Genomic DNA, 49,585 nt, shown 5'->3' with positions numbered 1-49,585 from the left:
GACCAGGAGGGGCGGGTGGGCTCCAGGTCGGGAGTGCCCAGGACCACCTCCCGCAGCCGGGAGAGGGTGGCCCAGACGGACTCCCGCTGGAAGACGTTGCGCCCCACGCACAGCCCGGTGGCGCCACAGCTCACCACCTGCCGCGCCAGCAGGAGGACCTCCTCCTCCGAGCGCACCGCCCCTCCCGCGAAGAACACCGCGGTGTGCTCCCGGATGCCCTCCAGCAGCGAAGGCATCAGCGAGAGGTCATCCGGCGCGGCCAGCTTGAGCGCGTCCGTCCCCAGCTCCACGCAGGCCCGCATCAGGTGACGCTGCCTGCTCAGGCGCGCCTCCTGCCCCTCGCAGGGGACCTTGTCGTAGAGCATGGTCAGCACGGGCATCCCGTAGCGCTGGGCCTCGTCCACCACCGCCCCGAGCTGGGTCAGGTTGTGGGCGTCGTTCGTCCCATCGAAGTTGAGTTGCACGGAGACCGCGTCCGCCCCCAGGCGGAGCGCCGCCTCCACCGTGGTCAGCCGCTCCTTGCGGTCCGGCGTCGAGGCCAGCGACATCATGCCGTTGAGGTGGACCATGACGCCGAAACCCTTGAGCAGACCGTGGCTCCCGAGCCGTTCCACCATGCCCTTGTGGGCGATGATGCCCGTGATGCCCGGGTGCCCCATCCAGCGGGACACCTGCTCCACGCTGGCCAACCCCTCCACCGGCCCTATCGACAATCCATGGTCGATGGGGACGATGATTCCGCGACCGCTCCGCCGGTCCAGGAAGTGCGACCAGCGGATCTGCTTGGCGACTCCATTCATGGTGACAGTTTCCCCAGTGATTGGAATGAGGTGCTTGCGACGCGAGGGACTCAGGTCTCGATGATGTGCTCGTCGACCTTGATGCCCACGTGCCGGCCGGGCCGGGCCAGGTGGCCGAGCACCTTGTGCCCGGGCTTCAGCTCGGTGATGTTCAGCGGCTTGGCCTCGTCCGAGAAGATGCGGACGTGCCAGTCGTCCTGCATGAGGACGTTGATGCGCTCGCCGCTCGCGAACTCGGCCTCGATGAGGCGCAACGGGCGCACCTCCGTCTTCATCCGGCCGACGCTGGCCCGGCGCGTGGCCCCGGTGTGGTCGACAATCATCACCGGCGAGCCCGCGCGCAGCTCGCTCATGTAGTCCGTGCGGTTGCCGAAGTTGTACACGTAGCTGTGGACCGCGCCGGCGTTCACCCGGAAGGGCCGCAGCTCCATGTACGGCAGGAAGAAGACCTCGGGGCAGCACAGGATGCCGCCTTGCGAGGTGGAGCCCACCAGCATGCCCTCCGTCGGGGAGAAGAGCGTCGACGTGTCGATGCAGCTGCGGTAGCCCATGCCCACGGGCACGCTGCGCACCAGGGTGGCCACCTCCACCTTCACCGCCGAGCGGTCCAGCCGGCCGAGCCGCGAGACGAACTCGCTCAGCACCTCGTGGGAGCGCGGCGAGAACATGACGCCGTCCGCGCCCACCTCCATCACGCCCAGGGTGACGATGGCGTCATCCACGTCCGTCGGGGTGTTGATCTCCTTGATGAGCACGGTGTGGGTGGCCTGCAGCGAGGCAATCACCAGCTCCAGGGGGATGTTGGTCGGGTCCTTGAAACGAATCATCAGGTAGGAGTGCTGGGCGCCCTCCTGGATGGACTGGTGCAGGCTGGCCCCGTCATCCACGTAGGCCCGGTAGCAGGTCTTCAGCCCCTGCTCCGCCGCCCGCTGCAGCACCTTGGGGTCCGGGCTCGCCACCACGAAGTCCTGGAGGGACGGCGTCAGCGACTTGAGCCGCTCCAGGTCCTCGATGCTCCGGGCCTGGTAGACCTTGAGCATGCGCCCCGGGACGGCGGGCGCGAGCGCCGCGAGGTTGTCCGGGTAGAGGAGGACGCCGGTGTAGGCCAGGTTGACCAGCCGCGCGAGCATGCCTCCGCAGTCATTGGGGTTGGTCAGCCCGGCCGTGTCGAACCAGACGATGAGCGCGCTGGCTTCCTCCACGCGGTTGCGGTCGCCCTCGATGCGCTCGAGCCGGATGCGCTCGCGCTTCTGCATGTTGATGGCATCGTTCACACTGTTCGTATTCATCAACGTCATTGTGATTCCCCCCCCGGCGTTTCCATGGATGTGTGCCGCCCACGGCGCAGCGTGTGTGCCGGGTTTGAATGACGCGGGCGGAAACACTGTCAACGTCAGCTGCTTCGCTACGCTCGGACCTCGGGCATGGACTGGGGCGTGCACACGTAGATGGGCTTGCCCGCCATTCCGAACGAGACCGGCTCGTTCCGGTCGTAGAGGGTCCCCTTGGGGACCAGGTCCACCTTCATGCGGACGCCATGGTGCGCTTCCAACCGCGACACGAGGGCAGGCCGCAGCGAGTCCCCGTCACGCTCCTGCTCCACGACGAAGTGCAGCCGCCCGTCCGGCGCGGAAGCCACCCTCCAGAAGCGGCGGCCCGGCAGCTGGGAGACAATCTCCTCCAGCTCCCAGAGGTCCAACGGCCTGCCCTGGCTCCACAGGACGTCCTCCACCCGGCCGCGGACGCGCAGCGTCGAGCTCTGGCCGCACTCGCAGGGCCGCTCCATGCGCTGGACGCGGTCTCCGGTGAGATAGCGAATCACGGGCGAGGCCCTCGGGGTGAGGGACGTGACGACCAGGTAGCCCGTCTCACCCGGCGCCACCTCCTTCTCGAGCCGCTCGTCCAGGACTTCCATGCAGAAGTGGCCCTGCCAGGGATGGAGCTGCTGCACCCGGCAGTCCATGGCCTGCGGGCCCGTCTCTGTCATTCCATAATTGTCATACACAGGGACTCCCCAGATTTCCTCCAGGAGCTTGCGCCGGGCCTGGGTCAGCGGCTCTCCCGCGGAGCAGATGGCACGCAGGTGGGGAAAGTCGCGACGGGGCTCGAACCCCGCCATCTCCGCGGCTTCGGCGATCATCACCGCGGACAGGGAGATGGTGGCGAGGACGGTGACTTGCAACTTCCTCATGAGCTCGACCACGCGCGGCAGCGGCGTGATGCTGGTCCGGCTGTCCGCGGGGATGACACAGGCCCGCTTGTGCTGGGCGGCCGCGTGGACGAAGTGCCCGATGGTGGAGAGGGCATAGGGGAAGCGGATGAGCACCCGGTCCCCGGGCATGAACCCGACGCCCCACTCCGAGAAGCGCGCCTGGATTTCCGCCAGGTCCTTGCCGCTGTACCAGACGGAGACGGGCGCGCCGGTCGTCGCGGAGGACTCGTGGTACTGCAGCAGCTCCTGCCGCGGGACACAGACCATCCCGTGCGGTGACTGCCGGCGCAGGTCCTCCTTGGTCGTGAAGGGAAGCCGCTGGAACTCCTCCCAGGTGCGCAGCGGCGTGGCCGGCAGGCGCTCTTTGTAGAAGTCCGCGCCGCGTGCGTGCCGCAGCACCTGATTGATGCGCTCCAGGCGTTCTTGCGTTGCCATGAATGAGTGCCCCCCCTTGTGTGCTCGGTTTCAGTCCAGGCGGAGCAGCCCGCGGATGTTCCCGCCGAGAATCCGCTCGCGCTCATCGTCGGTGAGGGGGAGCAGGAAGATCTTCCGCAGCTCCAGCGCCGGATGGGACAGGGGGTACTCGGAGCCGAAGAGCACCTTGCTCGCTCCCGTCTTCTTCACCGTCCCCGCCAGGTGCAGGTAGCTGCTGAGCGACGTCTCCAGGAAGAGGTTGTCCAGCTCCGCGGCCGCGTCCGCCGCCTCCACGTCGACCGGCAGCGCCCCCATGTGCTCCAGGATGAAGTTCGTACCGGGGAACCTCCTGGCCAGCTGGACGTAGTCGACGGTGTTCGCTCCCGGCCTCCACCCGTTGTGGGAGATGACGGGCACGTCGTGCTCGCCACAGAGCCACGCCAGGTCGGCCATCGCCTCGTCGGGGAACGAGAACTTGTGGACCAGGGGAGACACCATCAGGCCCCGGAAGCCCTGCTCCAGGAGCTCCTCCAGCTTCTCGGCGGCTCGAGGGTCCGTCGGGTCCACGCAGGCCATCCCGAGCAGGCTGGGACTGGACACCACGCACCGGGCCACGTAGTCGTTCTTCGGAACCGTGTCCGGCTTCTTCTGGCCGGACACGAACTCGCTCATCTTCCGCACGTCCAGCATGCCGCCCGGGCAGATGACGGCCTGGTCGATACCACTCTGCTTCAGCACCTCCAGGTACTTCTCCGTGGCGCCATAGGTGGTGGGCGAGACGTGTGCATGGGCATCGATGATCATGAATGGGTTCCTCCGGCTTCCGGGTGAATCACTCACGAACGACCCGGACCGCCTTGCCATTCGGGCGCGGCAGGTGGTCGACGAGCTCGATGTCGAAGGGCAGCCCCGTCGACGCCTCCATCCTGCTGGCGAGCGTGGCGGCCAGCTCCGCGGAGGGTGGGACTCCGTCCGCCAGCTCGCAGCGAATCTTGATGCGCGCGCTGTCCGAGGCCGGCATGACGAACTGGAACCAGTTGCCGACCTCCGGCATCCGCATCAGGAACTCCTCCAGGAAGAAGGGCGAGAGCGGCCGGCCACGGAAGTGGAGCTGGTCGAACGCGCGGCCCTTCATGTGGAACCGGGTGAGCGTGGAGCCGCAGGCGCATGCGGCGGTGTCCAGGGAGCCCAGGTCCCCCGTGCGGAACCGGATGACCGGGCTGTCGTAGCGCAGTAACGCCGTCACGACGATTTCGCCAATCTCCCCAGGAGGCAGGCTCACCCCGGTCTTCGGGTCGACAATCTCCATGAGCACGTGGGCCTGGGTCAGGTGGTAACCGTTGTGTGCATCGCACTCGATGCCGAGCGCTCCGCACTCGAGCGAGCCGTAGAAGTAGTTGGCCGTGGTGCCCCAGATGTTCTCCACGCGCCGGCGGAAGGCAGGCGAGCAGCCTTCGCCGGTCAGCCACATCTTCTTGATGCCCAGGCTCTTCAGGTCGAAGGAGCCGCTGGCCGCTTCCTCCGCCAGGGTCATGGACCAGGAGGGACTGGTGACCACGACGTTGGGCCGCAGGTCGCGGATCATCTTCAGGGTCTTCGCGGGCGTGGAGTAGGCGCCGCCCTTTCCGGCGGGGATGACCGTGGACTGGTAGCCATCCATGAAGGTCTTGTGAAAGGAGAGCCCCGCCGTGCTCATCTCGTACGGCAGGGCGTTGAGGCACACGTCGCCGGGGCCGACCGGGAAGAGGTGCCCGTAGCGCGGGGACAGGTCGTGGAGCAGATAGTCGTTCCACGTATACGTCATGTAGATTTCTTCACCGCCGGTCGTCCCGGTGGACACCTGGATGAGCACGACGTCCTTCTTGTCGCAGGTCAGCAGGAGCCAGGGGCGCCCGCGCAGCTCGTCCTTCGTCAGGAAGGGCAGCTTGGAGAGGTCCTCCAGCCGCTCCAGGTCGCCGGGAGAGACTCCGGCCCCGGTCATCTTCTCCCTGTAGAAGGGCGACTGGTCATATGCCCGCTGGACGATGGCCTTGAGGGCTTCGAGCTGGTACCGGGCGAGCCGCGCGGGAGGCATGGTGTCGGCATGCCCCTCCCCGGAGAAGTAGCGCGAAATGACGGGAGGGGACTGGAGGGCCCGTAATCTCTTTTCAAAGCTGAAGCGCATGACTCGACACCTTTCCTTCCGGGAGTCCACAGCGGCGTGTCGCCGCGGCCAATGTGGACACGGTGCGTCGCTGCGCTAAATGGCCCAGAAGGCAGGGAAAACGTCATCCCGAGGGGATGCGTCCCGTGGGGAGGCGGGCAGGCGTGCTGGCTGGACGGGCAGCGACTCCGCCGCCTCAAGCGTGGGCGGCCACCGGGGAGAGCCTGGGGGCTTCGTACCCGCGCATGAGCTGGTCCACCGCCTCGGGCTCCAGGCCGAATGCGGCGCGCACCTCCGCCAGCGGTTTGTCCAGCAACGTCTTCCAATCCGTGCCGAACAGCCGTCTCGCCCGTCGCCCCAACAGCCACCCCCGCACCACCTGCGGCATCGCCACCTCGCACAGCTCGAAGCGGCGCAGGAAGGTGAAGGCCAGCCCCGTCACGAAGACACCCATCGACACGCGTGAGCCGTTCTGGGCGAAGTAGAAGGCTTGCAGTCCCAGCTCTCCGGCCGCGTCCGGGCGGAAGCCCGTCACGACGTGCCACAGGTCGTGCGTCTCGAACAGATGGGCCTTCACGTAGCTGGCGGCGTCAGGCGCCTCCTGCACGCGCAGCAGGCTCGGGTCCAGGCCGTACTCGCGCATCTGGTCCGCGAAGGCGCGCCCCAGGGTGCCCTCGGGCAGCCGGCTCAGGACCTCCAGGTCCAGGCGCCCCAGCCGGGGACGCTCCCGCAGCACGCGCGCGAGCACCGGGTCGCGAGACATCCGCTCCACGGCTTTCCGCGCGGCATCGGTCGACGCGTACAGCGCTTCAATCAGGTCGAAGACCCGGTCGGCGTCGTTGGCATTGCGCACCATGCCCAGCACGGCGCGGCTGACACGGAACATCTTGAGTATGCGACGCATGATGCACCTCTCCATTCCCACCGGATGAGCTGGGTCGAGGGCATGCGTGAATCAACGCAGCCTCCTCTCTACGTTGCTCACCCCGGAATCCGAGGCCATGCGGCTCGCTCCAGACCGGGCGGGAGGCGCAGGCCCGCCTGCCTCGTCCGAGAAGACGTGTCATTCGTACGCGGGAGCAGGGGGCTGAACGGTGAGTCAACCTTCTCCGGATTGGAGGGCGGGAATGGCCAGGCCGGGGACGCCCAGGTCCTCGAAGCCGAGGATGCGCCCCCAGTCCGAGGCTCGCCAGAAGGTGAGGCCGCGCGCGAAGAAGCGGCGCAGCTCGTCGCCATCGGGCCACGAGCGGTACGGGTAACGGGCTTTCGACACGTCCAGTGGCCGCGAGGGTGGTGTCTCCCCGCGCTCCAGCGCGAGCACGTGGCGCTTCAGCAGCGGGATGCCGGCCGAGGTCGCCTTCACCGTGAGCAGCAGGTGCGAGTCCTCCGCCGTGCGCGGGAAGGACGCCTGCGCGTACCCGTCACCGCAGTCGATGCGCGCCGTCGTCTGGTGCAGCGTCACCCCGGCCTCCGGCGCATCGTGCAGCATGGACTGGAAGACGGAGTCGACGCCCCGGAAGTCGGGCAGCAGGGAGGCGTGGATGTTCACGCAGCCGTGGCGCGGCAGGCTGAGCAGGGGCTCCCGGAGAATCTGGTCGCACATGCTGGTGACGAACAGCTCCACCCCCGCTTCGCGCAGCCGCGCCACGGTGGCCTCCCCCGAGAAGTCGTCGCTGAGCACCAGCGGAATGTCGTACTCCCGGGACAGCCGCTGGAAGCCCATGAGCCCCGGGCCCGGCCAGGTGAAGGGAAGCGAGCCCCCCAGTCCCGCGAGCACGTTGTACATGGTGAAGCGCGGGCCGAACCGCCGCAGGAAGAGCGGCAGGATTCGCAGCGGCGTGTAGCGCCTCTTCTGGAAGCGCAGCCCGCCGACGGACAGGACGATGCACGTGGGACGGAGCCCTCCTCGCCGTACCAGGGTGTTGGCGAAGGAGAGGGACATGATGGACGGGATGCAGCCGTAGGCGAAGCGGAGCATCAGGCGGCTCGGGACGTGTGGGGTTGAGGCCGGGCTTCCTCGGCGCCGGGCCGGAACTTCTCCCGCTCTTCGGGCTGCTTCTCGCCGAGGAGCAGGGGCAGCAGCGGGTTCAGCAGGGGGCGCAGCCAGGCGGACTGGACGCGCGCGGCCATCGTCATCCCTTCCAGCTCGGCCCCCAGCGTCTGCTTGACGAAGTAGCTCGTCAGTCCCAGGTCCACCGAGCGGCACCCCCGCCGGGCTCCTTCCTCCACCTCTCGCCAGAGCAGCACGTAGTAGGCCGGCGTGCCCTGCGTCCGCGCGTAGTCCAGGCCGATGAGGAAGGGGTTGTGGATGTCGCCGGACGTCCCCGTGAGGATGAAGCCCAGCAGCGCGCCATCCTTCGCGCGCAGCGTGAGGAGGCTGCTGCTGTCCGGCAGCCGGTCCTCGAGGGACTCGAAGAAGGCGCGGGGAAAGGGCGGACGCTTGAACTCCGAGGCGCCCTCGTGCACCTGGAGGTACAGCGGGTAGCACTCGTCGAGCAGGTGCCGGTAGGGCCGTACCCGCTCCACCCGCAGCCCCAGCGCCTCCGCGTCCCGCAGTTGCTTGCGCAGGTTCTGCCGCGACTTGCGCTTGAGCCGCTGCAGGTGCGCCTCGCTGCTCAGCCCGTCCAGGCGCACCACGGCCAGGGGATGGTTGGCCACCCGCTGGAAGCCCCGCCCGAGGAACCAGGACTCCAGCCGCACGTCGTCGGGCACGTCCTCCATGAAGTCGCGCACCAGCAGCAGCGCCGAGTCCGTGCACGCCGCGTCGCACGCCGCCAGCAGCGCCCGCGCGAAGTCCTCCTCGGACAGGGCGCGGGCGTCGTACCACCAGTGCCGCTGCGCCGTCTCGAAGGTGCCCACCATGCCCAGGCCCAGCGTGAGGAAGCGTGGCAGCACCTTGCGCACCGCCGCGGCCACCACGCCCATGGCCCGGGGCAACATCAGCGTCAGGTCCAGCCGCTCCTCGGTCACCACCGCCAGCCCGACGACGTCCTCTCCCCGGGACACCACCACGTAGGCGAACTTCCGCTCCGGGAAGGCCTCCTCCAGGCAGGCCAGGAAGGCCGCGCTCTTGAAGGGGTGCCCCTGGGCCACCTTCTCGTCCCACAGGGCCCGCGGCACCTCGCGGATGGAGGAGACGCACCGCGTGGTGGTGGCCGTGCCCTCGCGCCCGCTCATTCGTCGCCTCCGTCGTCGAGCCGCTCGAAGTGGATGCCGTGCCGGGCGAGCCCCTCGTCGTTCTCCTTCATGTCGCGGAACACGCGCTGGGAGCGGGGCAGCTGCGTCGGCGGGAAGAGCGCGGCGCCGAAGCGCTTCACCAGCAGGTTCAGCACCGGGTTCAGGTGGCGCACGGCGAGGTAGAGCCGGTCCACCACCGCGCCGATGCTCGCCTTGACGGCGTAGCTCGTCTGCCCGAGCTGCGCCACCGGGCGGCCTCTCGCCTCGAGCACCTCGACAATCTTGTAGATGCAGTTGAAGTACAGCGCGCCCTCGTCCCGGAAGCCGTAGTCCAGGCCCAGGTAGATGGGGTGCATCCACGCGCCGTCCTGGAGGAACAGCTCGAAGGCCACCAGCCGCTCGTCCTTGAAGCACAGCATCGCGAAGGCGCGGTCGCCCAGGTGCGCGGGGAGCTTCTCGAAGAAGTCCACGCTGAGCGTCTCGAAGCGAATCTTCGAGCGGTCCAGCACCTGGAGGTACAGCGGGTGCATCTGCTTCGCGTAGGGGGCGAAGTCCGTGCACAGCTCCCAGCGCAGGCCCGCGGCCTCGGCGCGCGCCATGCGGTTGTTCATCAAGGAGCGGTACTTCTTGCGCAGCCGCTCCCGGTACGTGCTCTTCCCGGGTTCGCCCAGGTAGAGGTACGTGGTGGCGGGGCTCTCCACGAAGGTGAACTCTTCCCCCAGTGCGTCCCGCACCGAGGGCATCAGCGACGAGGTGAGCTCCTTGAGGAAGACGAGGCTCAGCCCCAGCTCGCGCGCCCGGGCCAGCACCTCGCGGCAGCTGGCCCGCAGCACGTCGGCCCGCGCGGTGCCATCCAGGCCCGGGTGCAGGCCGAGCAAATCCTTGCAGATGGCGATGGGCGTGCCGATGACGAAGGCATGGATGTAGAGGAACTGGGGGAAGAGGCGGCGCACCGCGGCCACCGCCTTGTTGACGCCCGCGGGGGCAATGGTGGTCAGCGACGTGCGGAACCGGAAGCACGGCAGGATGGCCACCACCCCGCGCGCGCTCCGGCCCACGAGGTAGTGGAACTCGACGCCCTCCAGGCCCGCGGCCTCCGTGGCCTGGTGCAGCGCGAAGGACTGCATGACGTCGTCATGGGGGAAGCAGCTCTCCCAGGCCTCGCGGCCGATGTCCTGGAGGGAGGACACCCAGCGGAACTCGATGGGGCCAGGAGACGTGACGGGGGCGGGAGCGCTCTCGGGAGCGGTGGCGGACGCGGACATGGTCGGGTCGGGAAGGAAGAAGCGGGCGGAAGGGCAGGGGGCTCAAGCGGTCAGGACGCCTGGGCCGCGAGAAGGGGCCTCCTCCTGGAAGGAGGCCCGGAGGCGCAGCAGGAAGGCTCCGCTGAGTGCGGCGTAGCCGATGAGCGGCCAGGCGGACGCGAGGGACAGGCCCTCGTGCCGTGCCGCCACGAGGCCGAGCACGGCCACCGCGGCGAGCCGCCCCAGCTCCAGGCGCCACGCGCCGGGACGTGCGTCCAGCAGGGCGCCCAGCGTCCAGGCGTGGAGGGCGATGAGCGCGCAGGCGGCGGCCACGCTCCAGGCGCTCAGCGCGTCCGGCTGCCACAGCAGCAGCAGGATGGCACCGGCCAGCGCGAGGAACTGGGCCACGCAGTAGGCCGCCGGGGCGGGAGCGAGCCGCGCGTCATGCTTGCGGAAGGTGGCGGACGGCCCGTCATCCTCGTAGCCGGTGAAGCGCTCGCGGCGCAGCGAGGGCGGCTCCCAGTCCGGAGGCTTGATGAGGCACCCCACCTTGTCCCGGAAGCGCGCGCAGGCGGCGGCCTTGTGGAACAGCTCGACGAACACGTGGGTGTGCAGGGTGAGCGGGTTCCAGGTGCGCGGGCTCTGGCGGATGCCGTAGACGGGGGGCTCCGCGGGCAGCTCCGGCTGGTAGCTGCCGAAGAGCCAGTCCCAGACGACCAGCACGTTGCCGTAGTTCTTGTCGATGTAGCGCCGGTTGCGGCTGTGGTGGACGCGGTGCTGGGACGGCGTGACGAGCACCCGCTCCAGCCAGCCCAGGGGCGGCACATAGGTGTTGTGGATGGCGTACTGGAAGACGAGCTGGATGGCGGAGACACCCAGGTAGGCCTCGGGCGGAATGCCCAGGAACGCCATGGGGAGGAAGAAGGGCCACGTGGTCGTCTCTCCCAGGGCGCTCTGCCGCACGGCGAGGCCGAAGTTCATGTCCTCGCCGGAGTGGTGGACGACGTGGATGGCCCACAGGAACGCGACGCGGTGGTGCGCGCGGTGCGTCCAGTAATAGAGGACGTCGTAGGCGAGGAAGGCCAGCACCCACGTCCAGACCGAGCCCGTCTCCAGCGGAAGCAGTCCGAAGCGCTGGTGCACGAAGGCGTAGAGCCAGAGCGTGGCCCCGGCGATGCCCACGCTGGCCAGCAGGGTGAGCAGGCTCAGGGTGAGGTTCGTGAGGAGGTCGTTCAACCGGTACACCGGCTTGCGCCGCAGCGCGCCCACTCCCAGGTCGATGAGGATGGGTGCGATGAGCACGGGCACCCCGAACAGCACCTGCTGCTTGAAGTCCATGGTGTTGGGTCCTCCGCGGGGGTGGTGCCTCAGGAGCCCGTCGGCTTCAGGGCGGAGGCCTCGGCGCGGCGCGCGAAGAGCTCCTGGATGCCGAACTTGCGGCTGCCGCGCTCCATCGCGTCCAGGAAGCGGTCCAGGTCGGCCTGCTCCAGGTTGGCGCTGACGTTGATGCGCAGGCGCGTGCGGTTGCGGCTCACCGCCGGGGCCCCCACCGGGTTGACGTAGATGCCCTCCAGGTGGAGGAACTGCGTCATCTCGTAGGTCTGCTGCGTGTCCGGCATGAGGACGGGGACGATGGGGGACTGGCTGTTCATGCAGTCCAGGCCGATGGCGCGCAGGCCGTCGCGCAGGTAGCGCTCGTTGTGGTGCAGCCGCTCCTGCAGCTCCGGCTGCTCCTTCAGGATGCGGATGCCCTCCAGGAGCCCCGCGGCGATGGGCGGCGGCAGCGAGGCGGAGAAGATGTAGCCGTTGGAGCCGTAGCGCAGCAGGTCCATGGTGGCCCTGGAGCCCGCGGCGAAGCCGCCGATGCCGGGCAGGCCCTTGCTGAGGCTGCCGGTCAGCACGTCCACGCCCTGCTGGAGGCCGAAGTGGGCGGGGGTGCCACGGCCATTCGGGCCCATGGCCGCCGTGGCATGCGCGTCATCCACGATGACGAAGGCATTGTACTGGTTGGCCAGCTCGACGATGGCGGGCAGGTCCGCCACGTCCCCGTCCATGCTGAAGACGCCGTCGGTGATGATGAACTTGCGCTGCTCTCGCGGCAGCTTCTTCAGCGCCGCCTCGATGCTGCGCGTGCTCGCGTGCCGGTAGACGCGCACGTCCGCGCCCGACAGCTTCAGCCCGTCCACGATGGACTGGTGGTTGAGCATGTCCGACAGGACGACGTCGCCCTCGCCGCACAGCGCGGACAGCGTGGACACGTTCGCCGCGAAGCCGCTGCTGTAGGTGACGCAGTCCTCGAAGCCGAGGAAGTCCGCCAGCTCGCGCTCCAGCTCCAGGTGGAGCTCGCACGTGCCGTTGAGCAGCCGCACGCCGCTGACCGTCGTCCCGTAGCGCCGCAGCGCCTCCTGCGCCGCCGCCACCACGCGCGGGTGCCCGTTGAGACCCGAGTAGTTGTAGGAGCCGAAGTGCAGCACCTCGCGCGGCCCGTCCGGGTCCAGCCCCGTGTCGCCCCGGGTGGGGCTGAAGCTGACGCGCGCCTGCCGCCCCGGGATGCCGTGGAAGACGCGGCCGAGGATGTCGCAGTAGTGCGTTTCGATATAGGTGCGGACCGTCCGCTGGACCTCCTGGAGCCGGTCGGAGCCCTGGGAAAGGTCGCGGTTCCGCGCATGAGGCGGAGTGTTGTGTATGTCCATGAGAGTGGATTCCTGTGAGGCTTCGGAGCAGGACCCGGGAGCCCGCTGGCGAAAAGGCAGACCACCGCCGGGCGCGTGCGCGCTTCCGCGGAGGTGGGGTTGGCGTTCAGGAGGAGTGAGACCGGCCCCCGTCCGGTTCGCGAGTTTTAATAAGCAGGAAATTCATGCATGTCAATCGAGGTCCAATGGCTTGCCATGACAGGTTTTGTCCTCATGAGAGGAATTGAAACCTGGAAGGGCTGGCCCTCACGTGAGCAGGGGCCTACTGGGGGGATGGAGGCGCGCCCGCGGGTTTGTGACCGGCTCCGAGGCATTTTCCGGGCGTCGAAGGGAGGCGCCTCCTGGAGGGCCGCGCACGCCCGTCCCACCTGGCGGGAGGGAGGCGGGTTCCGGCAGGCAGCCGGGCCTGCCTTCCGGCGAGGCGAGCGGCCAGCGCCGCGGCCGTGCCGCCGTGGGGTGGCCCGCACCCCTTCCGCTTTCGCGCCGCCGAGGCGTACACGCGGCGTCCCGGGTGACGGCCGCGGGCGTCACGGAAGACGGGCAGGTGTGGGGGAGAGTCCACCCCGCCCCTGTAGGGGGGAGTCCACCCCGCATTTCTCACGGAATGGCAGACAATTTCCCCCAGGTTCGGGGGCGGTGTTCGGTGTTATCGTCGCATGTATGCACTGGCACCTGCACCTGAAGAGCGCGACCATCCTGGCCGTGCTGTTCGCGCTGTCCGGGCCCCTCGGACCCGACGCGCACGCGCAGCAATGCACTCCCGAGCCGCCTCCACCGGCCAAGCCGCTCAATGACCAGCTGAGCGACACGCGGCTCTTGCGGCGCATCGTGCTCGGACTCACGGGGACCACGCCGACCGTCGAGCAGTACGAGGCCATGGCGGCCGCGGCCACGGCCGAGGCACGCGCCTCGCTTCTGCGCTCGACGCTCGATGAGGTGCTCGCCTCTCCGAAGTTCTACGAGCGGATGCTGCGCTTCGGACACGAGTGGCTCGCGGTGGGTGCCTATACCACCGGCGCCCAGGGCGACGCGTACCAGGGTGACATGGCCGGCCACCTGCACAGGTGCCCCGCCAACAGCCTGCACCCGGGCGCGTACTACCACGTGAACGAGTTCGCTTCGGGGAACCCGAACGTCCAGTGCACGAACAAGGATGTGAACGGCAACGACGCCGTGCCCGAGAAGCGCACCATCGAGCCCTGGTGGGCTCCGGGAACCACCGTCGAGGTGCTCGGCAAGGCCGGCTCCGACATCACGCAGGTCACCGATGCCTCCACGGGGCGGGTGTCCGACTGCGGCGTCGCCAGGGGTGGGTACTACGACCCCATGCTGCCCGCGGGGTGTGGCTGCGGACCGAACCTGGTGTGGTGTTCGCCGCTCTCCGGCCTCGGCGGCGGGAGCACCTACGACCTCATCAACGCTCAGCGCCGCCACCCGTACGAGGAGCCCGCGCGCCTGTTCGCGCACCTCGCGTGGCATGACCGGCCGCTCTCGGACCTCGTCATCGGCAACTACTCGGTCGGGACCAACTGGCTGCGCGCGCTGTACGTGCGCTTCGGCCGGCAGATGGGCAGCAAGGCGCTGGACGCGAACACCACGTGGTGGCGCCCGGACGCGGACACCGCGCCGAGAGACCCGCTGCACCCGACGCCGAACGACCCGCAGGCGTGGCGCGAGTTCGTGGTGGAGGACCTGGAGCCCTTCCACCTCGCGCTCACCCCGGACCGGTCGCGCTCCGGCAGCATGGAGCGCACCTACCGCTTCGACCCGCGCACCACGACCGAGGCGGCCAAGGGCCTTCCCGCCGCCGGGGTGCTCACCATGATGGGCGCGATGTCCTCGTTCCCTCGCGAGCGTGTCCGGGCCGCGCGCTTCCTCGAAATCTTCGCCTGCCAGAGCTTCTCGCCGCCTCCCGCGGACGTGCACTTCCCCCCGTACGAGGTCGACCCGGCGACGGGCGGGACGTGCCTGCACTGCCACAAGACGCTGGACCCCGCGGCCATCCCCTTCAAGCGGTGGGACTTCACCAATGCCACGAGCGCCTACGTCGCGTGGCCCTTCCTCGCGGGCGTGGGCAACCAGCGCGTCACGAAGGAGTGGCTGTCCGGGAAGTATCCGCACATCGGCACCGCGCCGGGCTTCCGCTGGAGGAACGCCTTCCTGCCCAACACCATGATGACCCCGGTGACGCCCGAGCAGATCCAGGCCAACCCGGAAGCGGTGCTGCTCGACACGATGCCCGACTCGTACACGCTGCTGGGAGAGCACGGCGACGGCACCATGGGCCCGCTCGGCTTCGGCAAGCTCCTCGTGCGCTCCGGTGAGTTCGACCGCTGCACCGCGCGCAGGCTCTACGCGATGTTCATCGGCCGGGAGCTGAACCCGGCCACGGAGAAGGGGTTCATCGACAAGCTCGCGAGGGAGTTCGTCGCCCGGGAGCGCAAGCTCAAGCCCTTCCTCCGCTATCTCTTCGAGCAGCCCGAGCTGCGGAGGGGCCTGTGATGCGCACGTTGCGTTCGTTGCTGGGAGCGGCCGTGCTGGCCTCGCTCGCCCTCTCTTTCACGGCCTGCACGGAGCAGGCGACGGCTCGCATCAATGACTCGGCGGGCCCCGGTGACCCGAATCCGAACCCGGACCCGGACGGCGGCACGGGCTGCGAGCCCGCGAGCAAGAACGACGAGATACGGCTCGCGCTCGCGCCCGCGTGCGAGGGCTGCCACCGCATCGGTAACGTGCCCATCTTCGCCTCGCTCTCCGCGTTCGAGACCGGGCTCGTCTACAACGAGCGGTACGTGAAGCGCGGGGACCCGGCGAACAGCCTCCTCGTCCAGATGCTCAAGGGCAATGCGCCTGGGAGCTATCCCCAGATGCCGCCGGGCCAGCACTACGACGAGCTCGTCGCCAGCGGCCGCGTCACGCTGACCATCGAGCAGGTGGAGGCGTGGATTCGAGACCTGCCGGCGCCCCCCGAGCAGCTGGAGACGCCGTCGCCCGAGGAGTTCCGCGTCCGCCGGCTGTCCGCCGAGGAGATGGTGGTGAGCCTGATGGATCAGCTCGGGCTGACGCTCGAGGACTTCGTCAGCACCAGCAACGCCGACTGGCGCAACCGGGCGTACGTGGTGAACTGGAACAAGTTCTTCGTGTGGCCCGGCGACTGGTCGCCCGGAATCTCGGGCGAGTACGTCTCCGACCAGCGCACCATCGAGCGCTTCGAGGCGCTCGGAGGGGGCAACTCGCTCCAGTATCGCAAGAAGGACGCGATCTTCGGTCCCTCCGCCGGGCAGACGCTGGTCCAGATGTCCCAGGCCTGGTGCGGACGCGCGGTGGACAAGAGGAACAACCCGGCGGTGCTGCGCTACGTGACGCTCGCGGACACCTCCGCCAGGAACCCGGACGCGGTGCAGAAGAACCTGCGCTACCTCTACCTGCGCATGCTCGGACAGCCGCCCGCGGACGCGGAGCTGAAGGCGCTGTACGAGCAGGTCTACCTCCCGCTCGAGTCGCAGAGCACGCGCCTGGCCTGGATTGGCACTTGCGCGGCGCTCATCCGTCACCCGCTGTGGATTACCTACTGAGCCGAGGACCCCATGCCCAACACCTCTCGACGCACGTTGCTCAAGTGGGCCCTCGGAGCGGGGCAGCTCGCGCTCCTCGACCGCGCGGGGCTGCTCGGCTCCGGTACCGCGCATGCCGCGGACGCCGACGTCCCCTCCCGGCTCTTGGTCATCTACATCCCGGGCGGCTTCCGGCCGGCGTACTACTTCACCCCGCTGGAGGACTCGGAGATTCCGCTCTGCGTCCCGGCGCCGTCCAGCTACAGCAGCGAGCCCGTCTTCTTCGACGCGAGCAAGGTGGTGAACCTGGCGCCCGCGAACGGTCCCTACAAGCCGCTGCGGACCTGGCAGTCGTGGAATCCCCAGAACCCCGCGGACCGCACCAACAATACCTTCAGCCCGCTCATGTACGGCTACCAGCACTTCGCGCTGCATGAGCAGCTGAGCGTGCTGCACGGCATCGACCAGGGCACCAACGACCACTCGAGCGCCTTCATCTCCGCGATGTGCGGGGTCGCCGGCGCGGACTACCGGGCGCCCGCCGTGCACTCGGTCATCGCGAACCACCTGTACGAGCGGCACCGCGAGAGCCGGCCGCTGCCGTTCGTGGTCGTCTCCGGAGAGCGGGGCACGCCAGTGGGCATGGGGTTGCCCTCCCATGCCTCGCCGGTGCGCGTCCCCTCCATCGAAGCGCTCAAGCCGATGCTCTCCGCGAAGCCCGCGGACAACGCGTGGTGGACGGGGCTGGATGCGCGCACCGAGAGGCCCGAGCTGGACGCGCGCGGCCAGCCCACCGGGAGCACGCTGAAGACGACGACGGTGGAGAACTTCTCGCTCTCGCGCGCCCAGCAGTTCATGGGCCGCTCGACGGCGAAGGTGGACAGCTACCTGGAGGGCCTGCATGGCTCGCTGTCGTCCGTCTCCCGCGTGCTGGCGACGGACGTCGTGTCCGTGCTGGAGGGCACCAAGGGCATCGACGCGCTGAAGACGAACCGCCCCGCGTACCTGTCGGGCTACCTGAGCGAGACCTTCACCTACACGTTCGGCCTCGCGAACTTCCATCTCACCGGGCTGGACCCGCGGATGGACATGGCGCTGCGCCTGCTCAAGTCGGACCTGTGCACGGCGGTGCATGTCTCGCTGCGGCTCGACTTCGACACCCACAACGGCCACGGCCATGCCTACAGCTGCGCGCACGGCCGCGGGTTGATGGACTGCGTCGCGCGCTTCATGGGCGAGATGAAGGCCACGCCCGCCCCTGGCAAGCCGGGCAAGACGCTGCTCGACGACACCCTGGTGCTGGTGATGAGCGAGTTCGGCCGGAGCTGGGCCTCGCGTGGGAGCGATGGCAGCTACTCCCTGCCGGATGACCACCACCCGTACACCTCGGTCTGCTTCGCGGGTGGAAACGTGGCGGGGAACCGGCAGGTGGGCACGTACACGACGCGCGGGCTCGGCGTCCCGGTGGACATCATCGAGGAGAACGGTCAGCCCTCGAAGCGCGTCCCCCGGTCGGCGGACGTCGTCACCACCGCCCTGCGCATCATGGGCATGGAGCCGCACGAGTTCTTCATCCCCGGTGGCTACGGGGAGGTGATGGGACTCCGGAAGGCGTAGGGCTTTCCGGCCGCCGCTCTCTTCAGGAGAGCCATCGCCCGTCAGGCGCCAGACGCGGAATGACGCTGCTCGATGCTCCGGATCGCCTCCGCCGCCGCGGTCCGGAGACGGGGCTTCGCGTCGGAAGTGTCCAGCGCGCGCAGTGTGTCGAGCGCCGCGAGGCTTCCCACCCTTCCGAGGACCTCGAGCGCGGCGCTCGCGACCGCGTCCGGGGCCTCCCCCTGGAGGATGCCCAGGAGCCCGGGCTCCGCCCGGGCTTCCATCACGGTCTCGAGCGCGATGATGGCCGTGGCCCTCGTGTCGGGCTGTTGCTCCGCGTCCCGCGCGAGCCGGAGCAATGCCTCCGCCGCTTCGGGTGTCCCCAGCAGGAGCAGCCCCCGGATGCTGCTGCTTCGCAGGCCCGGAGGGGATGCGGGGTCCGCCAGTGCCGCTGCGAAGACCGGGAGGGCCAGTGGCGTCCGGTGCCAGGCCAGCGTATGCGCCGCCGCCGCCCGCTCCGTGCCGTCCTGGTTTTGGAGGACGAGCGCCACCAGGGGTCTGACGGCGCGCTCGTCCTTGAGGACCACCAGCGCGTGGAAGAGGGCGGTCTGCTCCGGGCGTGATGCGAACCCCCGCGAGCGGGTCAGGAGCTCGAGGATGCGCGGGAGTGCCTTGCTTCCCAACCCGGCGAGCGCCTCGCCCCGGACGCGCGCCGAGGCCCGGCGGGGCAGGCCGGTGGAGGGGTCCGCCTGGAGCAGCCGGCGGGCCTGTTCGCACAGGCCCGGGTCCTCCAGCCAGGTGTCGAAGATGTCCGCCTGGAGGCGCACGCGCCAGGACCGCGACTGCCTGCACCGCGCGAGCACGCCCCGGGTGTCTCCTGGGGCCACGAGGAACCGTGCGCGGGCCTCGCGGTAGGCGGGGCCTCGCGCACGCAGGGCGGCGACGAAGAGCGCTTTCGTGTCATGCGTCACCATGCCTCATGGCCTCCCATCCACTCAGGGGTCGTCGTCGAGCAGCTTCCACCATTGCTGGTGGGCCGGCACGACGGTCGGCTGCCTGCGCTCGTTGGTTCCACAGTGCACCTCGCCGCAGTTCTTGTGGCACTGGGCCCAGTCATCCACGAAGTGGGGGGTGAGTCCGATTCCAGCAAAGCGCGCGGCGATGTAGGCCTCGAAGATGTCGACGCTGTCCGGGTGGTCGATGTTGAACTCGACCCAGCCGTTCACATGTCCCTGCCGCGCCGGCTGGACGTTGTTCAGCGGGACACCGAAATGGGTGGCCAGGCGCTGCCGCTCCTGGGCGAGCCATGTGTTCTGGTAGGGGTTCCACTGGCGCCAGATGCGCTCACGATTCAGCCAGGCGGCCAGTCCCGGCAGGAGGCCGGACAGCGGGGCCACCGTCCTGATGCCCATCTCCCGGCAGACCGAGTCGATGGTTGCCCCTGCATCCGCGCGTGCCAGCCTGGGTCCCCAGGGCTTGGGGACCACCACCTGGTGGTTGTTCAGGACAAGGAGGTTGACCGTGTCCGGAAGGACCGCGTCGTAGTCGAAGCCCGCCGTCGGCGAGAACAGCCCCGGCATCAGGATGATTTCGTGCTCGTGCAGCCCCAGTGCCTGCCGGATGCGCAGCCCGACATCGTCGAGGACTCTCTGCGCCTCGTGACTGGCCCGGTTGAGGCGCCCATCGCCTCGCGTCGTGAACTGGTTGAGGAAGGCATTGGCCGCGTTATCGGCCAGGAACGTGGGCAGTGACGTGAAGTTGTCCGGGTCCGCCGGATTCCGCATGTTCCGCACGGTGTCGGAGTACGACGCCTCGAGAAGGAGGTACGCGAGGTCCATGCTCGCCAGCAGCGCGCACCACCGGGCGCCGTTGTGACCGCGGGGCTGGCCCGCGCCAGTCCGGGCGCATGTCTGCGCCGCGGGAACGAAGCTCAGGATTTCGTCGATATGGCCCACCTCGAGCCAGGCCGTGTTGACACGGACGACGGGCTGGACGCGCTGCGCCTCCAGGAACTCGGCGAACTCGGGCGTGGGGGAGCGAGCACCGCCCCCTGCATCGTAGGAGCCCCCATCCCCCAGGATGATCTTCCCGTACGGGGCCTCGTCATGCGCGTCCACGTCCGGCCCGGAATCGCCCTCGCCCAGCCCGGGCGTCTGGACGAGGACCGGCGGAGAGACGAGGACGTTTCCTCCGTAGTCCAGTGAGTTGTCCTGGTTGGGGCGAAGGTCGAACAGGTCATCGATGACGCCGCACGTCGCGTCCGGTTGCTGCCCGTTCCCATTCTTGGCGTAGTCGCCGAGGCGGGTCTCGAGCCCGTTGGCGTAGTCCCGCATGCACGTCACGACGGCCTTGCGCGTGAGGGTGCTCAGACCGCCGATGGCGCGTTCCGGGATGCACCAGTACCCCAGCAGCACCTGGTCTCGCGCCCAGGCGTCGGCGGTGCGCGGCTGGAGCCGGACGAGGGGGACACCTGTCTGCTGCGCCAGGGCCTCCAGGCTCTCCACCCAGGGGGTGTTGTCCCACCGGGGGAGGGTCTGGGCTCCGGTGACGGTATAGAGGGTCACCACCGGGTCCGCATTGGAGCAGAAGAGCAGGGGGGCCACGGTGACGAGCGCCACATCGAAGGCGAGCGGATTGTCCTGGTCGTCCTTGTGGACGAGCCGGAGCCACAGCTCGCCGGGCCGGCGCTCCGACTCCGTGTTGAGGGCGCCATCATGCTCGAGCGGGAGGACCGGGCGCTCGGTATCCGGAGGGTCATTCGTGGTTCGCCCCGAGATTCCCCGGGGAATGAGCGCCGATACGTTCAGCCAGTCCGGCGCTGGCGAGCCAAACGTCACGAGGCCTGCCTGGGAGGACAGCCACGTCACGGCCTGCCCCCCGAACTGGGCCTGGACCGTGAACCGCTCGGCATCCTCATCCGAGTAGGTGTCGAAGCAGAAGCTGTTGATGTCCTGCCGGGACAGGAACCGGAAGTACTCGGCGACATCCGCGGATGTCGCTGACGGGAGGGAGTCGCTGGCGGCCCGCAGGAAGATCCTGACGGAGTAGGTCAGGGGATTCCCCTCCGAGTTCTCCACACGGGGCAGGACCAGCACTCCAGGCGCCTGGACCTTCTGGTCGAGGTTCGCGGTGTACACCGTGTCGGTGCTCGCATTCGACGCCCTGCACATGAACGTCAGGCCGTGCAGGGCAGGCGCCTGGAGGACGTTGCCAATCTGGTTCGTGGTTGGTGCCACGGCGTGGTTGCCGCCGGGGACCGTGTTCGTGGTGCCACCGGACACCACGACCGCCATGGGCTGGGGAGGCGCGTTGAAGAATCTCATGGGATTCGCTCAGGCTCCGTGGAGGTCACGCAGTGCGCGGCAGGTGTCCGGGTCCAGCGCTCCCGTGGAGGCGAGCCCCTGCCGGGTCTGGAAGTCTCCGAGCGCCGCGCGCGTGGGGGCGTCCAGTTGGCCCGTGGGAGTGCCACACGGGAAGCCCAGGTTGTTCAGCCGCTGCTGGACGCCGCGCACGGTGTCCCAAGGCTCGAGCCCGCTGATCTCCAACGTCCAGGACAGCGTCTCGGGGTATCCCCGGGTCTCGGGCCACAGCGTGAGCCGGGCCTGCGTGGCCTTCGGCGAGACGCGCTGACGCAGGCGGCCCTCGGCGTCGGTCTTGCCCTCGAAGGACTCCTGCTCGACCTCCACGAGGTAGTTGCGCCCAGCGAAGGGACGGCCGCGTCGGTCCTTCAGCGTCAGCACCAGCAACAGGGGGCTCGCCTTGAGCCGGAAGGTGTGGAGACGCCCGGTCTCGCAACCCTGCCAGCGGGGCGCGATGGGCGGGATGAAGACCTGGTCTCCCGCCAGCAGCACCTCGGGGTTCTCTCGCTTGCGCCGGAGCTCCGCATTGCTCGGATGCTGCCAGAGGGCGGTCCAGCTCTGCCCGAAGCGCCGTGCGACGTAGGAGATGCCTTCGTTTTCCCGGACGACGTAGACCGTTCCGCCCGGATGACCCTCCGTGGACATGTCTCCCCTTATTACAGTTGTTCCACATTTGCACGGATTCGTGCGGGCGCGCCAAGGGCATGGGCGCCCCGTCACAACGGGCGGCTGGACGACCCAACACACGAGGCAGGGAGCCCTGCTATCGCGATGTCCAGCGCACCTCCGCGGCCGTGAGCGGCCCCACCGCGAGCTCATCCAGGCTGTCGGGCAGCTTGCCCGTTCCGGCCTCCAGTGGCACTTCGCCCACCATCACCTCCGCCTGCTGTTGCGGCAGCAGGGGAGAGCGCTCGGGGTCCACCAGCCCCTGGGGCAGCAGCGCGTGGCCCTGGGCGTCGTACTTGTCCGTGGCCCCCAGGCAGTGCAGCAGCTCGTGCGCGAGCGCGGTCAGGGCCAGCGTCGCGTCCTCCCCCTTCACCCGCGCCTGGACGAGCCCCAGCTCGCCACCGGCCGCTCCGACGCCTTCCGCGAAGGTGCTGGACGTGTCGGACTCGACGACCACGTACAGCCGCGCGTCGTAACCTCGCGGCTCCAGGCGCACCGCGGTGTCCAGCGGTTCGAGTGCCCCTTGCAGCGTGCGCATGTAGCGCAGCCGCCCGAGCCACCCGGAGGAGGCGTCGTCGGGCCAGGGCAGCGGCGCCTCTGGGTGGACGGGGCCGAACACCTCGAAGCGCACCGGCTCCTTCAGGCCGTCGGGCCGGTGGCGCAGGTGCTCGCGCGCGAACCAGGACTCCAGGCGGGGCAGGCCGTTGCGCAGCACCTGGGCCGCCCCGTCATCCTCCCCGAGCAGCACCACCGCCACCCGTAGCGGTCGCGTCCACGTGGTACGCTCGTCGCGCTGCCGCTGCACGGAGAAACCCCAGACCAGCGCCACGCACAGCCCCACCAGCAGCACCGCCACCCGCCAGTGCTGGAAGCGGCGCGCGCGTGTCAGGCGCCTCTCGCAGGTGCCGCAGCGGCGCGCCCCTCGGGCAAGCACACACACCGCGCAGATGCGCGCCCCGCATACCTCGCAGGGGCCCTCGTCCTCGAGCGCCGGGTGCTCGGCGCACCGGCTCCCCGAGGCCGGTGCCTCCAGCACGGTTCCTTCCGCCCCCGCCGCGCGCAGCGTCTCCAGAAGGCGCTGTGCAGCGTCCAGAGGCAGGCCTCGCGGAAGCACGCGGGGCACGGCGGAGAGCAGCAGGGCCGCGTCCGCGCGGGGGATGCCGAGGGCACGGGCCAGGGCAAGCGTCGCGGCTCCCGCGCGAGGACCGGCTTCCGGAGCGCGCAGCAGCTGCACACGGTGCGTGGAGGGGGACATGCGCCGCCCATTCTGCCCCGGCGCCCCGGGCGCTGCACACTCGCCCCCCCCGTTGGGGGCCTTCAAGTACGCCAGCCTCCGCGGCTTGCCTCTACGCCGCGTGGCAGCCCGGTCAGCCCACGCGTGACGTGCGTTCCTGCTTCGGCTCCTCCGCCGTCGCGGCAAGGGCTGGACCCTCCTTCTCCGGCTCCGCTCCGCCCGAGGGAAGAGGTACGTACGACGGGTACCCATCCGAATCCGACGCGCGAGGCCAGGAGGACCGAGTGCGGGTACCAGGCCCCGCACGACTCTCTGAGCGACCTGCCTTCCCGGCCTCGGACGACAGGGTGTCCGATGAGCGGCCGAGCGGCTCGGATATCCTGGCTCCTGGAGGCTCCACGCGACGCCTCGTCGAGCGGCGGGCCCTGAGCGCGGGCCTTGCACGGGGTGGAGGCGGACCAGACGCGTGCGGAGGCATGGCACATGAGACAGGACGCCATCCTGGGAGCCCTCCTGGGCACGGTGGTGGGAGACGCGCTCGGGCTGCCTCGCGAGGGACTGTCCCGGCGGCGTGCGCTGCGCATGTTCGGAGGGGCGCCCCTGCACCACCGCTTCTTCCTCGGCCGCGGCGTGGGCAGCGACGACACCGAACACGCCTGCATGGTGGCCCAGGCCCTGCTCGCCGCGTCCGACGCCCCCGAGCACTTCGCGCGGAACCTCGCCTGGCGGATGCGGGGCTGGCTGCTCGGCCTGCCCGCGGGGATTGGCTGGGCCACGCTGCGCGCCACGGTGAGGCTGTGGCTCGGCTTCCCGCCGGACCGCAGCGGGGTGGTGTCCGCGGGCAATGGCCCGGCCATGCGCGCGCCGCTGCTGGGCGTGTGTCTCGCCGAGCAGCCGGAGCGGTTGGAGGCCTTCGTCCAGGCGTCGAGCCGGATGACCCATCGGGATGCCCGCGCCGAGCAGGGCGCGCTGGCCGTCGCGCTGGCGGCGGCCCATGGCGCCCGGCGGGGCGGCGTGGACGCGGAGGAGATGCTGCGCGAGTGGGAGGCCCGCATCGATGAGCCCACGTTGCGCGAGTCGCTCGCGCGGCTGCGCGCGGCCTGGGAGCGGGGCGCGGGCGTGCCGGAGTTCGCCGCGGAGCTGGGGCTCGCCGAGGGCGTGAGCGGCTACGTGATGCACACCGTGCCGGTGGTGCTCTACACGTGGCTGCGGCACGGCACGGACTTCCAGCGGGCGGTGGAGGAGGTCATCCTGCTCGGCGGCGACAGCGACACCACGGGCGCCATCGTCGGGGCGCTCGCGGGCGCGACCACGGGAGCGGGAGCCATTCCTCCCCGGTGGCTCGAGGGCCTCGCCGAGTGGCCTCGCTCCGTGGGTTGGTTGCGGCGGCTCGGGGCCCGGCTCGCGGCGCGGTTCTCGGGGCCGGGAGCGCTCGTGGCCCCCGGAGCCCTGCCGCTCTTCTGGCCGGCGCTCCTGCCGCGCAACCTGCTCGTGCTCGGCCTCGTGCTGGGGCACGGGTTCCGGCGGCTGCTGCCTCCCTACTGAGGAGCACTTGGCAACCCGGTCTCCCGGGCTCCCGCAGCATCCAGCGTGAACCCGACTCGCACTCACCGCGATACCTCCCTGGGCGCGCACCAGAGATGGTGCGCTGCGTCGCGGCCGCGGCAGGGGGATACATGGAATTATTCGATGTAGATGCTCGACGCCGCGCTTTGTATGCGCTATTGTTGTAATAATCCAATGGCGATGGGCGTCAGTGCCTCGATGAGAGATGGCACGACCTCAGGACTCCGGTGCTCCCGGAGGGGGAAACGAGACATGTGTCAGCGGCTCTGTGGAAATCACTCGGTACATGACGACACGCAGGAGAAGGCGCGTTCCTCCCGGCGCGCGTTCCTCACCGGAGGGGCCGCGGCCCTCGGAGCCGCGGCGGTCTCGTCAGTTTCCACGCCCGCGCTGGCCACTCCCACGCAGGAGGAGATGTCGCGGGAGCGCGACGCCAGCGACCGTGACATGCCCGTGGAGACCGGTGCTTCGCATCGGCGCTACCTCATCCGGGGCGGCGCGGTCCTCAGCATGGACCCGAAGGTGGGGGACTTCGTCCGGGGCGACGTCCTCATCGAAGGCAAGAAGATTGTCGCGGTCGGGCCCCGCCTGCACGCTCCGGGGGCGGCGGTCATCGACGCCGCCGGCATGATTGTCATGCCGGGCTTCGTCGACACGCACCACCACCAGTACCAGACCGCGCTGAGGGGCTTCCTGGCGGACGGCCTGCTGTTCAACGACGGGCTGCCGCACGGCCAGAAGAACTATCTCGACTACGTCCACTCCACCATCACCCCGGTCTACCGGCCGCAGGACGCCTACATCGCCGAGGTCGTCTCTTCGCTCAGCCAGCTGGACGCCGGGGTGACCACGGTCGTCGACACGTCGCAGGTGGGCCACTCTCCGGAGCACACCGATGCCGTCATCCGGGGGCTTCAGGATGCGGGCCGTCGCGCGGTCTTCGTGTACTCACCGGGCGTGGGTCCCGGCAGCATCTTCCCGAATGACCTCCATCGCCTCCAGAGCCGCCACTTCTCCTCGAAGGACCAGCTCCTGACCCTGGCCATGGGCGGCGAGGTGTTCGACCCCGCCTTCCGGACCTGCTGGTCCATCGCGCGCCAGAATGGCCTGGGCATCGTGTCCCACCTCGTCGGCAGCATCGGCCAGGGGACGCTCGTGGAGCAGCTCGAGCGTGAGGGCCTGCTCGGGCCCGATGTCGAGTTCATCCATGCCTCCCACATCTCGGCGAACTCCTGGAAGGCGATTGCCGAGTCGGGAGCCACCCTCTCGATTGCCGCCCCCATCGAGATGACCATGCGGCATGGCCTGCCGCCCATCCAGACCGCGCTCGACCATGGCGTCCAGCCCTCGCTCAGCGTCGATGTCGAGTGCACGATGACCGCGGACTTCTTCACCCAGATGCGGACCGTCCTCACGCTTCAGCGCGCGCTCATCAACGAGCGCGCGCTCAACGGGGAGACGAACCTGCCCGCGTTGCTGACGTGCCGCGATGTCATCCGCTTCGCCACGGTCGAGGGAGCCCGGGTCGCCCGTCTCTCCCAGAAGGTCGGCTCGCTGACTCCGGGCAAGGAGGCCGACATCGTCCTCCTGCGGGCGGATGCCATCAATGTGGCCCCGCTCAACAACGTGCCGGGCGCCGTGGTGACGTTGATGGAGCGCAGCAACGTGGACACGGTCATCGTCGCGGGCAGGATTCGGAAGTGGCGGGGCGCCCTGGTCGGCGTGAACTGGCCCCACCTCCGCTCCACCCTCGAGGCGTCCAGGGACTACGTCTTCCAGGCCGCGGGAATCCAGCGCGAGATGTTCTGAAGCGGGGGCCGGCGCGGGACGGACGCCAGCTCCGCCGCGTCGTGCTGAGACACGCCGCGCTCGGGGACATCTCGCTCGCCATCAACCCGTCACGCGCGCCTGGCTCGTCAAGCAGGGCGCCGTGAACCCGCTCTGAGCGGCGGTGCGGGTCATTCAGGCCGGGTGGCCTTGAGCCGCTTCAGCCACCGGTGCATCCGTCCGGAAGGAGGCTCCGCGTAGGCGGCTGTCCCGGGGAGCCACACTTCCATCGTCGTGCCACCCTCCGGCGCACTACGGATGCGCAGGGCGCCTCCCAGGCGCTCGGCGCGTTCGAACATGCCCTTGATGCCGTAGCGGCCCGGCTTGCCGTGGTGGTTGGCATAGACGGGGTCCAGGCCCAGGCCGTCATCCTCCACGCACAGGCTCAAACGCTGCTCGCCATAGGCCAGGGACACGGCGATGGACCGGGCCTTCGCATGGTGTATCGCGTTGGCCATCGCCTCCCGGGCAATCATGAGCAGCTCGTCGCGGGCGGCGGCGCGCAGCGGCCGTTCGTCGCCGGTGATGGAGACGTCGACGGGGAGATTCCCGTCCGTCAGTTCCCGCGCCGCGCGAGCGAGCGCCGTGCCGAGCGGCCCGTCCGTCGCGCGCAAATCGGAGACCCGGTCGCGCGCGGCGGCCATCAGGGCCTCGGCCTTCACGATGGCGCGCTCCATCGTCTGGGTGAGCTCGGGGTCGACGATGCGCCTGGACACGCTGTCGAACTGGAGCACCATGCCCTGCACGCCCTGGAGCAGCGTGTCGTGCAGCTCCCGGGCAATCCGCTCCCGCTCGCGGTGGCGCTCTTCCAGCCGCACCTTGACCTGGTTTTCGATGGCGCGGGCCCGCATCCGGTACGCGGTCCAGACCATGGCCAACAGCGCGACCACGCAGGCCACGGCGAAGGCCTTCGTCTGGACCAGGGTGGGCTCGATGGTGAAGTCCAGCGTGGCGCCGGTCTCGTCCCACACGCCGTCACCGTTGGAGGAGACCACGCGGAAGCGATAACGGCCGTGGGTGAGGTTGGCGTAGGTCGCCTCGCGCCGCGAGCCGCCGTCGTGCCACGCGTCGTCCACGCCCTCCAGCCGGTAGCGGAAGCGTGCCCGGTCCGCCGCCGCGAGCGTGACCGCGGTGTAGCGCAGCGTGACGCTGAGGGGGCCTTCCGGCAGCTGCAGCTCGTCACCGGCGAGATAGGTCCGGTCTCCGGCCCGCAGGCTTTGGATTTCGGTTCGGGGTGGGCGCTCGTTCTTGAGCAACGTGGTCGGGTCCAGCCACGCGACACCGCGGTTCGTCGCGAACCACAACCGGCCGCGCTGGTCCCTCACCGCCGTGGGGACCAGGCCCGCCTGCATGGCGATGCCGGGCAGCCCGTCGCGCCAGTCGAGCAGGCGGTAGTTCAGCTCACCCTCGACCTGAGAGAACAGCTTTTCGATGTCACCGGCCTTCACCTGGACCACGCCCCGCCCGCCGTTCATCCACAGGTCCCCGTCCGGCGAATCGACGATGCCGGTGATGAAACCAAAGGCGGGGTTCCGGCTCTCCAGAATCGTCGCGAAGCGCCGGCCGTCGAAACGCGCGACCCCGCTTTCGCCTGCGACCAACAGGTTCTTGTCGGTCGCGTGAATCGTGGTGGCGCGGCCAATCGCCAGCCCATTGCTCGCGCCGTATCGGGTCGGATGGCCGTTGGACCACCGGACCACCTCGTCCTCGAACGCCAGCCAGACCTCGTTGCCGGGACCGAGCGCCATGGCGTTGGGGGCGGGGCTGTCGCCAAACCGCCTTTCGGGCTGGATGCCCTCCGGTGTGGCGACGAAGAGCCCACGGCCGACGATGGACAGCCACATGCCGTCCGCGCCGTTCGGTGTGAAGGCCAGCACATGCGACTCGATGGTGCCGATGGGGAGGTCGAACTTCCGCGGCGTATCGCCCGCGCGCCGGAACACCTCCCGTCCCTTGAACCACCACAGCGCGCCATCGGCGGCGTAGATGGCCGTGCGGGTCGGCACCGGACCGTCGTAGGCGCGAGGGGGGGCGTGAGGGTCCACCACCAGCGCCATCCGCGAATTGCCCGCCATCACCCGGGTGTCCAGGACCGCGAGCGAGAAGCCCCCTTGAGACGCCGATGACAGCTCGGGGATGTCCTGGAAGCGCTTCCTCTGGAAACCCGCCAGCCCGGCGTTCGTGCCCACCCACACGGTGCCCTCGGTGTCCTCTATCACCGGCACCACCACCGGTGAGGCCAGGCCATCGGGCTGCTCGAACTTCTCCAGTGGGTCCGAGGGGCGCAGGCTGCGTCCGGTCGGAATGCTGGCCGGGGAGGGCAGTCGCCAGATGCCGGCACCCCAGATGGTGAGCCAGAGGCTGCCGTCGCGGGCGAACAGCATCTGCTTGGCCCGTGCGAAGGACGGCGCGCCCGCCGTCGAAGCCGCGCCAGGCGTCGGCGGAGCTACGGAAGAAACAGACGCGATGCCCGGCGAGACGGCTCGGGCATGGTCCGGCAGGGGACGCGTCCCCTGGAGAGCCTCGCTCAGCCAGAGCCGGCCATCGGGGCCCTCGGCGAGCACGGCATCCCGGGAGATGGCTTCACCCGTCTCCTGGAACCGCCGCTCCCCCGGACGGAGGAAGACCAGCCGGCGTTGCGTGCAGACCCAGAGCACGCCGCGCCGATCGACGTAGACGTATTCCGCGGCGCCGTCGTCGTAGCCCCATGCCCGGCCCACGACCTGCCATTGCCCCGCCTCATACCGGGCCAACCCGCCCGCGGCGGCGGCCCAGAGCGCACCATCCGGGGTGCTGGCGAACCTCAGCACCCGGCCGGAGGGCATCCCCTCGCGGGGACCGAAGACGGTGACGCGGCCATCTCGCAGGAGCGCCGTGCCTCCGGCGAAGAAACCCAGCCAGATGTCGCCGTTGGGCAGCACCTTCAGCGCGTTGATGTTGGAGGAGAGCAACCGCTGGCCCTCCCGCAGCGGGTAGCGGTCGAAGCGAACGCCGTCGAACCGATAGAGGCCCATGCCGGTGCCGAGCCACAGGTATCCCGTGGGGGACTGCTCCAGCGTCCAGATGTCGGCGGGCGCGCCTTCGTTCACCGAGTGCTGGGTGTAGGCGTAGGGGCTGAGGGACGCGGCCGCCGCGTCGCAGGGGCGCAGCGAAGCGGCCAGTGCGAGCAGGAGGGCGATGATGGACGACCGGAGATGCATGAGGGCCTGGGCCGCCCGAGCATAGCCGTGAGAGCGACGAAACGGAGCAGGGCGGAGGAAGGACCCGGGGTGAAATCAAGGCGTTGGCCGGAAGCAAGGGGGCCACGACGGATGCACCGTGGCCCGAACCGCTGCCGGACCCATCATCGCGACTGGGTGAAGGCCAGCCGTTTGACGACCTCTTTCGCGGGGACGTTCTTCATCTTCTGCTCGAAGAGCTTGCGGTCCCGCTCCCACTGGTCGGTGACCACGGTGGTGATGGTGGGGAAGGGACCGCAGTTGGCGAGCTTGACGTGGATTTCTCCCAGGTAGACGGCCTTGCCTGGCTCGACCTCGAACGGGGTGCGCGTCTCCTTGTTGATGGGAGTGATGTGCCCGATGCTCAGACGCCGGAACTGGTACGTGCCCTCGTAGAGCGCCTTCACGGTGAAGTGGCCGGAAGGCGCCTGGAAGTCAGGCGGGCGGTGCAGGTCGTTCACGGGAATCTCACCCATGCTCTGGTGCATGTAGACGGAGTCCTCGAACTTGAGGGTCGCGGAAGGGTTCTCGCCCTCCTTGCAGTCGGTGGAGAAGCGGGTGGAGACGATGACCAGGCCCTGCTCCGGGTGCTCCGCGAAACGATAGTGGCTGTCGGCATCCGAGAAGGTGTTGCCACGGTTGCCCGCGCAGCCCGCGCCAAGCAATACGGACAAGGCCATTGTGAGATGATGGCGCATTCCTGCTCCTGTCATGAGGGAAGGATTTTCCGGTGTTCTAGCACCTGAGATGATGATTGCTTGAAAGCCCTACCGTCGCCACGCGTAGAGCACGTCCGGCTCCTTCTCGTCGTTCTCGGAGCCGTCCGTGAACCGGACGGCGACGAAGCCATGGCGCTCGTAGAAGGCGCGCGCACCCTCGTTGCGCTGGAAGGTCCAGAGCTGAAGTCGTGGATGCCGTTGTGTGGCGATGCCGAGCAGCGTTGACCCGATGCCGCTGCCTTGATGGGCAGGCAAGACATAGAGTTGGTCGAGCCATCCGGAACGAAAGGCGATGAAGCCCAGCAGTTCGCCCTGGAAGGCGCCCCAGACCTCACAGTGGCTGAAGACATGCTCGCGGAAGAAGGCACGGTCTTCGGCTGGCGTGTGGAGGCCCGAAAGCCAGGGCAGCCGCTGGTCGAAGGTCATGCGGTGGACCCGTGCTGCCGCGTCCATCTCGTCAAGCAGGAGCCGGCGAACTTCCATGCTGCCCATCCTAGCAGTCACCGGATGCCCCCACCCTGTCGCCGTGCGCGCCAGTGGACGAACGCCATCATTCAGCGCTGGCCCCGCACGCGGGGTGGGTACGCTGGGGGTGACTCTCCCCCTGGAGGCACGCACCGTATGAGGAAGCCCGTCACGGCCGTACTCGCGCTGCTCACGATTCTCGCACTCGCACCGGCGGCGGCCCTGGCGGGCCAGAGCGCCTCCACCCGCTGGGTGGCGGGCCGGGGAGACTTCACGCCCTGGCAGCTCAGTGGCGTGGCCCGCGCGGCGGACGGCTCGCTGGTGCTGCTGCCGGGTCAGGCCTGGCCGGGCACGGACCCGTACGGGCCGGGCGGCTACGCGGGGGGCACCTACTACAACGGCGGCACGTTCTTCCAGGGCGAGGCCACCGGCCCCATCGTCACCAGCGCCTTCGGCTTCCGCGAGGCCATTGCCTCCTGGGAGGCCAGCACGCCCGCGGGCACCTGGGTGGAGACGCTGCTGCGCGTGCAGGTCAACGGCACCTGGACGAAGTGGTACAGCCTGGGCGTGTGGGCTTCCGACTTCGCCACCGTGCGGCGCCACTCGGTGGGCTCGCAGGCGGACACGGTGGCGCAGGTGGCCATCGACACGCTGCTCGTCACCGCGAAGCAGGCGGCGACGGCGTGGCAGGTGAAGGTGCGCCTGTTCAGCGCGGACGGTGTGGCCACACCCACGCTGAGCGCGAGCGCCGTCACCGTCTCCTCCTCGCCAGAGAAGAACCCGAGCGTCCCGCCCGGTGACCCGGCCCGCTGGAACCAGGTGCTCGCGGTGCCGGCGTGCTCGCAGATGGTGTATCCGGACGGCGGCGAGGTCTGGTGCAGCCCCACGTCCACGGCCATGGTGCTCAAGTACTGGGCGGGAGACACCAGCGCCTGCGAGCCGGGCGTGCGGGCCGCTGTCAGTGGCGTCCATGACTGGTACTACCGCGGGCACGGCAACTGGCCCTTCAACACGGCCTACGCGGCGGCCCAGGGCTTCCAGGCGCACGTGGCGCGCTTCACCAGCTTCGCCCAGCTGGAGGCGTGGGTCTCCGCCGGGGTTCCGGTCATCCTCAGCGTCGCGTGGGGCAAGGGGGACCTGACGGGCGCGCCCCTTCCTTCCGTCGCCGGGCACCTCATCGTGCTGGTGGGCTTCGATGCGGCGGGCAACGCCGTGGTGAACGACCCGGCGGGCTCCAGCAACGCCAACGTGCGGCGCACCTATCTCCGCTCGGAGCTGGAGCCGCTGTGGCTGCGGCACTCTGGCGGCACCACCTACCTCATCTACCCGCGGGGGTGGACGGTGCCCGCGCTGTAATGGGCACTCCCTGGTACGTCGGCTGCGCGGGCTGGAGCCTGTCGAGCGCGGTGGGGGCGCACTTCCCCTCGGAGGGCACCCACCTGGAGCGCTATGCGCGGGTGTTCCCGGCGGTGGAGATCAACACCTCCTTCTACCGCCCGCACCAGCCCGCCACGTACGCGCGCTGGCGTGACAGCGTGCCGGAGGCGTTCCGCTTCTCGGTGAAGGTGCCCAAGGTCATCACCCATGAGCGGCGCCTGCGCGACGTGCGGGAGCCGCTGGAGCGCTTCCTGGGCGAAGCGGGCCACCTGGAGGAGAAGCTGGGCTGTCTGCTGGTGCAGCTGCCGCCGACCCTCCGCTACGAGCCGGAGGCGGCGGGCCCCTTCTTCCAGGCGCTGCGGGAGCGGACGGGGACCGGCATCGTCTGCGAGCCCCGGCACCTGACCTGGTTCGCGGAGGAACCCCGGCTGCTGCTGGAGGAGCACCGCGTAGGCTTCGTGAGGGCCGACCCGCCCGCGGTCAGTGCCGCACCGCCGCCGGACGGGCACGTCGTGTACTACCGGCTGCACGGCTCACCGAAGATGTATCACTCGGAGTACTCCGAGACGTACCTGGACGGGCTGGCGGCGGAGCTGTCCGCGCATCAGCGGGCCGGGCGTCAGGTGTGGTGCATCTTCGACAACACGGCGAGCGGCGCGGCGGTGCCCAATGCGCTCTCGCTGCTGCGCCGGTGAGCAGCGGCGGCGGGCGGGGCCTCCTCCCAGTCATGCCCCTGTCACGGTGGGCGTTGCCCCAATGGCACCCCCTGACGTGTCGGGGCTCCTCGTCCAGTTGAGCGCGAGGGGGGCCTTCGGGGGATGATGCCCCTGGAGGTGCGGACATGCGTCGTGGGACACGTCGGTGGTGCCAGGGGTTGGTGCTGGGAGGTTTGCTGGTGGGGAGCCCGGGGCTCACCGCGGCACCGGATGGTGGCACCTCCGCTCGCGCCGCGTCCCCGTCTCGTACTTCCGGCGCGGAGCGCGCGGCCGAACGCCAGTTCCTCGCCTGGCTGGAGCCCCGCGCCGCCGAGGCCCGGCTGGAGGTGCGGACGCTGTGGCGCGGGGACCTCGACGGAGACAGGGTGCCCGAGCGTGTCGCGCTGCTGTGCTCCAAGGTCGAGGATGAAGCGCTGAGCTTCTGGTACGTCATCGAGAAGAGTCCCTCCGTGCGCTGGCTGCTGACGCAGGAGCGGAACTCGGGCAGGTGCGTGCGCTCCGAAGAGGAGGAGCAGGGCGCGGACCGGCCTGACGCGGGAGCCCTCACGTCAATGCCGTGGCTCGCGCTGGGCTCCACGATCGAGTTGCAGGACGGGTACTCGAGATGGGACGCGAGGGTTCGGGTCGCGCTGCGCGACGGCAGGCCTTCCCTGGTGGCAGCGGCCGGGTCGAGCCACGACATGGTCAAGGCCTACGGCTACGAACAGGATTGGGAGCGCCTGCGCTTCGAGGCCTGGCAGCACGAGATTGGCGAGGAGCAGCCGCGGCCTGGCGCATCTGCGCTCATTCCCGTGCTGGTCCGAGCGCAGCCGCTGCCGCCCACCGTCAATCGCGTCACGTTCGGGAAGGAGCACTGGTCCGGCGAGGCGGACGCCTCCCTGCGGGTGTCCGCGCTCCGGGAGCGTCCGGACTCCGTGCGCGTGCGCGTGGAGGTCCGTGATGACGTGGCACGTCCCGTGCCCGTGGGAGCGGACACGGCGCGCTTCCTCGCGGCCGACCACCTGGAGCTCTGGTGGCGGATGGCCGATGACGTTTCGTGCGACACGTCGAAGAAGGCGGACTGCGCCGTGCGCCAGCTCGGCCTTGCGTTGCGTGAGGACGGAGGCGTGGAGGCGCGCTGGCTCTTCCCGGAGAAGACGCCCGCCGCGCTTCCCGAGGTGGAACTGCACGAGGGAAGGGTGGAGGTCGTGCTCCCGGTGGGCCTGCTCGGCCTGGGGACGGTGGTGTCGTCCCAGCGGGTGGCCTTCACGGTGGCCTTTTCCGACAGTGACGCGTCCCCATACGGACAGCAGACGCTCGTGGCCACGAGTCCCTTGCGGTGGGGTGTGCCCGCGACCTTCGGGATGCTCGTCTTCAACGTGGACGGACGGCGCTACCCGACCCCTGACTCCGCCGATGATGTGGCTGTCGAAGCGCGCCGCCTGGAGGGAGACGCGCCGCTGAGAGGGGAGTGAGACGGCCCTCCCGCGCGGGCTCATGGCCGAACCTCTGATTCCCGCGTATCTTGCTTTCCGTTCCGCCCATGGAAAGCCCCCTGCGCTCATCGCGGTCCGCGCCCATCGCGCCTCAGCTCCTGAAGGAGCACCTGAGGCAGGGCGCGGCCGCGCGTGAGGTCACCATCGCGCGGTTCATCAGCCTCGCCGCCGCGTGCTGCGTGGTCTCCACGCTGTGCTTCGGGCCCCTCATCGGCTGGGACTACGCGGGCTCCGTCGCGGCGGTGACGGCGGGCTACGCGCTCTACTACGGCATCATCCACCGCGTGCTGCAGAGGACCGAGCCGACCTCCGAGCTGACGTCCCGGCTCACCTGGCTCAACGTCGGGCTGGAGAGCTCGGTCTACGGCATCATGTTCCTGCTCGACGTCCGCTTCTCGAGCGCCGAGCTGGCCCTGACCAATCCCATCCTCATCATCGCCACCGCCGCCATCGTCATCTCGGCGATCCGCTCGGACCCGCGCCTGCCGCTGTTCTCGGCGGCCATCACCACCGCGCAGTTGCTGCTGCTGTACGCAGTCGCCGCGTACCCGCGGCTGTCTCCGCCGGTGCCGCTGATGCTGTCTCCGCCACTCATCCTCGTGAGGGGCATGTACCTGCTGCTGACGGGTTGGCTCGCGCAGCTCATCGCGAAGCAGTACCGGAGCATGGCGGAGGAGGCGCTGCGGGCCATCCGCCAGCAGGAGCTGCTCGGCCGCTACTTCCTGCACGAGCGGCTGGGCGTGGGCGGCATGGCGGAGGTCTTCCGGGCCACCTACAGCCCGGAGGGCGGCATCGAGCGCACGGTGGCCGTCAAGCGCATCCTCCCGGCCTACGCGGAGGACCCGCAGTTCATCGCCCTGTTCCGCCGGGAAGCGGAGCTGGGCTCGCTCCTCCAGCACCCCAACATCGTCCAGATGCTCGACGTGGGCCGGCTGGAGAACACGCACTTCATCGCCATGGAGTACGTGGACGGGCTGTCGCTCCGCCAGCTCCTCGATGGGCACGGCCCGCTCCCGCCGCACGCCGTGGCCTTCCTGGGAGCGGAGCTCGCGGCCGCGCTCGACTACGTCCACCGGCGCACGTCGCGGGACGGCGTGCCGCTGAACCTCGTCCATCGCGACATCAACCCGCCCAACATCCTCCTGTCCCGCATCGGCGACGTGAAGCTCAGTGACTTCGGCATCGCCCGGGCCATCAACCACGCTTCCGTCACCCGGCTGGGCCACGTGCGCGGCAAGGCGGACTACATGGCGCCCGAGCAACTCATGGGCGAGCCGCTCGACGGACGCGTGGACCTCTTCGCGCTGGGCCTCACGCTGCACGAGGCGCTGACGGGACGGCGCGTGCTGGTGGGGCCCGAGGAGACATCGAGGGCCTCCATCCAGGCCACCATCGAAGGCCTGCCTCCTCCTTCCGTGCTGCGCCCGGAGCTGCCTCCCGAGCTGGACGCGGTGGTCATGTCGCTGCTCCGGCTCCGGCCGGAGGACCGTCCCCCGCGGGGCAGCGAGGTGGAGGAGCGGCTCCGCGCGCTGCCCGCGCCCGTGGCACCCCATCCGCATGGGCAGGCCGCGCTGGCCCACGCCATCCGCGACGTGCTGGCGCGAAGGACGGGCGCCCTCCGGACGCCCTCCTCGCGTGGGGGGGTGTCCTCCGCGCCTTCCGAGGCCCCCTCGACTCGGGACGTCACGCCCCGCATCCGTCCGGGCCGGGGTACCTGAGCGCGGCGCTTCTCCCGGAGCCCGCGTCCATTCCTGGGACGCGGGCTCGTGAGGGCCGGGGCCGGAGAGCGCCTCGGCTCAGGGCTCAGTTCCCGTGGCGGGAGAGCCGGATGGAGTTGGCGCTGGTGCCACCCACGATGATCTTCCCGTCCGACTGGAAGCCGATGCCCCCGGTCAGGTCATGGCTGTCCGTGAAGCCCTCGTACGTGAACCCACCGCCGCCCGCGAAGGAGGAGTCCAGGGCTCCCGTCGGGAGGAACCGCACCAGGGCCGCGTCGAAGTTGTACCCGCGCGAGGTGAGGCTCGTGTAGCCGCCCGCGACGATCTTGCCGTCCGCCTGGATTGCCAGATGGGTGATGATGTTGTCGGTGGGGCCGAAGCTGAGGTAGGCCTGCCCCGAGCCGTTGAAGGTCGTGTCGTACGCGGTGCCGCTCGCGTTCAGCCGGAGGAGCGTCATGTAGTACTGGCTTCCCGCGGGGTAGTAGGCATTGCCTCCGACCAGGATCTTGCCGTCGGTCTGCACCGCCACCGCCATGGCCTGGTCGGTGCTCCCGAACAGGTTGATCTTCAGGGCGCCTCCGCTTCCGAAGGAGGAGTCGAGCGCCCCCGAGGCGGTGAATCGCACCAGGCCGAAGTCCGGCGTCCCCGGGGTGTAGGTGAGCCCCACGACCAACACCTTGCCGTCCGGCTGCAGGACCATGTCCGACAGGCTGTCGTTGCTGCCCGAGGCGAAGCCGTAGGTTGCCCGGCCCCCGAATCCGAACGTGCTGTCCAGGGCGCCCGTGCTCGTGAACCGGGCCACCACGAAGTCCAGGTTGGTGTTGTTGGAGGAGGCCCCCGCCAGCAGGATCCGGCCGTCCGGCTGGATCGCCACATCGGTGGCATGGTCATACATCACGTAATTGTAGATGACCAATCCTCCCGACCCGAACGTCGTGTCGGGGGCACCGCTGGCCGTATAGCGGAGCAGGGCGAAGTCCGTCGGGCCTGCCTGGTCTCGAGTGGACGCAATGACAATCTTCCCATCCGGCTGCAGCGCCGCAGGCGCGGGAGTGGCATTGCAGGTGCCCGAGGCGAGCAGCGTCGTCACCAGGCCCGTGCCCCCCGCGAAGGTCGTGTCGACCGTCCCATCGGCGTTGTACCGGGAGGCGAACACGCCGCAGCCCGTGCTCGACCGGAGTCTTCCGGTGACCACGAGCCGATCGTCCGGCTGCACCAGGACCGAGTCGACTCGCAGCGTCGCGCCGCTGAGCTGGTAGAGGGCCATGCCGCCCGTGCCGAACGATGGATCGAAGTCACCCGGCGCCACGAGGGAGGCCAGGGAAGGGCCACTCCCCGCGAAATCGGCGGAAGCACTCAGGTCCATGACCCGGGACGGAGGACCCGCGTGGAGCGTCAGCGGTGCCTCCGCCGCCCCAGCGAAGGCGGTCGTCACGGGCGCGGAAAAGAACAAGGCTGCCGTTGCCAGCAACGGCGCGGTTCCACTCGACATATACACTCCATTGAGACGGCTACGGGTTATGCAGGAGCGGCGTCCGCATGGCCGTCTGGCTTCACCCAAGACAATCCAAGGGCCGCGAAACCTGCATACCCATATTAATTTTTAAACATTCGAGTTCAAGATGATTCCGGAAATTCCGACCATGCCAGTCGATTGCGTCGTCCCGGGGTCCTCCATGACTCCGTGATACCCGCTGGGTCGAAAGCCTACCGACGCGTTACCAGCCAGGTATAGGCAGCTTCGAGTGCCTCTCGTCCGCCAGAGCCAAGGGGCGCTCCGTGCCCGACGACGGGTTGCTCGGCAGCCGTTCACTCCCGTGTCGGTATTGAAGAAGTAGCGCGGTGAGCGCGCCGTGGGAGGGCAGGCCTCCTTTCACGGCGCCAAAGGGGGGCGCCGGAGTGCGCGGATCGCGGAGGCGAGCATGGGAAGGAGGTAACCTGCTGGCGAGCGGAACGGACCGCGGTTCCTCGCGAGGCAACCCATGCACGCTGCCCACCTGAATCCGGCGCGCCTTCCCCTGGGAACCCGGGTGGGGCCCTGGCGCGTGCTGGAGCGACGCGGGCTGGGAGCCTACGGCGCCGTCTATCGTGCCATTGGCGTGCAGGATTCCTCCGGTCCCGTCGCCCTCAAGCTGGCCCTGCATCCCCAGGATGAGCGCTTCGCCAGGGAGGTGGAGCTGCTCTCCCGCATCCGTCACCCCAGCGTCCCGCGCCTCGTCGACCATGGCGTCTGGCGACAGTCCTCCGGCCTCGACTTCCCGTACCTCGCCATGGAGTGGGTGGACGGCGTGTCGCTGTACGAATGGGCGCACGAGCAGCGGCCTGGCTCCCGGCAGGTGCTCCACGTCCTCGCCAGCCTCGCGCGGGCCCTGGAGGCAACCCATGCCTCGGGAGGAGTGCACCGGGACGTCAAGGGCGACAACGTCCTCGTCAGCGACGCGGAGGGACGGGCCTTCCTCACCGACTTCGGCTCCGGGCACTACCTCGGCGCCGCCACGCTCACGCAGCCGCCGTTTCCTCCCGGTACGCCCGCCTACCGCTCACCCGAGGCGTGGCGCTCCGTGCGCCTTCCCATGGTCGAGCCCATCGTGCCCTACGCGCCCGGGCCCGCGGATGATGTCTTCGCGCTGGGTGTCACCGCCTTCCGGCTGGTCACCGGCGAGTACCCCTTTCCGCCAGAGGTGGCGTCGCAGTTCTGGCGGGAGGAGGTAGCCGGCGCCCCGTCCGTCCATGCGCTCAATCCCCGCTGCTGCCAGGAATTGAGTGAATTGACGTCCCGGATGCTCTCCCTTCCTCCCGAGGCTCGTGGCAGTGCCCGCGAGCTGGCCGAGGCGCTGGAGGAGGCCGTGCGCCATGCCGGGCCCGAGGCGGATGGGCCCCTCTTTGAGCGGGAGGCGCCTCGCCCCGTGGAGAGCCGGGTCGAGCCCAGGCCGGTTCATCGTCGGGCGCCGGGGCGCTCCAGGCACGTCTGGCTTTCGGCGGCCAGTCTGGCGGGAGCACTGGCGCTGGGCGCCGGGTGGATGCTGCGCGCGCAACTCGGAGAGGGGTCCGTGCAGGAGCACGCCTCCGTGGAGGAGGCCGCGAAGGATGGTGGCACCGTCGCTGTCGGAGATGCGGCGCTGACGGCTCCGGTGCCGCTCAGTGAGGTCCCTGTCGCGTGGTCGATCGTCGCCGTGGACGTGCCTCCCGGGCCCCTCCCGGGACAAAGGCGGCCAGATGCGAACGGCCATTGTCCCAGCAAGCCTCAGGTCCCCATCAATGGAGGCTGTTGGCTCAAGGTGCCCGTGGAACTGAAGGACTGCGGCGAGGACTATTACGTGTACAAGGGCGGTTGCTATATGCCTGTCATTCGACGCGGGCGGCCTCCCACTTCGAGTCCCGCGACTCGCGCTGGTGACGCTGGAACAGAGCACTGACGGGCCGTTCACCTGCGGGAGCTGGCGCCGAAGTGCTCACCCGGTGTTGCTTCAACTTCAGTCGACGAGCCTGTTCATCCAGGCTCGGGAGGGCTTGCTGGAGCCGCGGAAGACCTTGCCGTCCAGCCACAGGACGCTGATGCCCAGAGCGGCCACTCAGGGCGTGGTGTTGGCGGAGGCCGGCGCGGTGGACGCGTCCGGGAGCTCCTTGAGCCGGTCAATCTGCTGTGTGCCGTTCGCCATCAGGATGCCGGCGACGTGCTTCCGGCCAAGACCGCCGGGGAGCTTGAGCAACCATTCAGCCTCGCTGCCTGACGGGGGCGTGTCGTCGATCATGGCGCCGTGTTCCCAGATGGTCCTGGCGGCGGAGGTGGGGCATGGCGCCGATGCAAGCTCTGCCGCGAGCGCGTCGTACGCCGGCCGATAGGAGTCCTCCGCGAGAGACTTGAGGTACCTCCCGTAGATGCTGGCTTCCGTCAGGCCGGTGCACCGGCTGATGCCCGAGCCGCAGTGGCGCGCCTTTCGGGCCACATCGGTGGGGGTGGCGACACTGGAGAAGGCCATGCTGGCAAAGAACACGGCTCGCATGCGCTCGATCTGGTCGAGGCTCATCGGGCGCCACTCCGGCGGAGGCGCCTCCATCGACGCATGGGCCCTGTTCTCGATGCGGAGCAGCGCGGCGCCAATCATCGCGCCCAGCAGGGTGTCGGAGCGATAGGCGAGCCACGCGAGGTGCCGGACGTCACGGGCGGCCTCCATCGGTTGTCCTGTCCGGAGGCCATGGACGAGGCGGAGCTTCGCCCACGTCTGCAGGATGATGTAGTTCGGTATCGGGGCCGTCGTGAGATTGAACGGCTTCGAGCGTGAGAATGGAGTGTCCTTCACGATGTCCCAGCGGTCATAGGTCTGGAGCTGGCGCATCCATCCGAAGTCCAGCGTGGAGACATCCACCTCCGAAGCGACGAGCTCCTTCCAGTCCTTCTTCTCCGCGAGCGCCGCGGGAAGCTGGAGCGGCGAGTCCGCGGGCATCGCCGGCCCCGGGTCCCACTCCAGCCACGTGTTGAGGAGCGGCCCCGCGTCACCCGCGGTGCGCGGCTCATGGAACCACGGGTCCGCGGCGAGCTTCGCCTGCTGCTCGCAGAACAGGTCCACGTGCTGGGTGAGGTCTCTGCGGAACGCCTCCAGCGTGGGCTCGTACTGCTTGCGGAGCCACATGTTCGCGCCCACCAGCGCGATGACGGCGAGCAGCAGCACGCTGCTCACGATGAACAGCAGTACCTGAGCCACTCCCCCACGGATGGGCCGGCGATTTCGTCGCATGGGGGCACTCTACCAAGGCCCGCCGGACGCAGCCCGTGTGGGCACGGGCGGCAGCTGACTGGCCTGTGGGTTGGTCTACCGGGCGCGTCGTTGGTCTACGAGGCCATGCCGATTCAAGGCATGGTTCTCTCTGTGCTGGGGCCTGTTGGGCACCACTTCCGTGAAAGCCATGGACCACGACGATTTCAACGTGAAGCACTTCAAGGCGAAGGTGGGATTCGACAGGATTCCCGACGTCGAGGACGCGGACGTGGGAGTCGTCGCGGATTGGGGAGGCTTGGTGGAACTCCTGCCCTCGCGCGAGAGCGGGTGGGAGCCCGTCTCGGACGACATCATGCCCTTGCTCAATCCCGGCAAGGTGCTGAGGAAATGGTCCTTCCGGCGAGGCGCGGGCGCGCTCATGGTGAAGCTCTTCGTCTTCAGCGACGGCCCCGCCAGGGCGAGGGACCAGCTGGTGGCGGAGGCCACTCAGAACTCCCTGCCCTTTTGCCCCTACGTTCGAGGCCCGGAGTCACTGGGACACTTCTCCATCCAGACGCCCATTCGCTCCTGGCAAAGCATGGTCTGGGTTTTCCATAACGTGTGCGTAACGATTCGCGAGGATGACACTGAAATCCCGGTGGAGCCCCTGGCGCGCGCCATCCAGGGCTACATGGAGCGGCACGTGAAGCAGAAGGTGTCCCAGCACCTGCCCTGGCCCGACAAGGTGACGGTCTCCGAGAGCACCATCCAGGTGGGGCAGGAGGTGCAGGTCGAAGTCCATCTGAAAGACGTGGCGGCTCCGGGCCGGTGGCACGTCAGATTCACCCCCCCGGACGGCGTACTCGCCTATGGGCAGATAGAACCGACCTCTGGGGTCTTCCGGGAACTCCGCCCCGGCACGGCTCAGGTCGCGGTGGACGTGACGGACAGGCTGACCCTGCTGCGCACGAGGACCTACGCGCAAGTCGAAATCCAGCCGGCCCGCTAACCCCGCGGCCACCCGCCGAAGACTCGGTTGGGAGGCGTGCGCCTTCCCGAATCCCTCACTCAATCCGGCACGCATCCTCGAACTCCAGCCGGGGACCCCTCGGATGCAGCCGCGTGGTGACGTCGCGCTCACCCTGCGGGGCACGGCAGGGTGAGGCGCTGGCGTGGACGGGCTGCTCTTCGCAGACTCCGGGTGCGTCTGGCAGCGACCTTGTCGCGTGCTGCCAACCTGACAGGCGCTCCCCAGCACGATGGAGTGCGCGGGCGCCATCTCGGACACCTTCTCTTCACCACGCGGCTCCCGAGAGACTGGGAAAAGGCCTTCCGAATCCCTGTATTTCGTGCGTCAGCACGGGATGTGAAGATGTGGGTGTCCCAGCCCTTCAGAAGGCATTCGGCATCTCACCGGGGGGCTGTTGTCGGGCACATCCCGCGCGTGTCACTGTTTCCAGGCGTCTGGAGGCGGGTACGGAATGGAAATCGGAGAGGGGGTCAACGTCGCGCTGGCGGCTTCCGCCGAGCTCAAGCCGTGGAAGCTGCGGGCCGAGATTCTTGAGGTGACCTTCAAGAACGGCATCTTGGTCAGCCGAGACGGGAGCACCGTTCCGCTTCCCCACTGGGAGAAGGGAGTGGATGTCTCGGACGAGTGGACCGACGCGAAGCTGATGGGGCTGCCGGAGAAGTCCAACTACTCCAAGCGGGCGGCGGCCCTACCCATTCGCGGGGCCCCGGGTGCCACGCAGGACGTGGAGGTGAAGCTCCACATCATCGAGTCGGAGAACGTCAGCGGGCAGGGAAAGCTGAAGGGCACGCTGGGCGACCTGGAGGTCACCGGAGACAGCCCCCTTGGCGCGGGGGAGCACGTGATTTCAGCCAGGCTCCAGCGATTGCCCGACGAAATCCAGTGGGTCCGGGGGGACGTAGAGTGGAGCCTCATCGCCTCGTCTCCCGAGGCCACCATCTCCGTGGGGAGCACGCCCGTGGAGGTGTTCTTCGTCCTGGGCAAGCCTATCAAGCCCTTCGAAGAGCATGGCGTCTGGGCGGAGGCGCTGCGCTTTCTTTGTGCCAAGGCTGGGGTGGTGGGGGCGAAGACGGATGCGAGAGTGGCCGAGCAGGTCACCCGTTATTGTCATACCGGTCACGGTCTTCACTACGACGTGCAGGATGGAGCAGCCGCCTACGGCGACAGAGGTAACCGTTTCCAGCTCAAGAAATACCTGATCCGGGGTGAGGAACGGTGTAACTGCTACGACCAGGCCTCCGCGATCCAGGTGCTATGTGGTGCGCTGGGAACCCAGGTTGAGTGGCGCTTCCTGGAGCCCTTCGGCTTCATCAAGCCGACCAATCTCGTTGGGGTGGGCATGTGTAACAACCCCTTCTTCGAGTACACCCAGAGCGACCGATTCACCATGCCCTACGACCCCAAGCGGACCAGCTTCAACAACCATGCGTTCTGCCGTCTGGGAGGACAAAGCCTGGATGCCTGCGCGGGTCCGCATACGGGGAACGAAACGGAAGCGGAGTACCTGGAGGCGAGCATCGATACCGACCCGGTCGTGTACCGGCTGGCCCTGGAACGCCTGATGGCCCAGTACAACGTTACCGAGGCGGTGGCTGCGCCTCATGCCCCTCAGTGTGGCAGGGTGGACCAGGTGGTTGGCAGGCCGGGCGTGTCGTCGGTCTATTAGGTCATGCCGATTCAAGGCGCGTTTTTCGCTGTGGTCATGAGTTGGGGCCTGTTGAGCACCGCTCCCGTGAAAGTCATGGACGTCAACGATCTCAAACTGAAGCTCTTCAAGGAGCAGGTGGGGTTCGACAGGATTCCTGTCGTCGAGGACGCGGACGTGGGAGTCGTCGCGGATTGGGGAGGCCTCGCGGAACTCCTGCCCTCGCGCGAGAACGGGTGGGAGCCCGGCCCGGACGCCCTCGTGCCGCTGCCCAAGTCTGGCATGGTGCTGAGGCAGTGGTACTTCCGGCGAGGCGCGGGCGTGCTCATCGTGGAGGTCTTCGTCTTTAGCGACGGGCCCGCCGGGGCGAGAGACCAGCTGGTGGCGAAGGCCGTCACGCTGAACTCTGTGCCTATCAGCCCCTACGTTCGAGGCCCGGAGTCACTGGGACACTTCTCCATCAAGACACCCAGGGACTCCAGGCAAAGCATGGTTTGGGTCTTCCACAACGTGTGCGTGGAGATTCGCGAGGACAACACCGGAATCCCGGTGGAGCCGCTGGCGCGCGCCATCCAGGGCTACATGGAGCGGCACGTGAAGCAGAAGGTGTCCCAACACCTGCCCCGGCTCGACAAGGTGACGGTCTCCAAGAGCCCCATCCAGGTGGGGCAGGAGGTGCAGGTCGAAGTCCATTTGAAAGACGCAGCGGCTCCCGGCAGGTGGCGAGTCAACTTCACACCCCCAGAAGGCGTGCTCGCCTACGGGAGGAGCATGGGGCCGACCTTCAGGGGCTTCCAGGCCCTCCGCCCCGGCATGGCTCAGGTCGACGTGGACGTGACGGATACACTGACCCTGCTGCGCACGAGGACCCACGCGCAGGTCGAAATCCAGCCGGCCCGCTGAACCCGCGGCCACCTCATGCTTCAGCTCCAGAACGACACTCCGTTCATCGCCAACATCGCGATTCTTCCCGACGAGCGGGGAGTCGACACCGCGTACGTGACGGTCAAGGCGACCTTCGACCTGCAGGGCGGGGCACCGCGGGTCGCCGCGAAACAGCGTCCCCTGGTGGTGTCGGACGAGTTTTGGGGCACGCCCGGGCAGTCGAGTCTGAAGTACGCGAGCGAAGTCCACCTCCTGAAGCCGCATACGGACGTCGTCCTCATCGGGGAGGCGCACGCGCCCGGAGGGCGCCCGGTGGAGTCCTGCCTCGTCGGCGTGAGGGTGGGGGAGCTGCGCAAGGTGATCCAGGTCTTTGGAGACCGCCAGTGGAGCCGTGGCGTCATGGCTCCGCGCATCTCCTCGCCCGTGCCCTTCGTCACCCTGCCGCTCGTCTACGAGCGCGCCTTCGGTGGCACCCATGTGGTGGACCCGGAGAAGCAGCAGGTCCTGGCCGAGCTCCGCAACCCCGTGGGCGTGGGCTTCCGGGGCAAGCGGAGCCACTCGGAGATGCTCGGCACCCGGCTGCCGAACCTGGAGGACCCCTCGAACCTCATCCAATCCGTGGCGGACAACCCCAGGCCCTTTGGCGTGGGGCACGTGCCTCCCTCATGGGCGCCTCGGGTGTCCCTGGCGGGGACCTACAACGACACGTGGCGGATGACCCGGGCTCCCTACCTCCCGCTCGACTTCAAGCGCGAGTTCTTCCAGACCGCGTCCGAGGGGCTGCGGAGCTCGGGGCACCTGAAGGGTGGCGAGCCGGTGGAGCTCGTGAATGTCTCCCCCGAGGGGGCGCTGCGGTTCGCCCTGCCTCGCTGTGCCCTGGGCGTCTCGCTCTACATCGCTCGCGAGCGCCATGACCCTCCGGTGCAACTGGAGACGGTGCAACTCGAGCCCGGACACAAGCGTCTGTGCATGCTCTGGCGGAGCGCGGTGCCCTGCGACAAGAAGGCGCTGAAGGTCCGCCTGGCTCACATCCAGCTGAAGTCCCTCGAAGGGGCTTCGTAGTTCGAGGGTCCATGCGAACGCAGGCCGCGGAAATCGTGGGGCTCGGGATGGTGACGCCTGTGGGGCTCACCGCGCCGGCCGTGGCCGCCGCCCTCCGGGCCGGAATCGTGCGCGTGCGGGAGTCCTCCTTCGCCGACCGGCACTCCGAGCCCATCCTGGCGGGCTTCCTCAACGACGAGTTCCTGCCCGAGCTGAACCTCCCCAGAAAGACCTGGCCGCGTCCCTCCGCTCGTCACGCGCGCATGTTGCGGCTGGCGTCCTCCGCGCTCCAGGAGGCGGCCCACGGCACTTCGAAGCCCGCGCTCCTGCTGGCCCTTCCCGAGGATGACGCTGGGCTTGGCGTGGAGTTCCTCGAGCAGCTGGCGCACCAGTCCGGTGTGGAGCTGGATATCCGCGGCAGCAGGCTGTTTCCCCAGGGGCGGGCGGGAGGCCTGCTGGCGCTCGCGGAGGCGCAGCGCAGACTGGCCTCCACCCCTCAGGAGCTCGTCCTCGTGGGCGGGGTGGACACCTACTGTGACCTCCCCCTGCTGGACGTGATGTGGGAGCAGCAGCGCCTCCGGGTTCACGGGCTCTCGGATGGCTTCGTGCCCGGCGAAGGCGCCAGCTTCATGCTGCTGGGCCGGCCCGGCCGCGGACAGCGGCTCGGGTTGTCCCCCGTGGCCAGCGTCCTGGGCGTCGGTGCCGGCATCGAGAAGGGACACCTGTATGCGACGGAGCCCCATCTCGGAGAAGGCCTGTCGGATGCATTCCGCGAGCTGTTCTCCTCGCTGGCCGGACCGTCGCCTCGGGTCCGGTGTGTCTACGCCGGTCTGAACGGCGAGAGCTTCTGGTCCAAGGAGTGGGGCGTGGCCTACCTGCGGCACTCGCAATACTTCGAGGAGGGCTTCCGTTTCGAGCACCCCATCGACTGCATGGGAGACCCGGGCGCCGCGCTCGGGCCATTGCTGGTGTCGCTCGCGGCCATCGGACTCCAGCGGGGCTACAGGGACGCGCCCTGCCTGATATGGTGTTCGTCCGACCGTGAGGCTCGAGGAGCCGCGTTGGTGGATGCGGTCCGCCGTCAGGAGACGCGATGAGCACGAAGGTATTCGCCAATGGCCGGGGCATCGCCAGCGAGGACAGCGGGGGACAGAGCATCGTGTTTCCCGACGTGTGCAAGACGCCCTCGCCCGGAGGCCCCGTCCCGATTCCCTATCCGAACACCGGCATGTCCTCGGACGCGTCGAAGGGGCCGTCGTCGGTCACCGTCAACGCCAAGATGCCCATGGTGAAGGGCGCCCAGTACAAGCAGACGGCGGGCGACGAGGCGGGCACGGCCGGCGGAGGTGTCGTGAGCGGCTCCACCAAGGGACCGGCGGAGTTCATGATGTATTCCTTCGACGTGAAGTTCGAAGGCAAGAACGTGTGCCGCCTGGGCGACCCGCTCTTCCACAACAAGAAGAACATCATGGGTTGAGTTCCGCGCCGCCAGCGCGGTCTCAGCCCTGCGTCATCAGTCCATCGAAGCGTCGGGGTGAGAGGGATGCCAGGGAGGCGAAGGCCCTGGCGAGCTCGGAGGCCTGACGGCGGGTGAAGGCCCGGGCCTCGAGCCGGAGCTGTCCCCGGCTCCGGATGGCCAGCTCCAGCGCCAGCACGCCCCGCCGGCGCATCGGCTCCTGGCGGAGCGCCTCGAGGAGCGCCTGGGCGCTGAAGGGGAGTCCCCGCAGATAGCGGGTGCCCGGGTCGAAGCGTGTCCGTGCCTCCTTCCACCAGGCGGCCACCGCGGCGGGGGCGGGAGTGGCCAGCGCATCCTCCGGGGTGGGGACGAGGTCGGCGTCCAGGTCCTCCTCCTCCAGGGGAATGGGCTCCTCGGCGGCAACCCTGGCGGGCGCCACGTAGGGGGCTTCGAGCCGCAAGCCGGTGATGGCGGAGAACGCCTCCGCCGCGAGCGCGGCCGTCCCCCGGTCCTTGTCCATCCACGCGAGACAGGCCTCCGCGGCGGACACGTGGCCGCTGAAGCCGAGGGCCCAGAGGGTGGAGGGACGCAACACGGCGTTCTCCAGCAACTTCACGAGTCCCGTGATGTCCTGCTCGCCTCCGCCGAGGGCGAGGAGGACCCTTGCCTGTGCGCCGACCGCCGAGCTCTCCCCGGCCCACTTCCGGCACCGCTCCCAGGCTCCACGGAGGCCGGCGATGAGTCCCGCGGTGAGCGCCGCATGTCGCACGCCCGTATGAGGAGAGTCGAGCGCGGCCTGGAGTCCCTTCCTGTGCGTCTCGTCGAGACGTCCCTCCAGGCCGAGCAGCGCGGCGCTCTGGAGCCTCGGGTCACCGTGCGAGAGGAACTTCTCCACGACGGTGGGGGAGACGGCCCTCCGGAACACCAGCGCTCCCAGCACCAGCGTCTGGACATCCACCCTCGGTGAGCCCAACAGGGGGAGGAGCGCCGCGGGGGCGAGCGAGTCGTCGAGTTCCAGGGCGCGCTGGATTCCCGCGAGTGCCGGGCCTTTACCCGCTTCGAGCCGCTCCAGGACCTTCCTGGCTCCCTCCTCACCGCTCGCGAGCAGCGCGAAGGCGGCCGCGGCCACCTCTGTTGGTGCTTTCGAATCGAGGGTGGGAATGAGCAGCGCTCCAGCGACCTCGGAGCCTCCCACGGTGAGGGCGTCCAGGTGGGCGAGCAGCCGCTCCTCTCGCGCCGCGGTGACCGTGAGGTCCACGGCCGGTGACGCCAGGCCGCGCTCCCAGCGTTCCCAGAGGAAGCCCGCCTCGCTGAGGTGCTCCTCGTACACATCCATCATGAGTCGTGGAGGAGCCATGTCCGTTGCCGTGTACCGAGCCGCCCTGGATGCGGTGGGGCGATGCGCTTGTCGTTGCGCCGCTCAGCAATCCCACTCGAAGCCGGTGGGGCGCAAGGGGGCCCGGCGAGCGTCGGGCGTTGCATCGGCCAGGTCGGCAGGTACCCGCGCCATGCACCTGCATCCCGAGTCGGGTGTCGTGCCCGTGTGATAGGGTTCCAGTCCTGATCCCGGCCGCCGGCGGACGCACGCCTTGGGCGAAGGGAATGCCATGTCTCGACACAGTTCGCCTGCGTTCTCCGTGAAGGTTGGTTCGTACGGACCCGAGGCCCTGAGTGTCTCGGGATTCTCCGGTATCGAGGGCATCAGCCGGCTGTTCGACTTCCGCGTGGACTTCTTCACCAGGGACGGGGCGCCGCTCGCGGTGACGGACCTGGTGGGCCAGGACGCGCGGGTGACGCTGTCAGTGCGTGATGGCGACCCACGCTACGTGCACGGCCAGGTGCGCGCGGTGGAGTCGCTGGGCATGAAGACGGGACGCCAGCGCTACCGGGCCCACGTGGTGCCCAGGCTGTGGCGGCTGTCCCAGGTGCACAAGAGCCGCATCTTCCAGGGCCAGAGCGTGCCCGACATCCTCAAGGCCGTGCTGGGCGAGGGTGGGGTGGAGGTGCGGCTGGCGCTATCGGGCAGCTACGCGGCGCGCGAGTACTGCGTGCAGTACCGCGAGAGTGACTTCGCCTTCGTCAGCCGGCTGATGGAGTGGGAAGGCATCTTCTACTTCTTCGAGCACACGGACGCGGGCCACACGCTGGTGCTGGGCGACAAGCCCAGCGCGCACGCGCCGCTGCCTCAAGGCAAGACGCTGCCGTTGCGTCCCAGCCTGGGCAAGGAGGCGGTGGATGCCGAGTACCTCTCGTCGCTGGAGGTGGTGCACCGGCTGCGGCCCGGCGCGGTGCACCTGAAGGACTTCGACTTCGAGAAGCCCGCGGTGGACATCTCCGGCAAGGGCAAGGCGAAGCAGGGCGTGGCGGAGCTGGAGCTGTATGACTACCCGGCCGGCTACGTGGCGCCGGGCGTGGGCAAGGCGGCGGCCAGCGTGCGCACCGAAGCCGCGAGCGTGGGCGGCCGCACGTTGTCGGGCGCGGCGATTGCCCCCCGGCTGACGCCCGGGTACGTGCTGGAGGTGGACTCGCCCGAGGACGGCACCTTCGCGGGCGAGTACGTCATCACCGAGGTGGTGCACTCGGGCGTGCAGCCGGACGTCTCCAGCGGCAGCGAGAGTCTGCAGGGCCTGTATCGCAACCAGTTCCAGCTCTTGCCCA

At 69.1% G+C, this 49,585-nt stretch carries 38 protein-coding genes; 17 read left to right on the top strand and 21 right to left on the bottom strand.

Annotated features, from left to right (window positions below):
• The 11 genes from HG543_RS13900 to HG543_RS13850 all read right to left on the bottom strand — a co-directional run.
• A partial coding sequence (locus HG543_RS13900) for a class I fructose-bisphosphate aldolase (protein WP_169345224.1) occupies positions 1-800 on the bottom strand: 800 nt, incomplete at its 3' end.
• A gap of 50 nt (positions 801-850) precedes the next feature.
• Positions 851-2,089 (bottom strand): 3-dehydroquinate synthase II domain-containing protein, encoded by a 1,239-nt coding sequence (locus tag HG543_RS13895; RefSeq protein ID WP_246357002.1) that lies wholly within the window; start codon positions 2,087-2,089, stop codon positions 851-853.
• Between the two features lie 116 nt (positions 2,090-2,205).
• Positions 2,206-3,447, bottom strand: a complete 1,242-nt coding sequence (locus HG543_RS13890; protein WP_169345223.1) for a phenylacetate--CoA ligase family protein — start codon at positions 3,445-3,447, stop codon at positions 2,206-2,208.
• 30 nt (positions 3,448-3,477) lie between these two features.
• Entirely contained in the window at positions 3,478-4,230 is a 753-nt protein-coding gene (locus HG543_RS13885) for an amidohydrolase family protein (RefSeq protein ID WP_169345222.1), read from the bottom strand.
• A 28-nt stretch (positions 4,231-4,258) separates the two neighbouring features.
• On the bottom strand, positions 4,259-5,590 hold the full coding sequence (locus HG543_RS13880) for a phenylacetate--CoA ligase family protein (protein WP_169345221.1): 1,332 nt from the start codon (positions 5,588-5,590) through the stop codon (positions 4,259-4,261).
• 175 nt (positions 5,591-5,765) lie between these two features.
• Positions 5,766-6,473 (bottom strand): Coq4 family protein, encoded by a 708-nt coding sequence (locus HG543_RS13875; RefSeq protein WP_169345220.1) that lies wholly within the window; start codon positions 6,471-6,473, stop codon positions 5,766-5,768.
• Positions 6,474-6,668: 195 nt separating this feature from the next.
• Positions 6,669-7,547, bottom strand: coding sequence for a formyl transferase (locus HG543_RS13870; protein ID WP_169345219.1), 879 nt, complete (start codon positions 7,545-7,547; stop codon positions 6,669-6,671).
• Positions 7,547-8,746: a GNAT family N-acetyltransferase gene (locus tag HG543_RS13865; RefSeq protein ID WP_169345218.1), complete on the bottom strand. Its 1,200-nt coding sequence runs from the start codon at positions 8,744-8,746 to the stop codon at positions 7,547-7,549. Before HG543_RS13865 ends, HG543_RS13870 begins: the two co-directional genes overlap by 1 nt.
• Positions 8,743-10,011 carry a GNAT family N-acetyltransferase gene (locus HG543_RS13860; RefSeq protein ID WP_169345217.1) on the bottom strand — a complete coding sequence of 423 codons (1,269 nt, stop codon included), beginning with the start codon at positions 10,009-10,011 and terminating at the stop codon, positions 8,743-8,745. Before HG543_RS13860 ends, HG543_RS13865 begins: the two co-directional genes overlap by 4 nt.
• A gap of 42 nt (positions 10,012-10,053) precedes the next feature.
• Entirely contained in the window at positions 10,054-11,328 is a 1,275-nt protein-coding gene (locus tag HG543_RS13855) for a sterol desaturase family protein (protein ID WP_169345216.1), read from the bottom strand.
• A gap of 29 nt (positions 11,329-11,357) precedes the next feature.
• Positions 11,358-12,683 (bottom strand): aminotransferase class I/II-fold pyridoxal phosphate-dependent enzyme, encoded by a 1,326-nt coding sequence (locus tag HG543_RS13850; RefSeq protein ID WP_169345215.1) that lies wholly within the window; start codon positions 12,681-12,683, stop codon positions 11,358-11,360.
• Positions 12,684-13,343: 660 nt separating this feature from the next.
• Here HG543_RS13850 and HG543_RS13845 point away from each other — a divergent pair.
• From HG543_RS13845 to HG543_RS54475, 3 genes are read left to right on the top strand one after another with little or no spacing between them, the layout of a single operon-like run.
• Complete coding sequence (locus HG543_RS13845) at positions 13,344-15,185, top strand: DUF1549 domain-containing protein (RefSeq protein ID WP_169345214.1); 1,842 nt, start codon at positions 13,344-13,346, stop codon at positions 15,183-15,185.
• Positions 15,185-16,258 carry a hypothetical protein gene (locus tag HG543_RS13840; protein WP_169345213.1) on the top strand — a complete coding sequence of 358 codons (1,074 nt, stop codon included), beginning with the start codon at positions 15,185-15,187 and terminating at the stop codon, positions 16,256-16,258. Before HG543_RS13845 ends, HG543_RS13840 begins: the two co-directional genes overlap by 1 nt.
• A 12-nt stretch (positions 16,259-16,270) precedes the next feature.
• A complete protein-coding gene (locus HG543_RS54475; RefSeq protein WP_171817922.1) occupies positions 16,271-17,854 on the top strand; it encodes a DUF1501 domain-containing protein in 1,584 nt (527 codons plus the stop codon).
• 41 nt (positions 17,855-17,895) lie between these two features.
• On the opposite strand, the gene HG543_RS13830 is transcribed toward HG543_RS54475, so the two are convergent.
• The 4 genes from HG543_RS13830 to HG543_RS13815 form a co-directional block, all read right to left on the bottom strand.
• Complete coding sequence (locus HG543_RS13830; RefSeq protein ID WP_169345212.1) at positions 17,896-18,807, bottom strand: HEAT repeat domain-containing protein; 912 nt, start codon at positions 18,805-18,807, stop codon at positions 17,896-17,898.
• 21 nt (positions 18,808-18,828) lie between these two features.
• A complete protein-coding gene (locus HG543_RS13825) occupies positions 18,829-21,156 on the bottom strand; it encodes a protein-arginine deiminase family protein (protein WP_169345211.1) in 2,328 nt (775 codons plus the stop codon).
• Between the two features lie 9 nt (positions 21,157-21,165).
• The gene (locus HG543_RS13820) at positions 21,166-21,837 is read right to left on the bottom strand and encodes a peptidoglycan-binding domain-containing protein (protein ID WP_169345210.1); all 672 of its coding nucleotides are present in this window, start codon (positions 21,835-21,837) and stop codon (positions 21,166-21,168) included.
• 118 nt (positions 21,838-21,955) lie between these two features.
• A complete protein-coding gene (locus tag HG543_RS13815) occupies positions 21,956-23,113 on the bottom strand; it encodes a hypothetical protein (RefSeq protein ID WP_169345209.1) in 1,158 nt (385 codons plus the stop codon).
• 462 nt (positions 23,114-23,575) lie between these two features.
• On the opposite strand from HG543_RS13815, the gene HG543_RS13810 reads away from it, so the two are divergent.
• Both HG543_RS13810 and HG543_RS13805 read left to right on the top strand, forming a co-directional pair.
• Positions 23,576-24,637 (top strand): ADP-ribosylglycohydrolase family protein, encoded by a 1,062-nt coding sequence (locus HG543_RS13810; RefSeq protein WP_169345208.1) that lies wholly within the window; start codon positions 23,576-23,578, stop codon positions 24,635-24,637.
• A gap of 273 nt (positions 24,638-24,910) precedes the next feature.
• The gene (locus HG543_RS13805) at positions 24,911-26,467 is read left to right on the top strand and encodes an amidohydrolase family protein (protein WP_169345207.1); all 1,557 of its coding nucleotides are present in this window, start codon (positions 24,911-24,913) and stop codon (positions 26,465-26,467) included.
• Positions 26,468-26,616: 149 nt separating this feature from the next.
• On the opposite strand, the gene HG543_RS13800 is transcribed toward HG543_RS13805, so the two are convergent.
• From HG543_RS13800 to HG543_RS13790, 3 genes are all read right to left on the bottom strand, one after another.
• Positions 26,617-29,685: a sensor histidine kinase gene (locus HG543_RS13800; protein WP_169345206.1), complete on the bottom strand. Its 3,069-nt coding sequence runs from the start codon at positions 29,683-29,685 to the stop codon at positions 26,617-26,619.
• A 143-nt stretch (positions 29,686-29,828) separates the two neighbouring features.
• A complete protein-coding gene (locus tag HG543_RS13795; RefSeq protein WP_169345205.1) occupies positions 29,829-30,401 on the bottom strand; it encodes a hypothetical protein in 573 nt (190 codons plus the stop codon).
• Positions 30,402-30,470: 69 nt separating this feature from the next.
• Positions 30,471-30,905: a GNAT family N-acetyltransferase gene (locus HG543_RS13790; RefSeq protein WP_211193911.1), complete on the bottom strand. Its 435-nt coding sequence runs from the start codon at positions 30,903-30,905 to the stop codon at positions 30,471-30,473.
• Between the two features lie 138 nt (positions 30,906-31,043).
• On the opposite strand from HG543_RS13790, the gene HG543_RS13785 reads away from it, so the two are divergent.
• The 4 genes from HG543_RS13785 to HG543_RS13770 all read left to right on the top strand — a co-directional run bounded on the left by HG543_RS13785 (position 31,044) and on the right by HG543_RS13770 (position 36,173).
• On the top strand, positions 31,044-32,243 hold the full coding sequence (locus tag HG543_RS13785; RefSeq protein WP_169345203.1) for a C39 family peptidase: 1,200 nt from the start codon (positions 31,044-31,046) through the stop codon (positions 32,241-32,243).
• Entirely contained in the window at positions 32,243-32,959 is a 717-nt protein-coding gene (locus HG543_RS13780) for a DUF72 domain-containing protein (protein WP_169345202.1), read from the top strand. Before HG543_RS13785 ends, HG543_RS13780 begins: the two co-directional genes overlap by 1 nt.
• A 146-nt stretch (positions 32,960-33,105) precedes the next feature.
• A complete protein-coding gene (locus HG543_RS13775) occupies positions 33,106-34,434 on the top strand; it encodes a DOMON domain-containing protein (protein WP_169345201.1) in 1,329 nt (442 codons plus the stop codon).
• Positions 34,435-34,502: 68 nt separating this feature from the next.
• Positions 34,503-36,173, top strand: coding sequence for a serine/threonine-protein kinase (locus tag HG543_RS13770; RefSeq protein WP_211193910.1), 1,671 nt, complete (start codon positions 34,503-34,505; stop codon positions 36,171-36,173).
• Positions 36,174-36,258: 85 nt separating this feature from the next.
• On the opposite strand, the gene HG543_RS13765 is transcribed toward HG543_RS13770, so the two are convergent.
• Entirely contained in the window at positions 36,259-37,608 is a 1,350-nt protein-coding gene (locus HG543_RS13765) for an NHL repeat-containing protein (protein WP_169345200.1), read from the bottom strand.
• A 547-nt stretch (positions 37,609-38,155) separates the two neighbouring features.
• On the opposite strand from HG543_RS13765, the gene HG543_RS13760 reads away from it, so the two are divergent.
• A complete protein-coding gene (locus tag HG543_RS13760; protein WP_169345199.1) occupies positions 38,156-39,589 on the top strand; it encodes a serine/threonine protein kinase in 1,434 nt (477 codons plus the stop codon).
• Between the two features lie 156 nt (positions 39,590-39,745).
• Here HG543_RS13760 and HG543_RS13755 read toward each other — a convergent pair whose 3' ends face one another.
• Positions 39,746-40,909, bottom strand: a complete 1,164-nt coding sequence (locus HG543_RS13755) for a hypothetical protein (protein ID WP_169345198.1) — start codon at positions 40,907-40,909, stop codon at positions 39,746-39,748.
• Between the two features lie 169 nt (positions 40,910-41,078).
• Here HG543_RS13755 and HG543_RS13750 point away from each other — a divergent pair, with 169 nt between their 5' ends.
• From HG543_RS13750 to HG543_RS13725, 6 genes are all read left to right on the top strand, one after another.
• Positions 41,079-41,879 carry a hypothetical protein gene (locus HG543_RS13750; protein ID WP_169345197.1) on the top strand — a complete coding sequence of 267 codons (801 nt, stop codon included), beginning with the start codon at positions 41,079-41,081 and terminating at the stop codon, positions 41,877-41,879.
• Positions 41,880-42,351: 472 nt separating this feature from the next.
• Positions 42,352-43,566: a hypothetical protein gene (locus HG543_RS13745; protein ID WP_169345196.1), complete on the top strand. Its 1,215-nt coding sequence runs from the start codon at positions 42,352-42,354 to the stop codon at positions 43,564-43,566.
• Positions 43,567-43,641: 75 nt separating this feature from the next.
• Positions 43,642-44,448, top strand: coding sequence for a hypothetical protein (locus HG543_RS13740; protein WP_169345195.1), 807 nt, complete (start codon positions 43,642-43,644; stop codon positions 44,446-44,448).
• A gap of 15 nt (positions 44,449-44,463) precedes the next feature.
• On the top strand, positions 44,464-45,492 hold the full coding sequence (locus tag HG543_RS13735) for a DUF2169 family type VI secretion system accessory protein (RefSeq protein ID WP_169345194.1): 1,029 nt from the start codon (positions 44,464-44,466) through the stop codon (positions 45,490-45,492).
• Between the two features lie 11 nt (positions 45,493-45,503).
• Positions 45,504-46,568, top strand: a complete 1,065-nt coding sequence (locus HG543_RS13730) for a hypothetical protein (RefSeq protein WP_246357001.1) — start codon at positions 45,504-45,506, stop codon at positions 46,566-46,568.
• Positions 46,565-46,948: a DUF4150 domain-containing protein gene (locus HG543_RS13725; RefSeq protein ID WP_169345193.1), complete on the top strand. Its 384-nt coding sequence runs from the start codon at positions 46,565-46,567 to the stop codon at positions 46,946-46,948. Before HG543_RS13730 ends, HG543_RS13725 begins: the two co-directional genes overlap by 4 nt.
• 22 nt (positions 46,949-46,970) lie before the next feature.
• Here HG543_RS13725 and HG543_RS13720 read toward each other — a convergent pair whose 3' ends face one another.
• A complete protein-coding gene (locus tag HG543_RS13720; RefSeq protein ID WP_169345192.1) occupies positions 46,971-48,284 on the bottom strand; it encodes a TIGR02270 family protein in 1,314 nt (437 codons plus the stop codon).
• Positions 48,285-48,534: 250 nt separating this feature from the next.
• Between HG543_RS13720 and tssI the strand changes: the two genes are divergently transcribed.
• Positions 48,535-49,585: type VI secretion system tip protein TssI/VgrG (gene tssI / locus HG543_RS13715; RefSeq protein ID WP_169345191.1), on the top strand; the 1,051-nt coding region annotated here is incomplete at its 3' end.

This window comes from Pyxidicoccus fallax (genome assembly GCF_012933655.1).
In the GTDB taxonomy this organism is placed as follows: domain Bacteria; phylum Myxococcota; class Myxococcia; order Myxococcales; family Myxococcaceae; genus Myxococcus; species Myxococcus fallax.
This window is presented reverse-complemented; position numbering and strand designations above follow the sequence as displayed.

Coding starts and splice junctions, on each gene's coding strand:
- HG543_RS13730 (WP_246357001.1), top strand. CDS start 45,504: ATGCGAACGCAGGCCGCGGAAATCGTGGGGCTCGGGATGGTGACGCCT.
- HG543_RS13855 (WP_169345216.1), bottom strand. CDS start 11,328: ATGGACTTCAAGCAGCAGGTGCTGTTCGGGGTGCCCGTGCTCATCGCA.
- HG543_RS13815 (WP_169345209.1), bottom strand. CDS start 23,113: ATGTCCCCCTCCACGCACCGTGTGCAGCTGCTGCGCGCTCCGGAAGCC.
- HG543_RS13770 (WP_211193910.1), top strand. CDS start 34,503: ATGGAAAGCCCCCTGCGCTCATCGCGGTCCGCGCCCATCGCGCCTCAG.
- HG543_RS13785 (WP_169345203.1), top strand. CDS start 31,044: ATGAGGAAGCCCGTCACGGCCGTACTCGCGCTGCTCACGATTCTCGCA.
- HG543_RS13850 (WP_169345215.1), bottom strand. CDS start 12,683: ATGGACATACACAACACTCCGCCTCATGCGCGGAACCGCGACCTTTCC.
- HG543_RS13890 (WP_169345223.1), bottom strand. CDS start 3,447: ATGGCAACGCAAGAACGCCTGGAGCGCATCAATCAGGTGCTGCGGCAC.
- HG543_RS13830 (WP_169345212.1), bottom strand. CDS start 18,807: ATGGTGACGCATGACACGAAAGCGCTCTTCGTCGCCGCCCTGCGTGCG.
- HG543_RS13865 (WP_169345218.1), bottom strand. CDS start 8,746: ATGAGCGGGCGCGAGGGCACGGCCACCACCACGCGGTGCGTCTCCTCC.
- HG543_RS13810 (WP_169345208.1), top strand. CDS start 23,576: ATGAGACAGGACGCCATCCTGGGAGCCCTCCTGGGCACGGTGGTGGGA.
- HG543_RS13775 (WP_169345201.1), top strand. CDS start 33,106: ATGCGTCGTGGGACACGTCGGTGGTGCCAGGGGTTGGTGCTGGGAGGT.
- HG543_RS13885 (WP_169345222.1), bottom strand. CDS start 4,230: ATGATCATCGATGCCCATGCACACGTCTCGCCCACCACCTATGGCGCC.
- HG543_RS13825 (WP_169345211.1), bottom strand. CDS start 21,156: ATGAGATTCTTCAACGCGCCTCCCCAGCCCATGGCGGTCGTGGTGTCC.
- HG543_RS13875 (WP_169345220.1), bottom strand. CDS start 6,473: ATGCGTCGCATACTCAAGATGTTCCGTGTCAGCCGCGCCGTGCTGGGC.
- HG543_RS13805 (WP_169345207.1), top strand. CDS start 24,911: ATGTGTCAGCGGCTCTGTGGAAATCACTCGGTACATGACGACACGCAG.
- HG543_RS13780 (WP_169345202.1), top strand. CDS start 32,243: ATGGGCACTCCCTGGTACGTCGGCTGCGCGGGCTGGAGCCTGTCGAGC.
- HG543_RS13740 (WP_169345195.1), top strand. CDS start 43,642: ATGGACGTCAACGATCTCAAACTGAAGCTCTTCAAGGAGCAGGTGGGG.
- HG543_RS13845 (WP_169345214.1), top strand. CDS start 13,344: ATGCACTGGCACCTGCACCTGAAGAGCGCGACCATCCTGGCCGTGCTG.
- HG543_RS13760 (WP_169345199.1), top strand. CDS start 38,156: ATGCACGCTGCCCACCTGAATCCGGCGCGCCTTCCCCTGGGAACCCGG.
- HG543_RS13745 (WP_169345196.1), top strand. CDS start 42,352: ATGGAAATCGGAGAGGGGGTCAACGTCGCGCTGGCGGCTTCCGCCGAG.
- HG543_RS13860 (WP_169345217.1), bottom strand. CDS start 10,011: ATGTCCGCGTCCGCCACCGCTCCCGAGAGCGCTCCCGCCCCCGTCACG.
- HG543_RS13870 (WP_169345219.1), bottom strand. CDS start 7,547: ATGCTCCGCTTCGCCTACGGCTGCATCCCGTCCATCATGTCCCTCTCC.
- HG543_RS13800 (WP_169345206.1), bottom strand. CDS start 29,685: ATGCATCTCCGGTCGTCCATCATCGCCCTCCTGCTCGCACTGGCCGCT.
- HG543_RS13895 (WP_246357002.1), bottom strand. CDS start 2,089: ATGAATACGAACAGTGTGAACGATGCCATCAACATGCAGAAGCGCGAG.
- HG543_RS54475 (WP_171817922.1), top strand. CDS start 16,271: ATGCCCAACACCTCTCGACGCACGTTGCTCAAGTGGGCCCTCGGAGCG.
- HG543_RS13720 (WP_169345192.1), bottom strand. CDS start 48,284: ATGGCTCCTCCACGACTCATGATGGATGTGTACGAGGAGCACCTCAGC.
- HG543_RS13840 (WP_169345213.1), top strand. CDS start 15,185: ATGCGCACGTTGCGTTCGTTGCTGGGAGCGGCCGTGCTGGCCTCGCTC.
- HG543_RS13880 (WP_169345221.1), bottom strand. CDS start 5,590: ATGCGCTTCAGCTTTGAAAAGAGATTACGGGCCCTCCAGTCCCCTCCC.
- HG543_RS13795 (WP_169345205.1), bottom strand. CDS start 30,401: ATGCGCCATCATCTCACAATGGCCTTGTCCGTATTGCTTGGCGCGGGC.
- HG543_RS13725 (WP_169345193.1), top strand. CDS start 46,565: ATGAGCACGAAGGTATTCGCCAATGGCCGGGGCATCGCCAGCGAGGAC.
- HG543_RS13790 (WP_211193911.1), bottom strand. CDS start 30,905: ATGGAAGTTCGCCGGCTCCTGCTTGACGAGATGGACGCGGCAGCACGG.
- HG543_RS13755 (WP_169345198.1), bottom strand. CDS start 40,909: ATGCGACGAAATCGCCGGCCCATCCGTGGGGGAGTGGCTCAGGTACTG.
- HG543_RS13735 (WP_169345194.1), top strand. CDS start 44,464: ATGCTTCAGCTCCAGAACGACACTCCGTTCATCGCCAACATCGCGATT.
- HG543_RS13750 (WP_169345197.1), top strand. CDS start 41,079: ATGGACCACGACGATTTCAACGTGAAGCACTTCAAGGCGAAGGTGGGA.
- HG543_RS13820 (WP_169345210.1), bottom strand. CDS start 21,837: ATGTCCACGGAGGGTCATCCGGGCGGAACGGTCTACGTCGTCCGGGAA.